Source organism: Paenibacillus alvei DSM 29 (assembly GCF_000293805.1).
In the GTDB taxonomy this organism is placed as follows: Bacteria; Bacillota; Bacilli; order Paenibacillales; family Paenibacillaceae; genus Paenibacillus_B; species Paenibacillus_B alvei.
Window position 1 is genome coordinate 342728 of record NZ_AMBZ01000003.1, and the last position, 57671, is coordinate 400398.

At 45.9% G+C, this 57671-nt stretch carries 58 protein-coding genes and 3 pseudogenes (1 of these 61 cut by a window edge); 45 read left to right on the forward strand and 16 right to left on the reverse strand.

What is annotated here, in order from left to right; translation table 11 throughout:
• The 3 genes from PAV_RS11925 to PAV_RS11935 form a co-directional block, all read left to right on the forward strand.
• A protein-coding gene (locus PAV_RS11925; RefSeq protein WP_005546426.1) for an enoyl-CoA hydratase/isomerase family protein crosses the window boundary here: on the forward strand, positions 1-111 show its final stretch. Its footprint begins 669 nt before the window's first position; 111 of the gene's 780 nt are visible here — the last part of the coding sequence; its start codon lies off the left edge, out of view; it ends in the stop codon at positions 109-111.
• 61 nt (positions 112-172) lie between these two features.
• A complete protein-coding gene (locus PAV_RS11930) occupies positions 173-1858 on the forward strand; it encodes a long-chain fatty acid--CoA ligase (RefSeq protein ID WP_005546429.1) in 1686 nt (561 codons plus the stop codon).
• 124 nt (positions 1859-1982) lie between these two features.
• Entirely contained in the window at positions 1983-2549 is a 567-nt protein-coding gene (locus PAV_RS11935) for a TetR/AcrR family transcriptional regulator (RefSeq protein WP_005546430.1), read from the forward strand.
• A gap of 23 nt (positions 2550-2572) precedes the next feature.
• Here PAV_RS11935 and PAV_RS11940 read toward each other — a convergent pair whose 3' ends face one another.
• The 3 genes from PAV_RS11940 to PAV_RS11950 all read right to left on the reverse strand — a co-directional run bounded on the left by PAV_RS11940 (position 2573) and on the right by PAV_RS11950 (position 5448).
• Entirely contained in the window at positions 2573-3001 is a 429-nt protein-coding gene (locus PAV_RS11940; RefSeq protein WP_005546432.1) for a GNAT family N-acetyltransferase, read from the reverse strand.
• Between the two features lie 144 nt (positions 3002-3145).
• The gene (locus PAV_RS11945; RefSeq protein ID WP_005546433.1) at positions 3146-3334 is read right to left on the reverse strand and encodes an aspartyl-phosphate phosphatase Spo0E family protein; all 189 of its coding nucleotides are present in this window, start codon (positions 3332-3334) and stop codon (positions 3146-3148) included.
• Between the two features lie 425 nt (positions 3335-3759).
• Positions 3760-5448: a methyl-accepting chemotaxis protein gene (locus PAV_RS11950; protein WP_081505727.1), complete on the reverse strand. Its 1689-nt coding sequence runs from the start codon at positions 5446-5448 to the stop codon at positions 3760-3762.
• Here PAV_RS11950 and PAV_RS11955 point away from each other — a divergent pair.
• Positions 5335-6966, forward strand: a complete 1632-nt coding sequence (locus PAV_RS11955) for a glycoside hydrolase family 3 C-terminal domain-containing protein (RefSeq protein WP_005546437.1) — start codon at positions 5335-5337, stop codon at positions 6964-6966. The two genes, PAV_RS11950 and PAV_RS11955, sit on opposite strands and share 114 nt — an antisense overlap.
• Positions 6967-7181: 215 nt before the next feature.
• Here the strand turns inward: PAV_RS11955 and PAV_RS11960 are convergent, their stop codons facing one another.
• Positions 7182-7901: a cupin domain-containing protein gene (locus tag PAV_RS11960; protein ID WP_051135113.1), complete on the reverse strand. Its 720-nt coding sequence runs from the start codon at positions 7899-7901 to the stop codon at positions 7182-7184.
• A 149-nt stretch (positions 7902-8050) separates the two neighbouring features.
• On the opposite strand from PAV_RS11960, the gene PAV_RS11965 reads away from it, so the two are divergent.
• Positions 8051-8605 carry a putative glycolipid-binding domain-containing protein gene (locus PAV_RS11965; protein ID WP_005546441.1) on the forward strand — a complete coding sequence of 185 codons (555 nt, stop codon included), beginning with the start codon at positions 8051-8053 and terminating at the stop codon, positions 8603-8605.
• Positions 8606-8792: 187 nt separating this feature from the next.
• Positions 8793-9152 (forward strand): PepSY domain-containing protein, encoded by a 360-nt coding sequence (locus PAV_RS33370; protein WP_005546442.1) that lies wholly within the window; start codon positions 8793-8795, stop codon positions 9150-9152.
• A gap of 145 nt (positions 9153-9297) precedes the next feature.
• On the opposite strand, the gene PAV_RS11975 is transcribed toward PAV_RS33370, so the two are convergent.
• The 3 genes from PAV_RS11975 to PAV_RS11985 form a co-directional block, all read right to left on the reverse strand.
• Entirely contained in the window at positions 9298-10437 is a 1140-nt protein-coding gene (locus PAV_RS11975; RefSeq protein ID WP_005546445.1) for a glycoside hydrolase family 18 protein, read from the reverse strand.
• Positions 10438-10443: 6 nt separating this feature from the next.
• On the reverse strand, positions 10444-11544 hold the full coding sequence (locus PAV_RS11980) for an acyltransferase (protein WP_005546447.1): 1101 nt from the start codon (positions 11542-11544) through the stop codon (positions 10444-10446).
• 65 nt (positions 11545-11609) lie between these two features.
• On the reverse strand, positions 11610-12935 hold the full coding sequence (locus PAV_RS11985) for a glycosyltransferase family 2 protein (protein ID WP_005546448.1): 1326 nt from the start codon (positions 12933-12935) through the stop codon (positions 11610-11612).
• A 430-nt stretch (positions 12936-13365) separates the two neighbouring features.
• Between PAV_RS11985 and PAV_RS11990 the strand changes: the two genes are divergently transcribed.
• The 4 genes from PAV_RS11990 (at position 13366) to PAV_RS12005 (ending at position 16321) form a co-directional block, all read left to right on the forward strand.
• The gene (locus tag PAV_RS11990) at positions 13366-13929 is read left to right on the forward strand and encodes an RNA polymerase sigma factor (RefSeq protein WP_005546450.1); all 564 of its coding nucleotides are present in this window, start codon (positions 13366-13368) and stop codon (positions 13927-13929) included.
• Entirely contained in the window at positions 13923-15095 is a 1173-nt protein-coding gene (locus PAV_RS11995; RefSeq protein ID WP_005546452.1) for a DUF4179 domain-containing protein, read from the forward strand. Before PAV_RS11990 ends, PAV_RS11995 begins: the two co-directional genes overlap by 7 nt.
• A gap of 111 nt (positions 15096-15206) precedes the next feature.
• The gene (locus PAV_RS12000) at positions 15207-15404 is read left to right on the forward strand and encodes a hypothetical protein (RefSeq protein WP_040735815.1); all 198 of its coding nucleotides are present in this window, start codon (positions 15207-15209) and stop codon (positions 15402-15404) included.
• Between the two features lie 83 nt (positions 15405-15487).
• Complete coding sequence (locus tag PAV_RS12005; RefSeq protein WP_005546454.1) at positions 15488-16321, forward strand: hypothetical protein; 834 nt, start codon at positions 15488-15490, stop codon at positions 16319-16321.
• A 74-nt stretch (positions 16322-16395) separates the two neighbouring features.
• Here PAV_RS12005 and PAV_RS12010 read toward each other — a convergent pair whose 3' ends face one another.
• Positions 16396-17445: an AI-2E family transporter gene (locus tag PAV_RS12010; RefSeq protein ID WP_005546456.1), complete on the reverse strand. Its 1050-nt coding sequence runs from the start codon at positions 17443-17445 to the stop codon at positions 16396-16398.
• A gap of 292 nt (positions 17446-17737) precedes the next feature.
• Here PAV_RS12010 and PAV_RS12015 point away from each other — a divergent pair, with 292 nt between their 5' ends.
• From PAV_RS12015 to PAV_RS12025, 3 genes are all read left to right on the forward strand, one after another.
• Positions 17738-19426, forward strand: a complete 1689-nt coding sequence (locus PAV_RS12015) for a methyl-accepting chemotaxis protein (protein ID WP_005546458.1) — start codon at positions 17738-17740, stop codon at positions 19424-19426.
• A gap of 68 nt (positions 19427-19494) precedes the next feature.
• Positions 19495-19776 carry a hypothetical protein gene (locus PAV_RS12020; RefSeq protein ID WP_005546460.1) on the forward strand — a complete coding sequence of 94 codons (282 nt, stop codon included), beginning with the start codon at positions 19495-19497 and terminating at the stop codon, positions 19774-19776.
• Between the two features lie 193 nt (positions 19777-19969).
• On the forward strand, positions 19970-20662 hold the full coding sequence (locus tag PAV_RS12025) for a hypothetical protein (protein WP_005546462.1): 693 nt from the start codon (positions 19970-19972) through the stop codon (positions 20660-20662).
• Between the two features lie 290 nt (positions 20663-20952).
• Here PAV_RS12025 and pruA read toward each other — a convergent pair whose 3' ends face one another.
• Together pruA and PAV_RS12035 are read right to left on the reverse strand one after the other, a co-directional pair.
• On the reverse strand, positions 20953-22500 hold the full coding sequence (gene pruA, locus PAV_RS12030) for an L-glutamate gamma-semialdehyde dehydrogenase (protein WP_005546464.1): 1548 nt from the start codon (positions 22498-22500) through the stop codon (positions 20953-20955).
• A gap of 101 nt (positions 22501-22601) precedes the next feature.
• Positions 22602-23522: a proline dehydrogenase family protein gene (locus PAV_RS12035; RefSeq protein WP_040735816.1), complete on the reverse strand. Its 921-nt coding sequence runs from the start codon at positions 23520-23522 to the stop codon at positions 22602-22604.
• Between the two features lie 256 nt (positions 23523-23778).
• On the opposite strand from PAV_RS12035, the gene PAV_RS12040 reads away from it, so the two are divergent.
• Together PAV_RS12040 and PAV_RS12045 are read left to right on the forward strand one after the other, a co-directional pair.
• Complete coding sequence (locus tag PAV_RS12040; RefSeq protein ID WP_005546467.1) at positions 23779-25107, forward strand: sigma-54-dependent Fis family transcriptional regulator; 1329 nt, start codon at positions 23779-23781, stop codon at positions 25105-25107.
• Positions 25108-25167: 60 nt separating this feature from the next.
• Positions 25168-26475 (forward strand): purine/pyrimidine permease, encoded by a 1308-nt coding sequence (locus PAV_RS12045; RefSeq protein ID WP_005546470.1) that lies wholly within the window; start codon positions 25168-25170, stop codon positions 26473-26475.
• A 125-nt stretch (positions 26476-26600) separates the two neighbouring features.
• Here the strand turns inward: PAV_RS12045 and PAV_RS12050 are convergent, their stop codons facing one another.
• Positions 26601-27116 carry a DUF2165 family protein gene (locus PAV_RS12050; RefSeq protein ID WP_005546472.1) on the reverse strand — a complete coding sequence of 172 codons (516 nt, stop codon included), beginning with the start codon at positions 27114-27116 and terminating at the stop codon, positions 26601-26603.
• A gap of 152 nt (positions 27117-27268) precedes the next feature.
• Between PAV_RS12050 and PAV_RS12055 the strand changes: the two genes are divergently transcribed.
• The 10 genes from PAV_RS12055 to mtnA all read left to right on the forward strand — a co-directional run bounded on the left by PAV_RS12055 (position 27269) and on the right by mtnA (position 36632).
• Positions 27269-27739, forward strand: a complete 471-nt coding sequence (locus tag PAV_RS12055; protein WP_005546475.1) for a DinB family protein — start codon at positions 27269-27271, stop codon at positions 27737-27739.
• Positions 27740-27764: 25 nt separating this feature from the next.
• Positions 27765-28298, forward strand: coding sequence for a GNAT family N-acetyltransferase (locus tag PAV_RS12060; protein WP_005546476.1), 534 nt, complete (start codon positions 27765-27767; stop codon positions 28296-28298).
• A gap of 44 nt (positions 28299-28342) precedes the next feature.
• On the forward strand, positions 28343-28726 hold the full coding sequence (locus PAV_RS12065; RefSeq protein WP_005546478.1) for a DUF2500 domain-containing protein: 384 nt from the start codon (positions 28343-28345) through the stop codon (positions 28724-28726).
• Between the two features lie 107 nt (positions 28727-28833).
• Positions 28834-29808 carry an alpha/beta hydrolase gene (locus PAV_RS12070; protein WP_005546479.1) on the forward strand — a complete coding sequence of 325 codons (975 nt, stop codon included), beginning with the start codon at positions 28834-28836 and terminating at the stop codon, positions 29806-29808.
• A gap of 713 nt (positions 29809-30521) precedes the next feature.
• Positions 30522-31640 (forward strand): sugar ABC transporter substrate-binding protein, encoded by a 1119-nt coding sequence (locus PAV_RS12075; protein ID WP_005546481.1) that lies wholly within the window; start codon positions 30522-30524, stop codon positions 31638-31640.
• Between the two features lie 106 nt (positions 31641-31746).
• Complete coding sequence (locus tag PAV_RS37235; RefSeq protein ID WP_005546483.1) at positions 31747-32502, forward strand: ATP-binding cassette domain-containing protein; 756 nt, start codon at positions 31747-31749, stop codon at positions 32500-32502.
• Positions 32426-33262, forward strand: a complete 837-nt coding sequence (locus tag PAV_RS37240) for an ATP-binding cassette domain-containing protein (RefSeq protein WP_338010900.1) — start codon at positions 32426-32428, stop codon at positions 33260-33262. Before PAV_RS37235 ends, PAV_RS37240 begins: the two co-directional genes overlap by 77 nt.
• A 2-nt stretch (positions 33263-33264) precedes the next feature.
• Positions 33265-34266 (forward strand): ABC transporter permease, encoded by a 1002-nt coding sequence (locus PAV_RS12085; protein ID WP_005546487.1) that lies wholly within the window; start codon positions 33265-33267, stop codon positions 34264-34266.
• A 21-nt stretch (positions 34267-34287) separates the two neighbouring features.
• Positions 34288-35511: an S-methyl-5-thioribose kinase gene (gene mtnK / locus PAV_RS12090; RefSeq protein ID WP_005546489.1), complete on the forward strand. Its 1224-nt coding sequence runs from the start codon at positions 34288-34290 to the stop codon at positions 35509-35511.
• Between the two features lie 20 nt (positions 35512-35531).
• Positions 35532-36632 (forward strand): S-methyl-5-thioribose-1-phosphate isomerase, encoded by a 1101-nt coding sequence (gene mtnA / locus PAV_RS12095; RefSeq protein WP_005546492.1) that lies wholly within the window; start codon positions 35532-35534, stop codon positions 36630-36632.
• 125 nt (positions 36633-36757) lie between these two features.
• On the opposite strand, the gene PAV_RS12100 is transcribed toward mtnA, so the two are convergent.
• Complete coding sequence (locus tag PAV_RS12100; protein WP_238555811.1) at positions 36758-37477, reverse strand: DeoR/GlpR family DNA-binding transcription regulator; 720 nt, start codon at positions 37475-37477, stop codon at positions 36758-36760.
• Between the two features lie 266 nt (positions 37478-37743).
• Here PAV_RS12100 and PAV_RS12105 point away from each other — a divergent pair, with 266 nt between their 5' ends.
• Positions 37744-38508 (forward strand): class II aldolase/adducin family protein, encoded by a 765-nt coding sequence (locus PAV_RS12105; protein WP_005546495.1) that lies wholly within the window; start codon positions 37744-37746, stop codon positions 38506-38508.
• A 58-nt stretch (positions 38509-38566) separates the two neighbouring features.
• On the opposite strand, the gene PAV_RS37585 is transcribed toward PAV_RS12105, so the two are convergent.
• Both PAV_RS37585 and PAV_RS37590 read right to left on the reverse strand, forming a co-directional pair.
• Positions 38567-38734, reverse strand: a complete 168-nt coding sequence (locus PAV_RS37585) for a hypothetical protein (protein WP_420798662.1) — start codon at positions 38732-38734, stop codon at positions 38567-38569.
• A 13-nt stretch (positions 38735-38747) separates the two neighbouring features.
• Positions 38748-38933, reverse strand: a pseudogene (locus tag PAV_RS37590) (hypothetical protein); the annotation flags it as partial.
• A 187-nt stretch (positions 38934-39120) separates the two neighbouring features.
• Between PAV_RS37590 and PAV_RS12110 the strand changes: the two are divergent.
• Positions 39121-39720: an HD domain-containing protein gene (locus PAV_RS12110; protein WP_005546499.1), complete on the forward strand. Its 600-nt coding sequence runs from the start codon at positions 39121-39123 to the stop codon at positions 39718-39720.
• A gap of 165 nt (positions 39721-39885) precedes the next feature.
• Here PAV_RS12110 and PAV_RS12115 read toward each other — a convergent pair whose 3' ends face one another.
• Together PAV_RS12115 and PAV_RS34625 are read right to left on the reverse strand one after the other, a co-directional pair.
• Positions 39886-40191, reverse strand: a complete 306-nt coding sequence (locus tag PAV_RS12115; protein WP_005546501.1) for a GNAT family N-acetyltransferase — start codon at positions 40189-40191, stop codon at positions 39886-39888.
• A 26-nt stretch (positions 40192-40217) separates the two neighbouring features.
• A pseudogene (locus PAV_RS34625) lies at positions 40218-40583 on the reverse strand (VOC family protein).
• Between the two features lie 108 nt (positions 40584-40691).
• Here PAV_RS34625 and PAV_RS12125 point away from each other — a divergent pair.
• From PAV_RS12125 to PAV_RS12200, 18 genes and pseudogenes are all read left to right on the forward strand, one after another.
• A complete protein-coding gene (locus PAV_RS12125; protein WP_005546504.1) occupies positions 40692-41657 on the forward strand; it encodes a helix-turn-helix transcriptional regulator in 966 nt (321 codons plus the stop codon).
• A gap of 234 nt (positions 41658-41891) precedes the next feature.
• Positions 41892-42227 (forward strand): hypothetical protein, encoded by a 336-nt coding sequence (locus tag PAV_RS12130; protein ID WP_005546505.1) that lies wholly within the window; start codon positions 41892-41894, stop codon positions 42225-42227.
• Positions 42228-42257: 30 nt separating this feature from the next.
• Positions 42258-46275, forward strand: a pseudogene (gene essC, locus PAV_RS12135) (type VII secretion protein EssC).
• Positions 46276-46293: 18 nt separating this feature from the next.
• A complete protein-coding gene (locus tag PAV_RS12140) occupies positions 46294-47154 on the forward strand; it encodes a hypothetical protein (RefSeq protein WP_005546509.1) in 861 nt (286 codons plus the stop codon).
• Positions 47155-47158: 4 nt separating this feature from the next.
• Positions 47159-48331, forward strand: a complete 1173-nt coding sequence (locus tag PAV_RS12145; protein ID WP_005546512.1) for a WXG100 family type VII secretion target — start codon at positions 47159-47161, stop codon at positions 48329-48331.
• Between the two features lie 189 nt (positions 48332-48520).
• Entirely contained in the window at positions 48521-48838 is a 318-nt protein-coding gene (locus tag PAV_RS12150; RefSeq protein ID WP_005546513.1) for a DUF4176 domain-containing protein, read from the forward strand.
• 113 nt (positions 48839-48951) lie between these two features.
• Positions 48952-49227, forward strand: coding sequence for a WXG100 family type VII secretion target (locus tag PAV_RS12155; RefSeq protein ID WP_005546515.1), 276 nt, complete (start codon positions 48952-48954; stop codon positions 49225-49227).
• 103 nt (positions 49228-49330) lie between these two features.
• Complete coding sequence (locus PAV_RS12160) at positions 49331-51364, forward strand: serine/threonine-protein kinase (protein ID WP_005546516.1); 2034 nt, start codon at positions 49331-49333, stop codon at positions 51362-51364.
• 49 nt (positions 51365-51413) lie between these two features.
• Positions 51414-52166: a vWA domain-containing protein gene (locus PAV_RS12165; protein WP_005546518.1), complete on the forward strand. Its 753-nt coding sequence runs from the start codon at positions 51414-51416 to the stop codon at positions 52164-52166.
• Positions 52167-52305: 139 nt separating this feature from the next.
• Positions 52306-52725: a hypothetical protein gene (locus PAV_RS32345; RefSeq protein WP_005546520.1), complete on the forward strand. Its 420-nt coding sequence runs from the start codon at positions 52306-52308 to the stop codon at positions 52723-52725.
• A 4-nt stretch (positions 52726-52729) separates the two neighbouring features.
• The gene (locus PAV_RS32350; RefSeq protein WP_005546523.1) at positions 52730-53101 is read left to right on the forward strand and encodes a hypothetical protein; all 372 of its coding nucleotides are present in this window, start codon (positions 52730-52732) and stop codon (positions 53099-53101) included.
• A gap of 175 nt (positions 53102-53276) precedes the next feature.
• A complete protein-coding gene (locus tag PAV_RS12175; protein ID WP_005546525.1) occupies positions 53277-53816 on the forward strand; it encodes a DUF402 domain-containing protein in 540 nt (179 codons plus the stop codon).
• A 469-nt stretch (positions 53817-54285) separates the two neighbouring features.
• On the forward strand, positions 54286-54516 hold the full coding sequence (locus PAV_RS34630; protein ID WP_157266793.1) for a hypothetical protein: 231 nt from the start codon (positions 54286-54288) through the stop codon (positions 54514-54516).
• Between the two features lie 44 nt (positions 54517-54560).
• Complete coding sequence (locus PAV_RS12180; protein WP_005546527.1) at positions 54561-54818, forward strand: DUF2164 domain-containing protein; 258 nt, start codon at positions 54561-54563, stop codon at positions 54816-54818.
• 181 nt (positions 54819-54999) lie between these two features.
• Positions 55000-55512, forward strand: a complete 513-nt coding sequence (locus tag PAV_RS12185; RefSeq protein WP_005546528.1) for a GNAT family N-acetyltransferase — start codon at positions 55000-55002, stop codon at positions 55510-55512.
• Positions 55513-55614: 102 nt separating this feature from the next.
• Complete coding sequence (locus PAV_RS12190; RefSeq protein WP_005546529.1) at positions 55615-55902, forward strand: hypothetical protein; 288 nt, start codon at positions 55615-55617, stop codon at positions 55900-55902.
• A gap of 70 nt (positions 55903-55972) precedes the next feature.
• Positions 55973-56446 (forward strand): GNAT family N-acetyltransferase, encoded by a 474-nt coding sequence (locus PAV_RS12195; RefSeq protein ID WP_051135124.1) that lies wholly within the window; start codon positions 55973-55975, stop codon positions 56444-56446.
• A 64-nt stretch (positions 56447-56510) separates the two neighbouring features.
• Positions 56511-57605, forward strand: a complete 1095-nt coding sequence (locus tag PAV_RS12200) for an acyl-CoA dehydrogenase family protein (RefSeq protein ID WP_005546531.1) — start codon at positions 56511-56513, stop codon at positions 57603-57605.
• The last annotated feature ends 66 nt before the right edge of the window (positions 57606-57671 follow it).

The following is a 57671-nucleotide window of genomic DNA, read 5'->3' on the forward strand; positions in this document are numbered from 1 at the left end:
ATTTTGGAACGGGAAAGGGTTACACAAGCCATGATGGTCACGACCGAGGATCACCAGGAAGGTGTTCGGGCGTTCATCGAGAAGAGACAGCCTTCATTCAACGGTTTGTAGCACTTGTCGTTTTTATTCGTTCTGAATGACAAAATGGTTAGCAATGAGGAGGCGATTTTTGATGACGCAATCCCATTATGCGCACTGGCCCGCGCGAATGCCTGTTTCCATTTCAGTTCCGGACACAACGCTTACTGACAACCTGGAGGTTTCTGCCCGCCGTTATCCGGAAAAGACGGCAATCATTTATTATAACAACTCTATTTCCTATCGAACCTTATGGAAAGAGGTCAATTTGATGGCCGCCTATTTGCTCCATCTCGGCGTAGAGCAAGGCGATCGCGTGCTGTTATATATGCAGAACAGTCCCCAATATATTATCTCCTATTACGCAATCATGCGATCCGGCGCTATCGTTGTACCCATCAATCCTATGAATCTCACCGAAGAGCTTGCTTATCTTATTGAAGACAGCGTCGCAAGAGTCGGCTTTGTCAGCCAAGAGCTGTATTCGCGTATCGAACCGTTGTTATCAGATCGTTGCCTCGAGCGCATCATTGTTGCTACCTATTCGGATTATTGCAGCAATGTAGGCGAAGAAGTGCCTGACATCGTCAGGGCACCTCGTCTTGAATCGATATCCCCTCAAGCCGTGTCCTGGACGGAAGCCATGAAAGTAGCGGCTGTACATCGGGTCTCCTTTCCGAAGACAGAGGGGAGTGATCTGGCGGTTCTTCCCTATACTTCAGGCACGACCGGCAAGCCAAAGGGCTGCATGCACACTCATAAATCCGTACAAGCAAACGTGATTTCATCAGCTTACTGGGGAGGATTGACGCCGGAGTCGAAAGGGTTGGCGACACTACCCTTCTTCCATGTAATCGGAATGATCCACGGCATGCACGTTCCCATTTTTGTCGGTGCAGCCATGGTCATCATGACGCGTTGGGATCGCAACACGGCTGCCCTATTGATGGAACGCCACAAATGTACGTATTGGACAGGAATCAGCACGATGATTATTGACTTTTTAGCCAACCCCGAGCTTTCTCAGTACGATTTGCGTTCGCTCATGCTGATTAACGGTGGTGGAACCGGGCTGCCGGAGGTCGTAGGCGAGAAGCTCTATCAAGCTACGGGCCTGCGATTTGTAGAAGGGTATGGATTATCCGAAACGATGGCGCAGACGCACTGCAATCCGCTTGATCGTCCGAAGCTGCAATGTCTTGGCATTCCAGCCTTCGGCGTAGATTCCCGAATCATTGACCCTATGACACTCGAAGTAAAAGGACCGGGGGAAGAAGGAGAAATTATTGTAGACGGACCGCAGTTATTTAAAGGCTACTGGAACGATTCAGAAGCTACGCGGGACGCTTTTGTAAAGGTGGAAGGCAAATCGTTCTTCCGCACGGGGGACATTGGGCGTTACGACGAGGATGGGTACTTCTTCATCGTAGATCGAATGAAACGCATGATTAACGCCTCGGGATTCAAGGTATGGCCGACGGAAGTGGAATCAATTCTATATCGGCATCCGGCGATTCAAGAGGTATGCGTCATCGGTATTCCGGACGAGCGCAAGGGAGAGGAAATCAAGGCTTACATCGTCCTGCGTGAAGGGGATCGCGGCAAGGTGTCGGAAGGCGATATTATACGCTGGGCGCAGGAGCATATGGCAGCTTATAAATATCCGCGCGTTGTCGAATTTGTTGCTTCGCTTCCGGTTACCGGCAGCGGCAAAATTTTGTGGCGCAAATTACAGGAGGAGGCATGGAAGAAAGCTGGGGAAAAATCGAGCTCCAGATAGAAAGTACAGTATCGACGATTTGAAATTTGAATATCCATTTGTTCCCTTTACATGTCTCTATTGTTCAAGCTAACATAGAAACATATTATTCGACATGAGGGGAGAATCACGCTTGGAGCAGTCCATGAAGGATAAAATCATCAGGCACAGTATTGCGCTGTTCGAATCGAAAGGGTTCAGCGAAACCTCGATTCAAGATATTGTCGATACGCTCGGCGCGACAAAGGGCACCTTCTATTATTATTTTACGAGCAAAGAGCAGCTTTTGACGCATATTCATCTGCAATATATTGACTATCTTCTAGCGGAACAGCGAACCATTTTTGATCAACCGGATAAATCCTGTCAGGAAAAGCTGGCTGGCATCATCAACATGATGATTCGGGAAATCGCGGAAAAGGGCGCCAGCGCACGGATATTTTTTCGTGAACTTATTCATATATCGGGCGATGATCTGGATGTAATCAAGGGGAAGCGGGATCAGTTCCGGTTCAATTTTCAGTCCGTTATCGAGCAGGGAATGGAGAACGGAGAATTTCGCAATGATATCCCGGCCGATATGATGACATTCGGCATCCTTGGTGCTTGCAATTGGTGCTATACCTGGTTCAATCCGGATGGCGCTATATCCGATGTCGAGGTTGCTTCGATCTATACGAAGATGTTTTTAAACGGCATGAATAAGCAATAGCGGCCATTTGGAGCAGCATGCACTTATTCTAATGGTATGCGTCTGTACATGCCAAGAGAGTGCGGAGCCGTATAGTCGAATCCATACTGCTTGTACAACTGATCTGCGGGTACGTCTGCCAGCAGACTGACATAGGCGCCTTTGGCGGCATGCTGATCCAAGTAGGATGTAATTTCATTCATGATAACCTTGCCTAAGCCCCGTCCTTGGTACGCAGGCTCGACAGCAATGTCGACGACTTGGTAGAAGCAGCCGCCGTCACCGATAATTCTTCCCATGCCGATCAATTCGCCTTCTTGTCGCAGCGATACCGCAAAGATGGAATTGTGCAATCCTGTACGAGCACCGTCAAGCGACTTGGGACTTAAACCGGCACGCATTCTTAATTGACAATACTCTTCAGGCTGTGGAGCTTCGTGAATCACGGCAACTTCATTGCTTTCTTTGTCCATCATAGAGACCTCCGATTCGAATTATCTCTGACAAGGAGCAGACCAAGCAATCCGTGGTCTGCTTTTTGTATGTGCAAGACATGCCTCGCGTAATCGTGAGTATCGTACACCTAACTATTTTATATAGGTTCTACTTAAAATCGTTCATTTCCTCTTTTCCCGCTGGAACTTTAGTAGATAATGATCCAGCTCTTGGCTTATGAGAATTACCTTCTCGTCGGTAAGGCTTTTTCTCTCAATTGCTGCTTCAAGCAGTTGCTTCCGAATTTGCTCGATTTTGTCCTTCAAATGCTTTTTTTTCTGGTCATCAGAATTGGACTGGGCGATAGCCATTCACCCTCTCTACCTTGAAAAATGTTTTGGCTCCTTTTGGCTCCTATAATGGAAAATATACCACATCATATATTTTTGAACCTGAAAAATTGCTGAATGTGTTCCATTGACATGATTCATGGGATTGTCGTATTGAGGACATTTTATCCTAAGAAATTCGAAGTTTGGGGAGCTAATATGTTGTTTATCGGAGTTACGTTAGCGTTTATGAAGGTTTTTCTATAAAATGGGTAAAAAGTACAAATGCCAATTTGCATAGCGGGATAGCGAATTTGAGCAAAAATGAATCATTGGCGGAACCGAATTATGGATAAAAGAAATGTTAGGCTCATAGTGAGCGCACGCTTCTGTCACCATCTCGTGTCAGATATTGAACAATGATAGGAATAGACCGTTTCTGGTAGGGAAACGGTCTATTTTACTTTCTACTCGGTTTTGAATTTCGAGGAAGCCTCTCTTAGCTGCTTGGTTAATGCATCGATCTCTTCAATCATGGAGGCCAACTGTTGAACCATAGCCGATTGTACTTGAATCGTGGAGGTTACCTGCTCAACAGAAGCAGACACTTCTTCGCCAGAAGCGGACAAGTTCTGAGCCAGCTCCATCACGTCCTCTTTGCCCCGCTTCATGTTGTCCATTTCGTAGGCCATGCCCTTGATTTGCTCTGTAATGTCAACAACATTGTTCAAAATGGCTTCAAACGCCAGCTTCGTATCATCAACATATTGATTTTGCTTGGCAGACACATCTTGAAGGCTTCTTACTGATCCATTTGCCTCCTGCGCCAAGCTAAGGTTATCTGTGATGATTTCCTCGATCTCGCTAGACTGCTTCGCACATAGCTCAGCCAATTGTCTTACTTCGGAAGCGACAACGGCGAATCCTTTGCCATGCTCCCCAGCTCGTGCAGCTTCTATCGATGCGTTAAGGGCGAGCAAGTTCGTTTGCTTTGCAATCTTGCCAATGGTTTCCGTAATGGAGGCAATCCGCAAGGAGCTTTCCTCCAGCTTGGCCGTGATGGCTGCGATTGAAGCAACTTCCTGTTCACTGTCACTATGAGTATGGATCAACTGATTCACGACTTCATTTCCACTATGGAAGACTTCAATGATGGAATCCGTCCGATCCTTCACAGCGGATGACAATTGATTGACAACTGCTATCTTATTCCCGAGATCGCCGAACTTATTCACGATATGCTCGGTATCGAGCGCTTGGGATTCCATTGCTTTGGCGATTTCCATAGTCGTAATCGATGTTTCTTGAATGGATATCGTCGTTTGCTTAGAGGCGGCATCCAATTCGTTAGTACTTGTGTTCAAGTGCTCGATTGAACGATTCATTTGGGAAATCAAGCTCTTATTTTGTTCAACCATGACGTTGAAGCTATCCGCCAAGTCTTTGAACTCACTTTTGTAGTTCCCTGTTGCAGCGACAGTGAGATCTCCAGACGCCAATCGTTTGAATAAGGCGGTTAATCTGCCGACTGGACGTGTAATAGAGCGGGAAATGAGCAGTCCCATTGTTAAGGACAAGAGCAGAGCACCGAGCGTAATGAGCGAGATCTTGGAAAATAGCCGATCAAGTGGGCGCTTGATGTTGACATAACTTTCTTTAGCGATAACGGTCCAATCTGCTCCTGGAATTTTAGAATAGCGAATATAATGCTCTGCATCGTCCAGCTCACCGCGAATAATGTCTGCGTTTCCTGTAGCCTGGAGAATCGGATTCAGCTTGTCGGATTGGAAGCTCTGTCCAACCGATGCTTCATCCTGTGAGTTGAACACCGTATGTCCGACCCGATCGAGGATGATCACGGTGCCGTGCTCGTTGCCGGCAGTATGCTTTAGCTGTTCTACAAAGAAAGAGGTATTTACCGTTGTAATAAATACTCCGGCAACCTTGGTATCGTCCGCAAAAACAGGCTCTGCAAATACGACTACTTGATTACCGGTGCTTTTGGATAATAGCGAATCACTGATGAAGGGTTGTATGACATTTTGCGCAAAGAATGGGGTTATGAAGGCGTCGTGCTGTCGGACTGGACGGCGGTCAACGATCGTATTCGCGGTCTCAAGGCCGGACTTGATATTGAGATGCCAGGACCTGCGCATTACAATGCAGCTGCAATCGTGGATGCAGTTCAGAATGGTACCCTGTCGGAAGAGCAGCTGGATAAGAGTGTGCGTCGCATTCTTACACTGGTTGAACAGGTAACGGCTAAAGAAGAGAAGCCGAATACGGCTGCAATTGATTATCATGAGCTGGCGAGAAAAGCAGCGGCTGAGAGCATTGTACTGCTCAAAAATGATAACGGCATTCTGCCGATCGACCCTGCTAAGGCCCAATCTATTGCCGTGATCGGTACATTCGCGAAGAAGCCGAGAATTCAAGGCGCCGGAAGTGCCGAAGTTACGCCAACGCGTGTTGACATCCCGTGGGAAGAGGTGCAGAAGATTGCTGGCGAGTCTGTACAATTCAGCTATGCGGAAGGCTACCCGAAGGATGAGCGTATCGATGAGGCCATGATTGAAGAGAGCGCAGCGCTTGCAGCGAAGTCTGATCTCGCGATTCTGTTCGTCGGACAACCCGAATATGCGGAGTCCGAAATGCATGACCTAGAGAGCATCGATTTACCCGAGCATCAGGTGAAGCTGATTCAAGCGGTAGCGGCTGCACAGCCGAGATGTGTTGTCGTAACAAGCAGCGGTACGGCAATGGCGATGCGTCCTTGGGTACAGCATGTGCCGGGCGTGCTCCACTCCTGGCTGACAGGGCAGGGCTCGGGTCGTGCGATTGCGGAAATTCTGTTCGGCTTGACGAATCCATCTGGCAAGCTGTCTGAGACGTTCCCAGTGAAGCTGTCCGACAATCCATCCCATATGCGAATTCGCGGAGAGAACGGCAAGCTGTATTACCGTGAAGGACTGTTTGTCGGGTACCGCTATTATGACCGCAAGGAGCTTGCGCCACAATTCCCATTCGGTCATGGATTGTCCTACACGACCTTTGCTTACTCGGACATGAAAGTCAAGCAGCATGACCGCCGCGTAACCGTGTCTTTGCAAGTAGAGAATACGGGGACAGTAGCTGGGAAAGAGGTTGTTCAATTGTACGTTCACGACGAGGAGTGCAAGTGGACACGTCCGGAGAAAGAGCTCAAGGCCTTTGCCAAGATCGAGCTTCAGCCGCATGAGAAGAAGGAAGTGGTATTCGAGCTGGAAGAGCGGGATTTTGCTTACTACAATACGAAATACAATCGTTGGGTGGCAGAAACGGGCTACTTCAAGCTTGCCGCAGGCAGCTCATCCCGAGATATTCGCCTGACAGAGCGCGTATTCTGTGACTTTGGCAAAGAAGAGATATCCTTCCACAAATTCAGTCTGTTAAATGACTGGATTGCTGATCCGCTTGCCAAATCAGTATTGGAAAAGTGCTTCAACGAGATGAATAAGCATGTTATCGACCAGGTGGTTTTGAATGAAGGCTTTGTCGGATTCTGGGGAGACTTCCCTGCGATTAAGGTGCTTCAAATGTTCGGTCAGAACTGGCTCGTTCATCGCTCTCCGGATCAAGTGATGGAAGAGCTTATTGCCGAGGTGGAGCGCGAGCGCCGTCAAACGATTCAATAAAGGCAAGATACGCCGTAGATATTCAATAACTTCATTTGTTAGGAAAGAGCGAATTCCCCCATGCATGCCATCGGGGGATTTTTGCGTCTGCTCAGTGCGGATCTCGTCCATGCATCGTAAGAGGTGTGCTGCATCGTATGAATTAAGCCGTTTGAATCCATGTATCTGTTAGGAATTTATAATTCGCTCGCCCTATGGCTGATTCAAAAAAACGTTCATTGAAACGGATAATAGGGAAGGAAATCATTTGCCATATAGCCAGGGTGAGGATAACGATAATACGGAATGGCGGATCCGGCGCCAGATGTAGAGTATCCGTAAGCTGGATGCTCCGCTGTCTCTGCATGCGGAATGCGATTATGGCAGTCTGCCGGTGGTCCAATGACAACCGTCTTCGTAATCGGGGACAAAGTGTCCTTTATTTTTGCCTCATCAAGGCAATATGAGTGAGCCCATGCTTCTGGTGGTGTCAAACGCAAAATGTCCGAACCGAAGATGACCTCAGGAGTCGGTGCATCGAAGATTGCGATAAGATGCGTATTGTCTTCATTCGCTATCTCATAATGCCACCAAGCCTGTGGAACGTTAGCTACCTGACCAGGCTTAATTCGAAAGGTAAGCAGTTGGTTTGTGAACGGATTAATCAGACTTACAGTGGCCTCTCCTGTTACGCAATATACCAATTCGCTTGCATTCTGATGGATATGGGGCTCAACCGTATTGCCGGTGCTTAAGTAGATATCCAGCAAAGAAACGTTTCCTAACGTATTCAACTGGCTGATGCCCAATACGTTAATATAATTGTTTGCGTCTTTGCGAAAGAACAAGGACTGATTGACATCATAAGCAAAATGGGCATCCGGTGAAGCGAAATCAATAGAGTTGTTATTCACCACTGCTCGTAACCTGCCTTTGCAAAAAGTTGTATGCCACATCATATGTGTTCGCCTACGAGACGTGAGCCCATTTTCTAACTTATTGGAATGAAATGATAAGGTGAGGTAGAATATGAGTGGGAATCTAAGGAAATTTTCTAGATGCAAGGATAGAGGCACAGAGAGTGCGATGAAGGATTGGGGGCGATATGATCTTGAAAAATGATAGCTATGATATCATATGGAAACGAATGCAAGAAGAAGGGCTTGAATACTGCAAAGTGTCGCTGGAGCCTGTAACCATGATCCAAGGAAGGGTCATATGTGCCGATACGGATCGCAGCTTCGTGGAGTATGAAGTGCGATGCGACGAGCTAGGATGTACATCAGAAGTTACAGTACGGTATACAAATGAACAACAGACGAGAACACTGAAAGTGGAGCGGGATGCTCAAGATTGCTGGAAGGTAAATGGAGAAGCGCGTGATGACCTTAACGGAGCGAAGGACATCGATATTGGGGCGACGCCTTCTACGAATGTGCTGCCGATCCGTCGCCTGAAGCTGGAGAAGGGACAACAGGCTGCGGTTACGGCGGCTTGGGTATGCTTCCCCCAATTTACAGTGCAGCCGCTTCTGCAAACGTATGCGCGAACAGGAAATAACACGTATATATACCGTTCTGCAAGCGGATATACGGCACAGCTTAATGTGGATCAACATGGAGTTGTGATTGATTATGCTGATCAATGGAAGGCATTATAAGGTACATGAATAGATTAAGCAAAAAGCAATGAAGACAGGAAGGAACCTCTTCCTGTCTTTTTTCATGGAAGTAAAAACCGCAGCGAACTTTAAAAAAGAAGGGGAAGTTTTGTGAATCTGTATATTACTAGAAAATGTGAAGAAACTAAAAAAGTGATCATGAACGTAGAAGGAGACCTGAAACTTGATGAAAAAAGCGATATTTCTAATTACACTTATGACAGCACTAGGGGTGTATACAGCATGTGCTGATGCAACGTCTTCAAAGGTGTCCGGAACTGAGCCTTCAACGCCGGCTGCACCAAGCAACGGTGTCTCTAACCCTCCAGCTGCACAGAATCAGACAAGAGCCATCAGTGAAGAAGAGGCTAAGAAGATTGCATTACAGCAAGTAAGTGGCAAGGTCATTCATATTGATCTGGATTCTGACAATGGAATGCTTAAGTACGAAGTGATCGTAATGACAGATCAGGGCAAGGTTTACGAAGTGGAGATTGATGCAGGTACGGGCAAGATGCTGAAGGTGGAGCAAGAGGATCAGTCTTAATCATCTGCTGGGGTACTTGATTAAGGGCAGACCTCATGTCGGATACGATCCTGTCATGGAGGTCTGCCTGAGTCAGCTTGCACATTCATTTAATCCCGTTGCTATGCTTAAGACATGAATGAATTGCGCGTGTACATTGATTTTGTTACTTGTTTAAATGGTTGGTCAAGTAGCTGATGATTCCATCTTTTGCATCCTGCGAATATTCCCAGACCATTGCACCGCCCAATCCATGCTCCTTTATATAGGCCACCTTGGCCTTCAAGGCTTCCTTATCCTCATATGAGATGAAGGTATCCCCATTGAATAAGTAAGCCGCCTTGGCCGTATCATCGAAATAACGCTTGAAGCCCTTCTTATTCAGGTATTTGCCAACGATCGTATTATAGCTTAGATCAACCTTGTCAATATCGATAGGCTTGCCGATTGAAAAGGCCCCATTTCTGCCCGGTTCGCTCTTGACCTTCTCCCAACCGTAGGAATAGGCAGGTATGCCAAGCAGCAGCTTTTTGCTGTCAACATCGTGTGCTTTGTATCGTTCTATGATGTCATGGACACTATCCTTTGCTTTGCCTCTCGCATCCTTGTACAGGTTTGCATTATAATCAGTCGTGTCTGACCATCGGCCTGTCAAGTCATAACTCATGACATTAATATAGGTGACGTACTTCTCAACTTCCTTCACATTAACCTTCTCGAAATACCAATCCTGCGTACCTGCGGCGAAGGTAAGAATATATTTCTTATGCGTATGCGGAAGCTTGTTGAGCTTTTCCCTTAAATCCTTCATAAGCGCGGTGAAGTTCACCGTATCTTCCGGGCGAGCCTTTATCGTACCCCATGCATCGAAGGCTGGATATTCCCAGTCGATATCAACGCCATCTAAATCCAGCTCCTTGACTGTATTGATGATGCTGTCGGTAAAGGAATATCGATTGCCGTCCAGGGAGGCGTCCGAGAAGCCATCGGCATTATATCCGCCTACGGCGAGCACGAATTGAGTCTGCGGATGCTTCTCCTTCAGTTTGACAATGTTTTGCTTAATCCGTTCATTTTCGGCCTTGTCTTCGTGAAAATAGATGTTCGTCTTATCAATACGCGCAAACGCAATAAATGCGATGTCAATCGCTTGATCCTTCCAATCGATTTGGCTAAAATCCTTCCAGATCGGAATATAAACCGATGTGATTTTCTGTTCGGCTTGGCTGCTGACATGATAGGCATAGAGGGACATTCCGGCTAAAAGGGCAACAATGAATAGCTTCGTATAAATACTGATTTTCATTTATGCTTACCCCTTTCCACCAAACAGTACGGTAGTCATGACTTTGCTGAGATTCAACATTTTCACAATCAGGTAGCTGGCTGTAAATACAGCAATGACATTGAAGATTAACACGTAGGACGTCTGAAACACAGTCGCTTCCGTTTCTGCTCTTTGGGTGATGAGCAATTCAATCAACAAATGGATCAAATAAATACTGAAGCTGGCCTTTGAGATGGAGCCTATCATTTTTTGCAGCTTGTAGTTTATCCGCTCATGCAGTGCATGCTCCTTTTCCTTGAACCAAATGAAAACCGCAACCGCCATAAAGAAGGTCGTAATGGAGTAGTTGCCATAAAAGGTTTCATCCAACGTTCCAAGATGCTGAGAAGCGAAGTAGGTGGCAATTGGCGTAATGAAAAAGGAGGCAATACCTACATTAAACAGCACGTGCTTCCATTTGTCTGGCAAGCCATATGTGTATAAATAATGTCCCAAGATAAAATAGCCAAGAAATCCAGTAAACATTGGGATGTTGAATAAGGGTATGGTGAAATACTGCCCTGTCACCTTAAGCACGATATCCGACAGGAAGCGATAACCGATACTGATTGTGAACCACATCGTCAAATAATACCGCAGATCCTTCTCGCTGCATGCCTGGACGAGCTTGCTAATTAACGGAATGGTCATATAAATGGCTATGATCGCGTACAAGAACCAGAGATGGACATAGTTGCCGTCTGTCAGCAGCTTATAGCCGAAATCCTGCAGGAATGCAAGTGCATTCATGTGGGTGTTAACGATAACGTATTGATTGTAAAGCGCATAGATGAATGACCAGCTAATGAGTGCAATTGCAAGCGGAAGCACTCTTTTTATGTAAAAATCTTTGTATGTTGTAAATTTCACCCGCAGCATCATGGCACCGCTGATCATGAAAAACACAGGAACAGCAAATCTCGAAATGGAGTTGAAAATATTGCTGACCCACCAAGATGATGAATCAAAATTATTCGTTCTTGTTAGCAGGTCTGCGGTAATATGCAGCACGATGACGGCGAGAATCGAAAGAATACGCAAAATATCTACATATATGATCCGATTGTTTTTTATAATACTCTCCATGTTCTCCCTCCCGGAAAATACATGCGGCTATCTTTTTTTATGCCGCTATGCAGGTTATACAGATATCAACTGATCGAAGCTACGCCTTTACGTTCAACGAAGCCCCAGCCTTCATCGTTGTCGAAATACTTGATAGTGCCGACAATATTCAAGTACAGCAATAAATTGCGATATGTGAGCAGCTCGTATTGGCTGAATAAGAACATGGTGATGTAGTCTCGGAGTGAGTAGCTGCTGTCGTACTTTTTACACAAGTACAGCGATGTAATGATTTGTGCGGCATTAACAACGATGATGATGGAGAAGAGGATGAGCATGTGCATGATGTTGCCGCCGAACAGCAAAATATTAATGAAATAAATGATCGTAGTAAACGCGGTAAGCGTTCCGAGCACGAAGCCGTCAATGGCAAAAAACAAGCTTACTCCTGGACGGAATTTTTGAGACAACTGCGACCAATAGATTAAGATACAGTCAACAAAAGCTTTCTGCCAGCGTATCCGCTGCTTGTTGAAGTTCTTTATATTTTCCGGGCATTCCGTATAGCATACGGCTTCAGGAGCATATACCAGCTTCTTCTTAAGATGGTTGGCCTTCAGATACTCATGAATTTTCAAGGTAATGTCAATATCCTCACCGACTGTGCTGCGGAAGCCGTTCACTTGAACCAAAATATCCTTGTAGAAAGCGCCGAAGGCTCCGGATATGACAACAATGGAATTGAACACGGATTGGGTCAGCTTTCTTACATAAAAGCCATGAATGTAATTCAGGATCTGGCTCTTAATGAGACCTTTGCCCGTAAATTTCTCGACAATAACGCCATCCTTCTTCTCAGCGCCCTGTACAATTTTTACGGTACCTCCAAGTGCAATGACATCCTCATCGTGAAAATATTGATTCACGTATTTCAGAGAATCGAACTCAAGCATGCTGTCGGCATCCAAGGTAATGACGATATCCGTTTGCGCACAGTCAATGCCGGCGTTCAAGGAATCAGCCTTGCCTCCGTTCTGCTTGTCGATGACGAAGATATGTTCATATCGAGCAGATCCATACACGCCCTTAATAGCTTGATAGAATAGTTTCCCATCTCCTGTTCGCTGAACGGGCTTCAACTCAAGAAGTTCCTCTAAACGGTGGAAGGTGTGATCTGTCGAGCCGTCATTGATAATGATGACTTCATAGTTGCGGTAGTTTACCTGATTCATGGCTTCAATGCAATTTTTGATGGTCAGCTCTTCGTTGTAGGCAGGCACGAGAACGCTGATCGATTTTTCACTCAGCTCATGATTTACTTTCTTCACCTTGCTGAACAGCAGAGGAATGATCGTATACAAGAGCTGAAAGCCTAAGAAGACGATCGTCGTTACATAAAAAAAGTACTGCATTTTGTTCCACTCCTTCTCTATCTGTTTCGAACAAAAGCATAGATCTTTCTTGCTTTCTAGTGATAAAGCGAAAAAGTACAAGGATGTGATCATTCTCGTGTTGAGTTTCATTACTAGGATGTGGGGCAGTGTTTCCCATGATGATGAGTCTAGATGGAAGGAAAGAGTAGAAAATAGTAAATATAGACTATTTGTTTATTTCTGTTTTTACAACCTCCAATCCGTAGAATGAACAATTTTCTGTCTACTCACAAATTATCCTAATGATTACCAAAAGTAAAACCACTTTAACTTTCAAGAAAACGAATACATCACTTCCAATCTAGTGCACACTGGTATTTTTTCCATTTTTCGTTGAAGAGTAAAAAAGTGAACCCATTCCTCTTTGAATTCGCCTATATTAATGTAGATAATATTGGAGGTCTTTTCAATGGAACATGAGGAACGATTAATGGAACGCTGCCGAAGCGGAGATAAGGATGCTTTCTTTTTATTGGTAGAGCCGTTATTAAGCCGCGCTTACAGCTCGTCCGTCGCTATCCTTCGTCAGGCGCATACGGCTGAGGATGCGGTACAGAATGCCTTGCTGGAAGCTTACCAAGCGATCATGGCCGGTAAGAAAATAAGGAAATTCAAATCGTGGTTCAACCATCTGGTTGCATGCCGTGCTATGGATTTGGCAAGGCGGAGGGCTAAGCTAAATAGCCGTCACGGTGAGCTTGATGAATCGGAATTCGTTGATGATGTTGCTACTCCAGCAGAAGTTTTGTTGAAAAGGGAACAGGAATCGGAAGTGCTACACCAGGTAATGTCGCTAGATATGAATTATCGTACGGTTATTATTCTCTATTATTATCAAGAGTTGTCGATAGAGGAAATCGCAGATGTGCTCCGCATCAAGAAAGGGACTGTGAAGTCACGGCTTCATACGGCTCGAATGAAATTAAGCCAAATGTCTCTACTATCCATACAAAAGAAGGTGATGGAATGCTAAAGCTAGATAGAGGGACTCCGTTAAAAAAAGATTTGCAGCATTCGTTAGATGAGCTTCCAGTTCCTTCTTCACTGCTTCAATTTGCGAAGGAAGTGCCATCAATGGTAGAGGATGTTCGGCATGCAGGAGTTGCTGCGACTCGTCGAAAGAGAAGAAGATTCATCTATAAGGCTGCGGCAATCGGAGCAATATTGGCCGTTACCTCGCTTAGTGCGATTCAGGTGTCCCCTTCTTTTGCGGAACTGGTAAAAAACATACCAGGATTTTCTTTAGCGAAGAGTGTGATGGAGCAGCTATTTGACCACGGATCGGATAACGCGAAATCGCATGGATATGAACCATTCAAGCCTGTTGTGCAGCAGTTCGATGATATGAAGATAAGCATAAGCGACTTATATTTAACCGGAGATAGATTAACCTTCCGTTCAATGATTACATCCGATAATATCAAGCAAAATGTAATCACAAGAAAAGATGGGATGAAATTTCTTGATCGAACCGCGAATTTATATAATGTGAAGGCAGTAGATTTTGAGGTGTTAAAGTCTGTAAGTGGGGGTATTTATATCGATGCGAAAACGAAGGAGCCGTTCCTTATGAGTACCGCGACGTCTGAATTGAAACCAGATCAATTCCAGCAATTTTTAAGTACGAATCCTAGGGAGCTTCGATTTGAAGTAAACGTGAATGAATATAAGGACGGCTCCTTCCGTAAGAAGGCAAGCTACAAGCTGAGCATCCCATTCGATTCGTCCAAGCTGCTTAAAGATAAAATCATACCGCTTCATAAACTGATTAATATAAGCGGCGATCCGGATTTGAAGGATATTATTTTAGGAGATGTAACAATTACGCCGACAAACACATATTTGAATGTTTCACTCGATAAGAAAAGCAATTATTATTTGCGCTTCATCGGTAATCGGCAAGATTCTTATTTAGAGGATGATAAAGGGAGGAAGTACCCGCTCTTTTCTGATGATACAATTGGCGCATATCAAATTGAGCCAGTTGGGGAAGATGGAAATCGATTGAGCTTCTACTCCTCGCCTTATTTCGAAGATGCTGAACGGCTTACCCTGCATATAAAAGAAGTCAGCCTTACGGAAAAAGTGCCTGGGAGGCGTTTACCTTTACCCCAGGAGAACAATTGCCAAAGACGGTAACTTACAAGGGTAAAAATTGACGATTACAGATGCGTACTATGACGATGTGTATCTCATGCTCAAAATAAAAAAGATGCTTCGGATCCCGATCGAACAGGTATACGCTTCGCCGTGTCTCCTTCTGTATCGGCTCCTGGGCTTGACCGCAATGGTGGGATCGATGTCGGAGAAGTGCGGGTCATCCATAATCAGAAGGATTACTATCAAGCGCGAATACATGCCCCGAAGCTGGAGTCATACAAGATAGAGATGTCTAGAGAATCTTCGCCGGTCACGATTAATAGCGATATTGAGATTGACTTGAAATAAACCGGTCAACCGGTCATCCCGGGATTTCGATTATATGAATGTACAGAGAAAATCAACAAGCTTTATGGGAGGAGAGAAGCGCAATGAAACGATCGATGGGAATGGTAATGAGCGCAGCGTTGCTGATGGGAGGAACTATGGCTACATGGGGGACAGCTAAAGTTGCGCAAGCAGTAGCGGGACATCATAGTAGTGCGACTGTCAGTAATCAGAAATTGAGCATCGTCAAAGAATATGGCGGGGCTTCTATCGAATTAGAAGCAGTAGAGAAGACGGAAAAAGGGATTCAGTTCGCGATCGTAAAGAAATTCCCTGAAGGCATTAAAAAGGAAATTGCCGATCAAGTGATGTGGATGAACAATTTGGTTATGGACGATAAAGGATGGATCTATGATCTAATCGATAAGGAGGACCATCCCCGCCTCCTAGAGGATAATACGACTGCATGGGTTATGAAGGCAACTGTGGCGTCTGTTAGAAAAGATGCAAAGAAGTTAATCGTCAAGTCCTATGTAGGCGGGAACTATGACGATAAGAGTTCTGCGACCGCTGAAAAGGCGAATGTAATGGCGAAGCTGAACGGTACTTTTCCGGTAACGATTGATCAGGGAAAAATAGGGGAGCTGCAAGTGACGGGATTGAAAAAAGAAAAGGATAAGACGATACTTCAATTGTCCATTGCAGGTGATACAGCATCAATTCAGCATACAGGAGTTTTCCTAGTTCAGAATGGGAAAAGACTAGATTTAAAAGAAGCGCCGAAACTGGTAGGAGTAAAAAACGGCATTTACCAATACGAACTAACTTTTCCAGCCGTAGCTAACAAAGCAAACTTGTCCGTACTGGCTAAGCGAATGACGCCTGTCGAATTTTTGAAAGAGTTGGAATTGACGATAGAGCTGGATCAACATAAATAAGATCAAAAAGGGCCGATTGCGGTATGCATCGGCCCTTTGGCTTTTTTGATTTTGTGCGACTTGTAGCGAGTTAATCAACTGGCGTTTTCGGATTCTTGCTTCACGTTAACCTCAAGCAGATCCAAGAGGAACATGAAAATCGGCACTCCGAGAATTAATCCCCATACGCCGAGGAAATGCTCGGCAACAATAAGAACAGCAAAGGTATAGAATATCGGCAGATGTACCTTCGCCGACATCAGCTTCGGGTTCAAGATGTAGGCTTCGATGGCATGAATGACAATGACCATGATGACTACATATACGACCTTGATCAAACCGCCGATGCTGAAAGCTATCGCGCACAACGGGATGAGGGAGATGACAACGCCCATCACCGGAATCAATCCGAGCAGGAAGATCATGATGGCTAGTCCGAACAATTGCGGGAAGCCCATTAACCACAAGCAAATGGTGGATAAAATGCTGTTCACGATGGCAATAAGGAATTGTGCTTCAATGACCTTGCCGAATGAATACAAAAACTTATTGCCGAAGTATTCAAGCTCCGAGTAGATGAATCCGATTTTGCTGGTTCTGAACTTTTCCGTGAACTCCATAACGCGCTTCTTCTCCAGCACGAAGAACAGACTGAGCACGAAGGAAATGATCGCTCGGGTGCCCCATTGTCCGATATCCGATGCCGATTTTACGATGAAATCGAAGCCTTTGCTGACATAGCTTGCCAGATCGATCTTCTGTAAAGAGTCCATGATGTACTGCATGAACTCGAAATCGAAATCGTAATTCAAAAATGCCTTCGTATTATAGAACTGGATAATGCTGTTCACAAGCTGCTCAATCTGAGTAATAACCTTAGGGAATACACTGTACGCTCCTCCGACAATGGACAGAAGCAGTACGGCATAAAGAAGCAGCACGGTTACCTTGTAATTGACCCTTACGAACTTGGTAATCCTCCGATGAAGGAACATATGCAGCCTGTCCACAAGGTACGTTAGAATAAACGTAATAAGAATGAGGTGAATCATGCTTCGCATTGCAAAGAGCAGTGCGATAAGTACAACGAGAATGAGAATGCGTTTGACACCAGGACCTTTGAAAAATTCTTTCACTGTTTCCATCGTAAATCTAGGACTCCTTTGATTGTCACTTGTGAGAGCAGTTCGGTCCCTTGCCATATCCGTTTGAAGAGAACGCTCTTCCTTTCACTGTATTCAAGCATATGATATTCCATACGCGATAGCAAATGTAAGGATTCAATTTTTTACTAATAAATGTAAATTAACCTCTTACTTTTTTCTTACATATGCGCATTTGAACAATTGTTATGAATTTGTAAACAGACAAATGGTAGATATTGCGTTACCATGTGGAAGAGATAAGGCGATTGGTCATAAAAAGGAGAGGCAAGCGATGAGCATCCGGTTGAAGAACAGAATAGGATTTTCGATTATTGTCATTTGTATGATATTCATTTTTATGTATCAATATATGGCATCGAGTAATCAGTTGAGTGAAGTGAAAGAAATCAAGGAACGTACTTTGCAATCGACATTGCTTGCAGATAATATGAAGCTGTCTGTTGTTCAGGTACAGCAGTGGCTAACCGACATTGGCGTTACTAGAGGGAAAGACGGCATGGACGATGGATTTACTCAAGCGGCGCATTATGCTTCACAGTTTCAAGCTGATGTTCAGCGTTTCAAGCAAATTCATACGGAGTTATCCGGCAAGCTAGACGAGATTGAAAAGGCATTCAAAAACTTTTATAAAATGGGCCAGCAAATGGCGCATGATTACATGGATAAAGGAACAGATGCCGGTAATCGTACGATGGGGGCCTTCGATCAAGCCTCTGAACAGATCAACCGTGAGATGGATCAAATGCGGGAGCAGCAATTAAACCGTATTCAGCAGGAAATGATCAAGGTGGAACAGACAAATCGTTCACACCAGTCCGTATTGTTCATCTTGCTGCTTGTGGCAATTCTAATCGCGACTGCTACGGCTTTCGTGTTAACACGCTCCATTTCCCGTTCGATGAAGCAGTTGAATGAATCGGCGCGGGTCATTGCAGATGGGGATTTGCGGACGCCAATACCATGTACGACCAATGATGAGATGGGGCAATTGGCGCGTTCTTTTGAAAAGATGCGTGTAGATTTGTCTCAGTTGATTAGCCAAGTTCAGACAGCTACAGATATGGTCGCCGATTCGTCGGAACAACTGCGTCATTCTGTCAAACAAACGACAGAGGCAACCAATCAGCATGCAGCTTCCATACAGCGTATTGCTAGCGGGGCTGAGATACAGATGCGCGCTTCTGCGGAAAGTGCAAGGGCAGTTGAAGAAATGGCGCAAGGGGTCGCCAGAATTGCGGAAACATCGGCTGTTGTATCCGATTCCGCCTTACATACAGAAAAGTCGGCTTCAGATGGCGACGAATTGATACGCCAAGCCGATCAGCAAATTATGGCAGTTAGTGAAGCGAATCGCAAGGCCTCTCATACTGTTGAAGTATTGAGTCAGCAATCGGATGATATCGGACAAATGGTACAGGTGATGACAGCTATTGCTGCTCAGATTCACTTGCTTGCTTTGAACGCGTCTATCGAGGCCGCACAAGCTGGAGAACATGGACGGGGATTCGCTATCGTGGCTGCTGAGGTAAGAAAATTGGCGGATCAGTCCAGTCAGGCTGCCGGGCAAATTGCAAGCCTTGTAAATGAGATAAGTGAAAATATGGCTGCATCCGTTGAGGCTATGGGGCAGAGTACGAGGGAAGTTCTATTGGGGCAAGAAGCGATGCAGCATACAAGGGAGTCATTCCAGCGCATTACACAGTTGACAGAGCAGGTTGCTTCGCAAATTCAAGAGGTATCTGCATCTACGGAAGAATTGTCTGCAGGCTCGGAGGAGGTTGCCGCCTCATTGTCTCAATTGACGGATATTGCACAGCATGCATGTAACGAAAGTGAAGTGCTTTCCTCTTCGTCTCAGGTTACATTGTCGGCAATGGATGATATGAATCGTTCCGTTTCCCGCTTGAATGAGCTTGCAAATGAGCTTCAAGCATCTGTTCGGCATTTCCGGCTTCGTTGACCTGACTGGATAAGCGCATCAATTTTACCTATAATGATAAGCATCGAGGATGAAACGAGGGATAACACATGAGTGTAAAAATTACAAAGGCATCTATGCATCAAGATGAAGATCAACATTATCTTGGACAAGTTATATTTGAATTGGAGAATGTAAAATCTCCGTATGAAATTAGCTTTTTCAGCAAGAACGGGAAGGATTGGGATTATAACCTGCACTTTACGGCGCAATCTGGGGATGAGGAAGAATTTTACGAACTGGATGCCAGACTAGAGGAAGATGACGATCTGTTTGATGAACTGCTGTCAGCATCATGGAATACGCTTGAACAGTCACCTTCTGACGAATAAATGAATGTGTATTGCCCGTGACAATGAACAGATGTAGAACGAAGGACATGAAGCTATAGCTTTCATGTCCTTTTCTTTATGAAATAAGGGAAGACATTTCATAAGACCGAATGGTATAATACGGAAACGCGAGTAAAAAGTGAGACATCATAGGAGCTGGCATTCATGCAATTATGTTGTTGGGGGTGTGCCCTTGAGAAGGATTTGTTGCTTCAGCTTATTTCTGTGGCTGGCTATATCCTTCGTAATCCCTGTTCAAGCTGCAGATGTACTACACCGGTTGACACACGACGACCAGGATACGCTGCTTATTGGGCAAGTGATACGAAATGAAAAGGCAAAGATGTCGATTCAAGTCATCTATATCGTGTCTGGTGAGCAAACAGAGCAAGAAATTACAATTGCATGTACTCGACAAGAGGATAATTGCTATGAATTGAACCTTGGAGATATCGCGTTATTTTCGCTTGACCAAGAGGATTCGTCATCAGGGAACTATCATATCAAGTGGGGCATTTATCCGCTAGATATCTCGGATGGTCTGGCCCATTTGAAGGGCGCTCAAGAAGAGCCAATGATTGCAGCACTGCAGTACTATGTAAATAGTGGCGGAAGGCCGGCATCATTTGTCATGGAAGGGGATCGAATGCAGGGGAGATATGACAATGGGGAAATTGTCCACATTGCTCCAAAGCTGGATTTGGCAGCCCGACAGCATACGAAAGATGGACTCGGCCAGCTTATCCGGCCGCTCGAATATGATCATCGCGTTGTACAGCTTAAAGATATGGATCAGGTAGAGAATCATTGTATTCGTGTCATTTGGATCGTTGCGGAAATGCTCGGATTTCTTATTGTGGGCTCCCTTATTTTAGGAAAGAGATGAAATATTTTACTGGAAAGGGTTATCGATAACATAAAATGAAAGTTTTGTTCCAAGTGATTGATTCAATACGATAAATAAACGAATAAGCTTTATAGCGATTGCATTCGTGACTTGCTTCTGCTAAATGAAACGGAAGAGTAAAAGCGGGTTATGTTCATTATGTTCATATAAGTAGCCAGCAGACCTGTTCCTCGAAAATAAGGAGGTCTGCTGGCGAATTTTGATTTATTGATAATGACGTTACCTGAAATGAATCAGATTAAAGAACTAGATTGATGCGGTTCTGGAAATTACCATTTTTCCGATACGAGCTTCGCTTGGGTGAAGAGAAGCAGATAGTCTCTTCCTCCAGCCTTCGAATCAGTTCCAGACATATTGAATCCGCCGAATGGGTGTACCCCAACAAGCGCGCCTGTGCATTTCCGATTGAAATACAGGTTCCCGCAATGCATGTGGTGGCGTGCATATTCCAAATGCTCGCGATTCATGCTGTACACGGCACCGGTCAAGCCGTAATCGGTATTGTTGAAAATGTCAATTGCTTGCTCGAACGTAGCAGCCTTGGAGATTGCCAGAACAGGCCCAAATATTTCTTCCTTCATAATGGCTGCTTCCGGATCTACATCTACATACACCGTGGGTTGAATATAATACCCGTTGCCATCGGCAATACTGCCTCCTGCTGCGAGTTTGCCTTCTCCTTTGCCAACCTCGATATATTTCAAAATACTCTCATATGCATGCTTGTCGATAACAGGGCCTATTGCAGCATTTTCCTCTGGAAGACCGACGCTGAGAGCTTTTGTCTTCTCTGTTACGAGGCGAACAATATCATCGTACACGTCCTCATGGACAATGGCACGCGAGCCGGCAGAGCATTTTTGCCCTTGGAAGCCGAAAGCAGATTGCACGATTGCAGTTGCTGCTTCTTCCACATCTGCACTCTTATCAACGACGATGCCGTCCTTGCCGCCCATTTCAGCGATAAAGCGTTTGATCCAGAGCTGACCTGGCTGAGTCTTAGCTACTCGTTCATTAATGCGCAGACCAACATCGCGCGATCCTGTGAAGGATACGAAGCGAGTACGCGGATGATCGACAAGATAGTCGCCAATTTCGGAACCTGAACCAGGTACAAAGTTCAAGACGCCTGGAGGAAGTCCAACCTCTTCCATCAATTCAACGAACTTTGCTGCTATGACAGGGGAAGCGGAAGAAGGCTTTAACACGACCGTATTCCCAGACACAATTGCAGCACATGTCATACCAGCCATGATCGCGAGCGGGAAGTTCCACGGTGGAATGACAACCCCAATACCAAGTGGAATATAAGTGAGTCGGTTGTCTTCCCCTGCCAGAGCTGTTAAAGGTTGAGGGCTGCTTAGTCGAATTATTTCTCGAGCATAGAACTCTAAGAAATCAATGGCTTCTGCTACATCTGCATCAGCCTCGGCCCAGTTCTTGCCGACTTCGTAGACAAGCCAAGCTGCATAGTCGAATTTGCGGCGGCGCATGATGGCTGCTGCCTTGAACAGATAACCTGCACGCACATCTGGAGCGACGTGCTGCCACTTGCTGAATGCCGCATCCGCAGCTGCAATCGCCGATTCAGCAAGTTCAACGCCAGCTTGGGCAACATGGCCAACGACTTGTTCAATATTCCCTGGATTTGTGGAGGTGCTTCGCTTCTCGGTTATGATTCGCTCGCCGCCGATTACAAGCGGGTAGGTGCGTCCCAACTGCTCCCGCACGTTTTCCAAGCCCTTTTGCATTGCTTCACGATTCCCCTCTGCCGTGAAATTCGTGAATGGCTCATTTCGATAATCGATTACTGTCATGTTAATGACCTCCTTAACCATCCGTTATGTTTGATTATTCTTGATATGAATATATAAAAAGTTCAGTGCAATCATTCTGACAATGTCCCTCGTTAAGCTGGCTACGCCTTAAACATGGATTTGAGCACGAATCCAACATTAGCTGGCCGTTCAGCGAGTCGGCGCATGAAATATCCATACCAGTCGTTGCCATACGGGACATACACGCGCATGGTGTAGCCTTCGTCGGCAAGCTGCTGCTGCGCTTGATTGCGGATGCCGTACAGCATTTGAAATTCAAATTGTGTGCGTGGAATGTTATGAGTGCGAACGATTTGCTTGACGTGCTCGATGATGTGATCGTCATGTGTGGCAATGGCGGCGTAGTTGCCGTTGGCTAGATGCTGTTCAATGATGTGGGTGAAATTGCGGTCGACATCAACCTTATCCGGGTAAGCGACCTGTGGTGATTCTTTATAAGCCCCCTTGACGAGACGCAAGTTCGGCTTATAGCGATTCAGTTGATCGATATCCTCACTGCTTTTGTACAGGTAAGCTTGAATAACGAGTCCAACTGTACTGCCGAACTCTTCTCTTAGTGTATTGAACATCTCGATGGTGGCTTCGTTGTGACCGTAGTCCTCCATATCAATGCGCACGAAGTTGTTATGGCGTTGAGCCGTATCGAGGATGGCGCGCATATGATCAAGGCAGAGTTCGGGCGAGATGTCCAGGCCTAGTTGTGTCAGCTTAACCGAAAGATTGGATGTTACCTGATGAGCGGCGATTTCATTTAGCGTGCGAATACAATATTGTGCTGACTCTGCTGCTTCTTCTTTGGTGGAGATAAATTCGCCAAGATGATCCAATGTGGCTACGATGCCGCGATCATTAAGCTGCCTAACCGTTGTAATCGCTTCCGAAATTTGCTCTCCCGCGACGAAGCGCTTAGCTCCGAACCGCAAACCGTATTTTTTGGCGGTTCGATTGGCAAGCCGATTCTTCGAGAGAAAGAGAAATGCATTGCGCATGATTGTTTCCATGGCGTGTAGCTTCCCCTCTGTACGATATTGTTGTTTGCAGTTTGGTTGAAATAGTGTTCAAAAATTATACATAAATATAATTTATGATTAATTATAATCACATAATATACATAAAGTAAATCATTATTTTAGCATCATATGGAAAATGGGTTGCCCGATAATTGACGCTTGCCAAGCGAGATATTTGTGTTTTCATTGCTTTTTTACACTGTTTTTGCCATAATTTAAGAAAAAATAGAGAAGAATCGGTGATAGAATGCTAGAGTCGCAACAGATACAATCATGGTTCGAAGGCGTGCTGAAAGCGACGAATGACGCAGTTACAATCGTAGATCCGGAAGGGACGGTTATGTATTGGAATGAGGCTGCGGAGCATACGTACGGAATCAAAAGTGATGCAATCGTAGGTAGGAAGATAGGGGACTATTTTCAGCGGGAATCCATAATGCTGCTGCAAGTTATGGAGAGTGGACAGGAAGTTCGCCAAGTATATCATGAGCCGAGCCCAGGAATGCATGTCATGATTAACGCCATCCCGGTGTTCAATCAGGCACAGCAACTAATAGGCGCTATTTCGATAGAGCGTAATGTAACGCAGTATGTAAAGCTTAGTGCCGAGATGGTCAGCCGTCCGATTGAAGAAGGAATATCGAATGCATTGCTGCCGCTGTCCAAGGAGAAGCAGAGCAGCTTGGCAGCTTTAGCCCGAATGAGATGCCCTTTGCTGTTGACCGGATCAGCTGGAGTTGGAAAGAAGTCGGTTGCGAAATGGATGCATTCATTTTGCGCCCGTGAAGGGCAGTTCGTATATGTGAGCTGCAGCGGCATTCCAGCAGGTTTACTAGAGGCTGAACTGTTCGGGTATGAGGGAGAACATCCGCGTATAGGCAAGCTGGAGCTGGCTAGGAATGGAACCCTCTATTTGAAGGATGTGCATATGCTTCCGGCTTCGGTGCAAGAGAAGCTTGCAGAGGCGCTGCAGGAGGGGAAATATTATCGTTCGGGAGAAGTTGAAGCGAAGCAGCCGATTGAGCTTGATGCGCATGTAGTGGCCTCTATCCCGCATGAAAATGGGGAGAGGACAATGCAGCAGCCGCCTCAATCCGTCTTGCAGGAGCTATACTATGTGTTCCAGACGGAGCATATCCCTTCTCTGGCGGAGCGTCAGCAAGAGCTACCAGAGCTGTCGCGTTACTATATATACGAAGCGGCGGAGAAGATGGGCGCTGGCATCCCGAATCTCGGTGCAGATGCGCTGGCTGCGATTACATCTTACAGTTGGCCTGGCAATATGGCGCAGCTGGCCAATGCGATGCAGTATGCATTAGTATCCTATATGGGACGCGGCGGTGATGGATTCGTTTCTGCACAGGATTTGCCGGACTATGCCCGGCTTACGACGCTAAATGAATTGACGCAGCCGGAGCTTCCGTTAAGTGTGCATTCGGAAGAGATGGAGAGAGCGCTTATCTCAGAGACGCTGAATCGGACGAAGGGGAATAAGGCGAAGGCGGCAAGGCAGCTCGGCATATCGCGCGGAGCGCTATATTATAAGATGAGGCAGTATGGACTTGAAGGTTCATAGATTTACAGCTGCATCATAGAATAGACAACTTAGAAATGATAGGAACAGGTGAGACATCAGATGAAACTTGGATTGGCCTCATTTCAGTGGCTCGTATTTATTTTGGCGGGGAGCCTCGTTGCCCCGCTGGCTGTTGGTCATGCATTTGGATTTTCGCCGCAGGATATTGCGGAATTCATGCAGCGGACTTTTTTAATTATTGGGATCTCAGGCGTCCTGCAGACGATGTTCGGCCACCGGCTGCCGATTATGGAGAATCCGGCCGGGTTATGGTGGGGCGTCTTTGCCGTGTACGGCGGACTCGTCGCAGCAGGTACACTTACGCTAGAAGGCGGACTACGCCAGTTGGAAATGGGGATGCTGATTGCGGGCGCACTCTTTATCGTCATAGCAGTGTTGCGCTTGACAGCGGTGATTGGCAAGCTGTTCACCCCGCTAGTCGTGGGAACCTATTTGCTTCTTCTCGTTGCACAGCTAAGCGGCTCCTTCATGAAGGGAATGCTGGGTGTCGGATACCGTGCCTCCACACATGTGGAACTTCAGGTCGCCATTCCCGCGCTTATCACATTATTGTGCGCCATGCTGCTGCCTCGAAGCTCGAAGGCGTTTTTGCGCAATTATTCAGTGCTAATCAGCCTGTGTATAGGTTGGCTGCTGTTTTATCTGCTTGGTATTACGGAGCCGATTCAGCCTTCTTCTGCTTGGGTGTCTGCTCCGATGCCATTTGCTTGGGGATTGCCTGAGCTCGATTCGGGGATCGTTATGACATCTCTGTTCGTCAGTCTGCTCCTTATTGCGAACATGATGACGAGCATTCGCGTCATGGAAGGCGTAATGAAGAATGCTGGCGAGAAATCCAAGCCGGTCAACTATGATCGTACGATGCTTATGATGGGTGCGAATACTGGCTTAGGGGGCATCTTCTCGGCAATGGGGTGCGTTCCAATTTCCGGTACGGCAGGATTTATTATGACGACTCGCATATATGAACGTCTGCCATTTATTATTGCTTGTGTGTTGATTGCGGGCATTAGCTTTTTCCCGCCCGCAACGGCCTTCTTCGCATCGATTCCGATGCCGGTTGGTTACGCTACGATTTTTATACCGTTCGCTTCGATGGTTGGACTTGGGATGAAGGAATTCCAGTCGATCTCAATGAATGAACGCAATCGTTTTATATTGGGCGTGTCGATCATGATGGGAATTGGATGTATGTTCATTCCAGCGGAAGCAGTTGGTGAACTTCCAGGACTGCTGAAGACAATGGCGAATAATGGCTTGATCGTAGGCATGATTCTCAGTATGGCAATGGAGCAGGGAAGTCGATTATGGGATCGTAAAGCCGGGAAGATTGAGCTGAAGCAGTAAAAGGAAATTGTGTTTGCGAACTAGATCAGTCAAAACCAGGCTGATGAAAAAATGATAAAGGCGTCGGTGTCAATTAGAATTTGGCCACGGCGCCTTTCTTGCTGTATTACAGGTAGAATCCGGTATTATTCGTTCAGTTCATCATTTTTCAAAGTCAGGAAGATCAGTACCCCCATCATGAATGTTGTCAGTCGATCAGCGGTTAACAGTCCATTCCACTCCGTAGACATCCACATACCGAACCATTCGCCCCCGATGACCTGAAAGCCAAAGAACCATACACATAACCCTAGTATGAGCCCGATGATGGATACCTTTTTGGCCTTGTGGAACGAAGGCGAGTCTGCCTTAAGGTGAGTAAACAAACGAAGGGAGCCCCACATACAAATGAGTGCGATAGCTGCCTCGGTAATAATAATCGCAATATACCCGATGTGATGAAGTGTCGTTCCGGTTATAGCGCGATACCTAATGTTATTGTCGGGAAATGTTGTATCCATGCTTAGTACGTGCTTCACGAATTGAAAGTTCGTGTTGTAGTCCGTAATATTGCCAAAGGCAACGAGGAAAACATATAGCCCGAAGAATAAAACGGCTAATGCTTTCGTAAATCGGATCAGCATGCCTGTCGTAAGATCCATTTACAATTACTCCCCCTTTTTTTCTATGTCATGATTTAACAATTTTACTATAACAGTCATGAATATGGTGTCAATTTATGAATGTTTATGTGGTATAATTTAGTAATTGATCGAATTACATTTACATCATGAATGCTAGGGAGGATCTTCATATGGATATCGCATATAAACGCTCACTTATACACCAGCTCGATCTAGCTGTACAGTCGATTCATGGCATTATGGAACAGGTAACGGATGCTCAATTGGACTTGCAGCCAATGCCGAATAAACGTTCCTTGTGGGAGATGCTTGCACATTTGGCGCTCATTTGTGCTGCTGATCTGCATATTATGAATGAAGCAACTCAGGAGGAAATGGAACATTTTTATCATATACATACGCCCAACACGATAGATGATATGAAAAATACGCTCGCAAAATCCCATCGCTCTCTTGTTGATGAAATGAATTTATGGTCGGAGGAGCAATGGATGGAAATCAAACATGCTTATTGGGGAACAGCCTATTCTCGCTTCGAGTGGATGCTGGAAATTGTGCTTCACTTGGTGCATCATCGAGGTCAACTGTTCACATTGCTGTGCGAGCATGCATCAGAGCCGAAAATTCTAATGTTTGAATAAGGCGTTGAATGGAGGTTGAATCGTAATGGATGAAGCAGAGCAGAAGATTGAGTTGAGGCCTCTCCAGCTTACGGACGGGTACGAACTGTATGAAATGCTTCAAGCGATCGGACCGGGGGAGAACGGCTTTGTAAATAGCGCGTACGGAATGAGGAGGGGGCAATTTCGAAGTTTCTTGAGACAGCATTGGAACATTTCTCAAGGGATCGGTCTACAGCCCCAATATGTCCAGCAGACGATTTATTGGCTGTATGTGAATGGTAAGGCAGTCGGCTATGGAAAGCTGCGGCATAGACTGAATGAGGCGCTGCTGGAACGGGGCGGACATATTGGGTACGTTATCAGGCTTGATGAGCGGGGGAAGGGCTATGGCACCTTGATTTTGCGTGAGCTTGTTCGTGAAGCAGCCCGTCTTGGTCTTACTGAAGTGCTGCTGACAGTTGATAAAGATAATATTCGTTCCCGTAAAGTGATCGAAGGCAATGGGGGAACGCTGCGTGAATTGAAAGATGGAATATGCAAATATTGGATTCCGATTGGTTCGGATTTGGATGTTTGAGATGAGGCGTTCATCTTGTAGTTCGCTCAAGGGGAGGACACTGCATGGGGGTAGGATTCAATGAACCGTTTTCCATGTTCGATTCGATGTCTGCCATCTTTCCGATTTTCTTTATTGTATTTATAGCAATTTTCCTCTTTGTGATCATTAAGAATATAATGCAATGGAATTATAATAATCAACAACCGATCCTTACGGTGGAAGCGATAGTGACGGATAAACGTACTGAGGTGTCCCATCGGCATCATGCGAACCATCACAATCACTATTCTACGCATTACTACGTAACGTTCGAGGTAGAGAGCGGAGATCGGCTGGAGTTTCGTATAAAAAATAAGGATTACGGTATGTTAGCTGCAGGTGATCGGGGGAAGCTGACGTTTCAAGGGACACGCTTTCAGGGATTTGAGCGATATCACGTTCGATGAATTGGATGTAGATATGCTATGAACGGCACTGCGACTGGCGAATTCATTTGGAAGCGGCTATCATAAAAGAACATACTGACTAGGAACTACACAAAGGATGATTGTACATGTGGTGGATTGGAGCAACAGCGCTATTCCTTATTCTATGCATCGTTATTGCAACACTAGCGGTGAGCCGGTATGCTTTCCGCCAGGTGACCATGTGGGAGCGAAGCACACTTGATAAGGCATTTGAGACAGTGGAAGGGTTCGGCTTAATGAGCAGGCAGGAGTTTGATGCCATTCATAAAGAGGACGTATCCATTAATTCGGTTGATGGTCTTGTACTAAGAGGGTACTATATCGAGCCTTATCCTGATCGCAAGAAGGTTGTCATTATCGTACATGGCTATACGGCCAATCATATCATTGGATCGCAGTTTATTCGCTTATTTATCGATGAGGGTTATAATGTGCTCCTTGTCGATCAACGCAGTCACGGCAGAAGTGAAGGGATGTATGCGACGTACGGCTATTATGAACGTGAAGACCTTGATCGCTGGGTTGAATGGGTACGTGAACGAGTTGGCTCCGATGTTTATATTGGATTGCATGGTCAGTCCATGGGCGGAGGAACGGTGCTGATGTATGCGGGCATCAATAAGCATGCTAAGTTTATTATTGCGGACTGCCCGTATTCGGATATGGAAGACTTAATGAAGTACCAGATGAAGGAATTGAACCGTGTGCCGCATTTCCCTTTTATTGCACTGCTGGAACGGCGCCTGAACCGACTTGCGAAGTTTTCGATGAAGCGGGTGAAGCCGATTCAGGAGGTTGCGGATAAACCAATCCCGCTATTATTAATTCACGGTGGCGAAGATACATTTGTTCCGACACGCATGAGTGAGCAGATCTATCGAGAGAAGTCAGTAGGAATGACAAAGCTGGTGATTATCGATAACGCTGTACATGCGAATGCGTACCCTACAGCTCGGCAGCAGTACGAGGCTGCCGTGCATGACTTCCTACAGGCAGTATATAAGCACAACGGCGAGGGTGGAAATAAGACCTGGGGAAATAACGCTGCGAATGGAGCATGATGCTCTGCTATTTGGTACAGTTTCATGAGAAATATTAATACACTGCATTAGGACGATGACGGAGAAGAATGACTGCAGCATGCAGAAATTCTTCTCTTTTTTTCAAACTCCTTGTTTCAGGACTGAAGCATGTTTTCTGAAAACGATGTCGAAACATTGAAAAAAATAACACTAGTAAGCATATAAATATAGTATAATATAGGCTACTACATGACAAAAAATAGCAGATTTTGTACTCCTCTCGGGATCACTCCATTCATAACTGCAACACAAGTATTCACTCCGAACGAGATCATGTTGCCTATTTCATCATGCATCAATCAACCTAGACCTTTCTTACAGACACATCATGACAATAGTCAACGTTTGAGAGGACGACATTCTATCTTTCTAATTCTGTTATCTCTCATTTCATAAGGGACTGTCTCCCTGTTCGTTACACACTTATGCAGCTAGTTCGAACAGGCGTATATTTCGCTAAGGGGGGATGCTTGCTGCCAAGATCATCGCAATTCAGATTGTTAACGTAATTAGGCATGAGGGGGGATGCCGACTAGAAACAGACAGAAAACAACATAATTCCAAAACAAACAATATTATTCGTTGCGATTCCACAATGATGGTGATAGTATGAGATCAAATACAGGTAAAATAAACCAATTACGAGGCGCGTGGATTATCTAATTTATCCAAATTGTTGAGGAGTGTATTCGATGAAACGAAGCATGTTCAAAGTACTTGTCCTTTCCTTAATGGCTGTAGCGCTTGTTGCAACTGGGTGCTCTACGGGAAGCAAATCTTCCTCAAGCAAGGCGGAGGTGGATAAGGGGGCGATTTCCGATCTTCCACAATCAATTAAAGAGAAAAATATAAAAATCATGGTGATTCGCAAAATCGGCGGTGACGACCATACTGCGCAATTTTTGGCAGGAGCGAAGCAGGAAGGCGAGTCAATGGGCTTTGTCGTAGATACGTTCTCTGCGAACAATGATTCTGCCAAGTTTCATGATGCGATTGCACAAGCAATGGACAAGAAGTATGACGGGGTTATTATTTCCCACGGTGATGACGCTGCTACGATTGAAGATGTGAAAAAGTTGACAGAAAAGGGCATTCCGGTCGTTACATTCGATTCTGTTCCGGAAGTATCTTCTGTCAATGGCGTAACGATGACTTCTCAGGATGATGGACAATTAGCAACCTTAGCTCTCGATAGCATGAACAAACAGCTCAATGGAAAGGGGAATATTGTGTATTTGTGGGTTGACGGATTTCCTCCAATGGTAGCCCGCAACGGAATCTATCAGCAATTTTTGAAGGCTAATACCGGCATTAAGGAAGTAGAGCGCTTTGGCGTTGCTGCTTCAGATACATCGGTACAAACGCAAAATGCAGTCGCAGCGATGCTGACCAAGCATGGCAAGGGCGAAATTGATGCAATCTTTGCAACATGGGATGCGTTCGCGATCGGAGCTGCGCGGGCGTTGAAAGAAGCAGGTCGTGAAGAAATTAAAATTTATGGCATCGACGTCTCGAACGCAGACTTGCAATTGATGCAGGAGAAAGACAGCCCATGGAGCTCAACCGCTGCTGTTGATCCGAAGGTAATCGGCGCAGTTAACCTGCGTTTGCTGGCGAAGAAGATTGCTGGCGAAGATACACCTCCAAAGTATGATCTGAAGCCGACCTTGATTACTCAAGTACAACTGAACTCATTAGGCGATGGTGTCAACATGGAGAGCCTCAATAAGATTATTCCAGGCTGGGGCATGAGCACAGAATTCGAGGAAGACTGGATGAAGGCGCTCAAGAAGGCTCATAAGTCTCAATAACACGAGCTACATGTATACACAGTGACAGCGGACAGGCAAGCGCCGGATTTAACAACCGGCCAGCACAAGCAGCGCTTGCCTGCTTACGGTGACAGGGGGCAGGGAGATGGAGAAGACAAGCAAGATACTCCTGGAAATGAAGGATATCTCAATACAATTTCCCGGTGTACAAGCACTGAACAGGGTTCAATTCACGACAGAAACAGGGACTGCACATGCGCTGATCGGTGCTAATGGAGCAGGGAAGTCAACCTTGATGAAGGCATTGTCGGGTGCTTACAGCCACTATACCGGCGAAATTCGGATGGATGGCGAGCTGGTGACGATTCGTTCGCCTCGCCATGCGAAGGATCTTGGCATTCAGATTGTATACCAGGAAGTTGATACAGCGCTTGTCCCCTATCTGACGGTAGGAGAGAACATTATGCTGGATGAGATGGTTCACGCGATGGGATCGAAGCATTGGATGCGTTGGAATGCTATACATTCCGCAGCTGCTCAAATTTTGCGGAGGATGAACGTTCAGGTACCTACCAAGAAGCTGATAAGTGAATTAACGCTGGCAGAAAAGCAAATGGTGCTCATTGCGCGGTCGATTTCGAAAAAATGCCGTTTTCTAATTTTGGACGAGCCGACGGCACCTCTGAGCCACGCAGAGACTGCGGAGCTGTTTCGCATCGTGCGCAATTTGAAGGCGGAAAATGTGGGGGTTATTTTTATCTCTCACCGCTTGCCGGAGTTGTTCGAAATTTGTGACGATATCACCATTATGAGGGACGGAAAGCTTGTTACGAAGATGCGGATTTCGGATACAAGTCCAAACGAAACCGTTGAGCTCATGCTGGGCAAAAAAGCTGGATGAGCAGTTTCCTGAACGGATCAGTTCCATTGGCGATATGCAGTTTGAGGTTCGCAATCTGTCAGATGCCTGTAAAATTGCAAATATTAATATGCACGTGTGCAAAGGCGAAATCGTGGGTATTGCCGGATTGGTTGGAGCGGGCAAGACGGAATTGTGCAAGGCCATGTTCGGGGCGTCGGACATTCGAGCAGGGCAGACCCTCCTTCATGAACGTGTGCTGAAAGTTCGCAATTCCTATGATGCGGTAAAGGCTGGTCTGGCACTTGTGCCGGAAGAGCGGCGCAAGGAAGGAATATTAATATTTGAGTCGGTCGTAAATAATCTCACCGCTGTGAATCTATCGAAGTTTTGCAGGTGGGGGTCTTTTCTGCAATTCCGCAAAGAGAGAGAAGAAGCTGAAAGATTGATCGGGGAACTGGACATAAAGACTCCTAACGAGCAGACAAAGGTGCAACATTTATCTGGGGGCAATCAGCAGAAGGTGGCGATCGGCAAGTGGCTATTGGCTGATGCGGAAGTGTACATATTCGATGAGCCTACGAAGGGTGTGGACGTTGGGGCAAAGAAGGACATCTTCGAACTCATTTCGAGGCTGGCAGAACAAGGGAAGAGTGTAATCTACGCCTCCTGTGAATTGTCGGAAATCGTGGGGATTACGGATCGTGTGTACGTATTGTACGACGGGCATATCGTGAAGGAGCTGCACACGAACGATACGAATGAAGAAGAATTATTGTTCTATTCAACAGGAGGGAAATAGGCATGAGTATAATTCGTCGTAGTCAAGCTCCAAGTAGAGCGCCCAAATCGTTTGACTTTTTCGATTTCCTATATAAATACGGTACGATTATTACCATTCTGCTATTAATTGCGGTTTTTGGTTCGCTGTCAGACAGTTTTTTGTTGCCGTCCAATATTATTAATATTTTGCGCTCGATTTCTATCGTTACGATTATTTCGATCGGGATTACGATTTCGTTAGCAGTTGGCGGCTTCGATCTATCGGTCGGTTCCGTCGCTTCGCTTGCGAATGCGATAGTCATTTCTATGTTTGTCTGGCATTCACAAAACTCCTTAGTCGCCATTCTGGCAGCAATTGCAGTGTGTCTGGTTGCAGGTGTGGTGAACTCTTTTATGATTGTGAAGGTCAAAATTCCCGACATGCTCATGACACTTGCGACAATGTTCATTATTCAAGGGTTAGCGCTTACGTATACAAGAGGCGCTACTGTCTCGCAAAACATGGTCATGCCAGACGGGTCATTTGCAACCGGTAAAATAAGCGCGCTATTTTCTAAGATTGGACAAGTTCCTTGGATTATTATCATCATGCTCATCGTTGTGATAATTGTTCATGTGTTCCTGAATTATACGAAGCACGGCAGATATATGTACGTTATTGGCGGGAATATGGAGGCTGCCAAGCTGTCCGGTATTGCGGTTAATAAATATCGGGTGATAGCTTATTTGATGTCTGCCGGTTTTGCAGCTATCGGCGGCATCATTCTTGCTTCTCGTGTCATGACAGCAGAAGTTAATGCAGGGGCTCCATATTTGATGGATGCTGTTGCGGCTGCCTTCATCGGCTTTTCCGTAGCGGGAGCAGGGAAGCCGAATGCATTTGGTACGTTTGTTGGAGCGATTCTCATTGGTATCCTGCAGAATGGTCTAGTCATGATGTCTGTTCCTTACTACGCGATGGACATTGTGAAGGGAACGGTTCTTGCATTCGCGTTGGCTTTAACGTATTACAAGAAAAAATGACGCTTCAGGAGGGAAAGGAATATGAAATATTCGACGTACTTTACAATGAAAGAAGCAGATGTAATCGACTATACGTTAACGAAGCTGAATGTATTTCCTGAACATGCGAACTTAACCTGCACGGAGATTGGCGACGGCAACTTGAACTATGTGTTCCGGCTCGTAGATGAGGAGTCGCAGCGCTCTATTATTATTAAGCAAGCAGGTCCTGTTGCTCGTATATCTGATGAATTCAAGGTATCTCCTGACCGCAATCGAATCGAAAGCGAGATATTGAAGATTCACAACGAGCTGGCACCAGGGCTCGTTCCTGAGGTATATCACTATGACCCGATTATGAATTGCTGTGTGATGGAGGATTTGTCCGATCATGTGATTATGCGTACGGCATTATTAGACCGGCAGCAATTCCCGCTGTTTGTCGACCATATCACGACATTTATGGCGAACACACTGCTGCTTACTTCTGATGTGGTTATGAATCATAAGGAGAAGAAGGAGCGGGTTAAGGCTTTCATTAATCCCGACTTATGCGAGATTACGGAAGACCTAGTTTATACGGAACCGTTTTATGATTGTGCGCGGAACGATGTTTATGAACCGATTCGCGCATTTGCGTCTGAGCATCTATGGTCAGATAAAGCGCTGTTGCTGGAAACTGCGAAAATGAAGTATGAATTCATGACGCATGCACAGTCTCTCATCCATGGTGATTTACATACAGGTTCAATCTTCGTCAAGCAGGATTCGACGAAAGTAATCGATCCTGAGTTTGCTTTCTATGGGCCGGCAGGCTATGACGTAGGGAACGTTGTGGCGAATCTTATTTTTGCCTATGTGAATGCTGAGTGTACGATGGAATCAGGTGATTTGAAGGAGAAGCACAAGGAATGGCTCGCTGATACCATTCAGGAGATCGTTGACCGGTTCCAGTTCAAATTTTTGGCACTGTGGTCCACCTCTGTTCGAGATAAGACGGCTGCGTATCCAGGCTTCGATCGCTACTATCTCGATTCGATAATGCAGGATGCAGCGGGTGTCGCAGGCTTGGAATTGTGCCGGCGAACGCTTGGTATCGCTCATGTAAAGGACATTGCAGCAATCGCAGATGCTGCTGCAAGAGAACGTGCTGAACGGATGTGTCTCATGATGGGCAAGCGACTGATTATGGAGCGTTCTGATATGATAAAGGGCAGTGATTATTTCCGTATTATCAGTTCAAGCAGTGAAATGTACAGCCGCTAGAAGAAGGGGAGGGTGGAAGGATGAGTCAAGTTAACAGCAGCAATACAGTCAGCACTATGTCATCGGTTCGATTAGAGGATGAGAAGGATACGCTGGTTATTCTGGATCAGACACGTCTTCCGAACGAGACCGTATATCTCGAGCTTCAGAAGCTAGAAGATATATGGGACGCTATTTATCACCTCAAGGTGCGCGGTGCGCCTGCAATTGGCATTGCAGCGGCATTTGGAGTGTATCTGGCTGTGAAGGGTTCCCCTGCCGATACGTATGAGGCATTTGCCGCAGAATTTAACAAGGCGAAGCAGTACTTGGGTTCGTCGCGCCCGACGGCAGTGAATTTATTCTGGGCTTTGGATCGTATGAAAGCGAGGCTGGAGCGTGAACAAGGACACTCCGTTGCAGCGATTAAGGAAGCATTAAGGAAGGAAGCAGAGGCGATTCGAGCCGAAGACGAGCAAGTATGCGAGAGCATCGGGCGCCATGCGCTGTCACTGCTGCAGCCGAATTGGGGGATCTTGACGCATTGTAATGCGGGCGCTATCGCGACAGCGAAGTATGGAACTGCGCTTGCTCCTATTCATCTAGGGCAAGAGCAAGGCTATCAATTCAAGGTATATGCGGATGAGACACGGCCACTGCTGCAGGGCGCTCGATTGACAGCTTGGGAGTTAAAGGAAGCCGGCGTCGATGTGACCTTAATTTGCGATAACATGGCATCCATTGTCATGAAGGAAGGCAAAATACAAGCCGTGCTGGTTGGTTGCGACCGTGTGGCGGCGAACGGTGATGCAGCAAATAAAATTGGCACCTCAGGAGTTGCTATCCTTGCCAAGCATTATGGTATTCCGTTCTATGTATGCGCGCCGCTGTCTACGATAGATTTAGAATGCAAAACCGGGGATGACATCCGTATTGAGCTGCGGCCGGATAGTGAAGTGACAAGCAAGTGGTATGAACAGCCGATGGCTCCAGAAGGTGTGAGTGTGTACAACCCGAGCTTTGACGTCACGGATCACACGCTAATTACGGCAATCGTGACGCAGCATGGGATTGCGTATCCCCCATTTGCAGAATCGCTGCCTGACATGTTCCGCAAGGAATCTATTGCAAAGCAGGGGTAGATTGATTAATGGAAGAAATGCGATACGATCATTATCTATAAATAAGAGAAATCCCCCAATAGCAACTTCTAGATAGAGATGCGACGAGTTGCTGTTGGGGGATTATTTTGATGTCTGTAATTCGATTATTCGCATTCGTAAAGCGAAATTCCCTTCGTGTTGGCTGCTTCTCGCCAAGTATCGTCCAATCGTTGATCGGTCACAATCGTATGAATCCAATCCAAAGGGCAGATGCTTGCAAATGAGGTTCGATCGAATTTGGTATAGTCAGCCGCTAAATATACCTTGTTCGCTCGTTCTGCAGCAATGCGTCGTACTTCAGCCTGCTGCTCGTTTGAATCCGTCAGCCCATGCTGAAGACTAATGGAACGGCAAGAAAGAAATGCCATGTCGAAGAAATAGCTCTTCATATTCAATTCTGCATTTCTGCCTAAGGCCGACATGGAGCCGGAAGATATTCCTCCGCCAATAATGACTAAATGCACACTAGGTTTATCCAACAATTCATTGATGATTTTGATTGAATTGGTGACGACAGTCAGACGTTGATCCTGAATCTGTTGTGCAAGGTATAGCGAGGTCGTGGAAGCGTCTAAAAAAATAGAGTCCCCGTTTGAAATGAACTGTACGCATTGCTCCGCTATGCGCTTCTTCCCATCGACATGAATATGCTCGCGCAATTGAATATTTATATCGTTTTGCACACCGTCTGGAATATATGCACCTCCGTAAGTGCGGGTGAGTATCCCTTCTTCCTCCAGCTGCTTCAGATCTCTTCGAATCGTTTCCTCTGTAACTTGAAAGAGTAAAGTGAGTTCTGCGACGGTTACGCTTTTCTTTTCCATAATCATGTCTTTAATTTTGTTTTTCTGGTTATTGGCAACATGTTGTGCAATCTCTCCGCTTTTTAATCGATTTTATCTTATTATATCATATCCCGATCGGGAATTACGATTTTATGAACTGTAATAAAACAATATAAAGCAACATAATACATTGACAAAACATGTGTAAAGTACGAAAATTTAAGTAGGTCGTGCTGAGGACTGAGATCGTCCAACACCTCTTCATAATATGGACACGAGCCTGATAACAGGAGGTACGAGTGAATATGACACAACTCAACTCAGACATGGATGTAAAAGCTTTCATTTGTGAAATCGGCAGAAGGATGTATGCAAGGAGCTATGTTGCGGCCAACGACGGAAATATTTCAATAAAGTCCGATGAGAATACGATTTGGACAACGCCGACGGGAGTCAGTAAAGGCTATATGACACCCGATATGCTGGTACAAATGGATATGAAGGGGAACGTGCTTGCAGGTACATATAAGCCTTCTTCCGAGGTTCGAATGCATTTGCGAGTATACGCGGAAAATCCTGAAGTGAGGGCGGTTGTCCATGCTCATCCGCCTGCGGCAACCGCATTTGCGATTGCTGGTATAGATCTTGATCAAGCGATTTCGCCTGAGGCAATCGTGAACTTAGGCAAAGTGGCGGTTGCTCCATATGCAACACCGGGAACACAAGAGGTTCCGGATTCGATTGCGCCATATTGCAAGGATTATCATGCAGTTCTGCTAGCCAACCATGGCGCGCTGACATGGGGGCGTGATATGACGGAGGCTTATTTCCGAATGGAGTCATTGGAGCATTATGCACTGATGTACATGTATGCGAGCAGACTGATTGGCCATGCGAACGAATTGTCGCGTGATCAGGTATCCGAACTGTTGTCGATTCGTAATCGAATGGGAGTAAAGGGGGGCGGATTTCCCTCATTTAGAGGAGAAAGGGAAGACACAAAACTTTTTGATCAATTGGTTGAAAAGGTGGCAGCACGCGTAGCTGCGCAATTGCAATTAGAGTCATAACCTGACTGCAGCGAAATGGTCATAAATACATAGCAACAGCCCCAAGCACGAAGCGAGCCTAATTGCTCCGATGTTTGGGGCTGATTTGTGTTTTTACTTGTTTTTGAAGATTTTTTTGATTTTGTTGATTTCGTAGATTTGGATTTTTTTGGGGATGAGGACTTGCTAGAGCCGCCTTTTTTGGATGAAGATGAAGAACTGCCATGATGATAATGGTATTCCCCATTCTTTAGTCCCCATTTGGCGCAATTGGTTTTGCAAGTATGGCCGCCCTTAGCGTCAGTACGTCCAGGATGGCCTGATGCAACAGAAGTCAATGAGGTCAAAGTAATGATGCAGGCTGTGCTTACGGCTATCATTTTGCTCCATCTCGAAGTTGTCATTGTTATATGCTCCTCTCTCTTCGAATAGGTATCATGGATCATCGTTATTATAGTTCCTCTATTTCCAAAGCACTAGGAAAAATTTATTGAATTTTGGACAAGATCATGGAATATCGTGTTTTTGCCATTATGCAATTCACGATTGCTATGAGATAATAATAGATATAAGCGTCTGCAGGAAACGATTCTGCACCGGATAACGTTAGAATGATGAAGGAGAATGACGATCATGGCGGGCATAGATGAAAGATTAATGAAGCAGATTGAATTTGTGAAGGAAATTGATAAATTGAAGAATGTGTTTCGCCGTTCTTATTTGCTTGATGGAAGCCGCCATGAAAATGATGCAGAGCATACCTGGCATTTGACCGCAATGGCGATACTGCTGCACGAATATACAAGTGAACGAAACTTGAATCTGCTCCGCGTACTCAAAATGTTGATAATCCATGACGTGGTCGAAATTGATGCGGGTGATACTTTTGCGTATGATGCAGAGGGGAATGCAAGCAAGTACGAACGTGAGTCGAAGGCGGCCAAGCGTTTATTTGGCATTCTACCGGAAGATCAGAAGCTTGAGCTTACTCAATTATGGACGGAATATGAGCAGCGTCAAACACAGGAGGCTCAATTTGCTGCCGCGTTGGATCGACTTCAGCCTTTGCTGCATAACTATTTGACAGAAGGAAAGTCGTGGAAGGAGCATAAGGTGACGAGCGATAAGGTGTTGGCGCGGATTCAAGCGATTCGCGATGGAGCCCCTGAACTGGGCAAGCTGGCAGAACAACTCATTCGAAGCGCAGTGGAAAAAGGCTATCTTGCCCCATAAATAAGCAAGTGAAACGATGTAAGGGAAGGACAATATAGTCCTTCCCTCGTTTTTATAGTTATACATCAAGCACCCAACGATTGCGGGTTTCACTGGCGCCCTCCAGCGCCCATCCATTATGCTCATAGTACGCATTGAAGCTAGATCGAGCGGGACAAGCAGCTTCTATTGGATGGGGGGGAGCGTATCCAGCATTTGTCGCAGCAAATGCTGGCCTCTATACGTTTCAGCTACTGCAAATTGATATAGTGAAATACGTTCGCTCCCTTTTCGCGGGTAGAATTGCAGGGCGCCTGCTATACAAAGACCGCTGACTGCGACGAGCAACTGTTTACGTCTTATGGCAGCAGCGACTCCATCAGGACAGTACAGCTCCCCGCTCGCCATGCCATCGTGGCGCAGATCTATTGTATTGGAGAAAAAGCGTATAATTGCGGGAGTCTCTTCCCATTTCGCCAATCGGATTTGCATGAAGATCCATCCTAACTAACTCTTCCCTATTTTCCTACTAGAACGAACACATTATGATCGGGAGCCTCCATCACGGCCACATGGCCAGATTCGGTAGGGAACGGTTCGCGAATCCAATGAATATCTGATCTTTCTTTGAGCTTAGCATAGGTATCATATACATCGTCAACCAGCAGCTCAATATCGATCTCCTTCAACTCTTTGTTGTTCTACAGGACGAGCTCTGAACTGTGCTCTTCAGGAAAAGACATCCCGACAATTGTCCATGTACCGCCATCTGGCAAAGGACGTTCAATGATCCAGCTTTTCTTTAATCCAATCGCAGTGTAAAAATCAACAGATTGTTCGACATTTGCCGTATATAATGCGGCACACTCCATTTTTCTAATCATATAAAATCCTCCTTGTAATGGAAACTGTCTATACGGTAACATCTAACCATGACAAAAGATGTCATAGTTTATAGCTTATTCTTTATTACAGGTAGGAGGCGTTCCGACATGAATAAATCCCAGCGAATGATTGAATTAATGATGCTTGTAAATAAGAAACAGCAATTCACGGCTCGGGAGCTAGCTGAAGAATGCGGTGTGTCTGTTCGAACGATATTGCGAGATTTGCGTCATTTAGAGGAATTAGGCGTTCCATTATATACAGAGTACGGGCGAAATGGCGGATTTCGCTTGCTGAAGGAAAAGCTGCTTCCGCCGCTTTCATTTCTGGAGGAAGAGGCATTTGCAATCTTTTTTGCAGTTCAATTGCTGCAGGAGTATAAGACGATACCGTTTGGTAAAGAGGCTATGCAGGCATTGTCGAAATTTTATCAAGTACTTCCTGCTGCGACTCAAAAGCAAATTGATGCCATGCAGCGCTGTGTGCGATTCTGGGTTCCCCCTCGTGAACAGGATATCCCTCATTTGCAGCATTTGCTTCATGCTTCACTGGACAAAAGAACACTTCAAATCAGGTATGCTTCTACTCGGAGAGTTGAAATGCGAGAAATTGTCCCAATCGGATTGTATGCCCACAACGGCTATTGGTATTGCCCAGCTTATTGTATGAAGAGAAGAGGATACCGATTGTTCCGAGCGGATTGCATGCTTGAAGTAGCAGAAGTGGAGCGTATACATACCGATGTGCCGATCAATCTATTGACCTTGGAGGAGTGGTTCGAACCTCCACAACATAAAGACGGCTCCGTTCATGTTCCTTTGCGTGTTGAGTTGACCAAGCTTGGCGTACGGAAATGTCAAGCCGATCCATGGCTGGATAAAGCGATGACGGTGCGTGAAGAAGGAACTGGATTCATTCATATGGACATAGCAGGTTCCGAAATCAGTTATTTAGCAGATATTTTATTCGGTATGGGAACGGATGCCTATGTCCTTGAACCGATGGAGATCGTAAATATTATTCATCAGAAGGCAGAGCAGGTAGTTGCGCACTATCGAGGGAACAAAAGCTAAATATTGTATCTCTATGACCAGTCTATTAGGGGGATAAACAGGGGAGAAACCCCGTCTTTGGGCATATTGAAATTGTATCATCCCAATATATACTAAACAGAGAAGTAATCGATTTGGATTAGTAAAAATAGGAAGATCGTATTAGAATAGAGTTCCGACATGAATTGACATTATTAACCATATGATGCTAAGGTTATAATATCGCTTCATGATTGTAAAAGAGGTGTCGCGCTTATGATCCTTACCGTCTCCTTTGGCAGACAGAGCCGTGATTGGTTCGACATCGATGTAGCGGATGATTGCACAGGGGTGCAGCTCAAGGCCATTCTCGGGTTGAAGCTATTCGGTGAACCGCCTAAAAATCATATGCAATATATATTGGAGGTCAAGCAACCTGAAGGGCTGTGGATTACTGTTTCTGAACAGGTGCGATTGCTGGAGGCGGGTGTCCGTGAAGGCGCGTATATCCGTGTGCAGCGAGCATTTTCCACGACGAATGAGGCAATCCCATCGTATGGAAGTCGTTCCTTGTTCCAACTCGATGAAATGGATGATCAAGCAGAATCGTGAGAAGAGGAACGAGACGAGGAGTTGTTCGATGTGAATGTAATGTATCAGAGATCGCCTCGAATCAAGCCGGAATTGCCTGAGGAGAAGCTTGAAATATTGCGTCCTCCTGCAGAACCGTCGAGACCGACGTTCTCTATAGTTACCATCATTATTCCGATTGTAATGACATTGGTCAGCATCGGTTTTTACATATATATGTCTATGTCAGGCAAGATGGGCAGCAGCAATTATATGATGTTTCAAATGATAACCATCTCTATGATGCTTATGTCCTATACGTTGCCTTTCTTTCTATATCTAAGCAACAAAAAGGCCTACCAACGCAAAAAGGAAGAACGAAGTCGGATGTACATGGCTCAACTAGAGAAGCACCGACTCGAACTTGAAGCGAAGCAGGAAGAACAACGAGCGGCTATGCAAGCGATTCATGGTGATCCGGATGTGTGCTACCAAATTGTGAAAAATCGTAATAGTAGCCTGTGGGAGCGCGGGCCGACCGACGATGATTTTATGGAAGTCCGCATTGGCACCGGAGAAGTGCCTTTTTATATGCCCATACTTACCCCTAGAATAGATGGATATGAGAAGGATCCGCTCATTGATGCAGCTCACAAGCTTGAACAAGACTTTCGTACTGTCGAAGCGGCTCCCATTACTTTGCCGTTGTATGATTCCAAGGTAATAGGTATTGTCGGCGATAAGGCTGCGGTAATGGATGCGGTGCGTATTGTGATTGCCCAGCTAACGACTAAGCATTCACCTGATGAAGTGAAACTCGCTGCCCTCTATGATGAACGCGATGCGGATGACTGGAGCTGGCTAAGATGGCTGCCGCATACATGGAATGATGAGCGGACTGTCCGCTACTTGGCGGATCGGCGAAGCATGGTGCATCAACTGGCAGATCAACTCTACGGTATTTTGAATCGTCGCAAGAGCTTCCAGACAAGTGGAAAGAAGAAAAAGGCGCTTCCGATCTATGTTGTGCTGCTGCCCGACAGTTTACTGATAGAGGAAGAGCCGTTATACCCAATTCTATTGGAAGAAGCAGGCCGTGTGGATAGCTGCACCATTGTAATGTCCGATCGCAAGGAACGGCTTCCAATGCAATGCCGGCTAATTGTAGAGGTGGGCGCTGGAGCAGGAGTGTCAACGCAAAAAACGGATCAGGAAGGAATTATACAGCAATCTTTTCATATGGATCATTTGTCAGATGACAAAATTGACACGCTGGCTCGTTATATGGCGCCAATCCGGTTGAAGCGCTCGGCTGCCACGGATTTACCTCCTGTTTTAACCTTGTTCGATATGTTTGGGGTTGAACAAGCTGAGCAGTTGGAACTGGCGAATCATTGGAATCAGAATCGATATCCAGATACGCTGCCTGTACCTGTCGGTGTTCGTGCCGGCGGGAAGCTTGTTTCCTTAAATCTGCATGACAAGATTGAACGGAAGGGCCATGGTCCGCACGGTCTAATCGCAGGAACGACAGGCTCGGGCAAAAGTGAAGTTATTCAGTCATTGATTGCTTCTCTTGCTGCTAACTACCACCCTCATGATGTTGTATTCCTACTGATTGATTATAAGGGCGGTGGGATGTCTAATATATTTGGGAAGCTTCCGCATGTTGTGGGTACCATTACGAATTTGGACGATAACCTGATTGAACGTGCGAAGGTGTCGTTGCGTGCTGAGCTCATACGTAGACAGCGCGTATTGAATGATGCTGGAAATATGCAGCATATCGATGAATACTACAAGTCGTCACTACGGCATCAAAAGCCGCTGCCGCATTTAATGATTATTATCGATGAATTCGCTCAGCTTAAGAAAGATCAGCCTGAATTCATGGATGAGCTTATCAGTATTGCGGCAATAGGCCGCACGCTAGGAGTTCATTTGTTACTCGCTACCCAGAAGCCGGCGGGTGTGGTAGATGAGAAAATATGGAGTAATACACGATTCCGCATCTGCTTGCGTGTGCAAAGTGAAGGTGACAGCCGGGATATGTTGAAAATTCCTAACGCTGCTTGGATTACACATCCTGGGCGCGGCTACTTCCAGGTTGGAAGTGATGAAGTATTCGAAGAACTGCAATTTGCTTGGAGTGGAGCTCCTTATTTAGTCAAGCCCAAAGAAGGGCGTCCGCTGCGCATTGAAGTGAGCGAGGTTCGCCTTAACGGGAAGAGAGAGCCGCTCCTTCATAGTGATACCTTATCATCCGCTTATGAAGAAGAGGAGCCGAAGAAGCAGCTTCAAGCATTCATTGAGCTGGCTGTGGAGGCGGCAGATCGAGAGGGAATTGCTAGGCTTCAGGGTCCTTGGCTCGCACCTCTGCCTCATGAACTGGAGTTAAGCGAATTGTACAAACAACCGGGGGCGTTAGATGTTGTTGGCGATGGAACACAGGGATTACAGCCTGTCGTCGGCCTATTGGATGATGTAATGAACCAGCGGCAGGAACCGCTTGGCATTGACTTGGATCATGAGCATTGGGCTGTATACGGCATGCCGGGAACTGGGAAGACGACCTTCGTTCAGACACTCCTCATGTCTCTTGCCCGACAATACGATCCAGAGACTTGGCACGGTTATGTTGTGGACACGGGGCGAATGATGAATGATTATGCAGCCCTTCCTCATATCGGGGCAGTCATTGCGGGTGACGATGAAGATCGAATAAAGAGACTGTTCCGTTATTTGCAAGCGATGGTCACGGAACGAATGGAATTGCTGTCTCAAGCTGGTATGAAGACGATTGCTTCGTATCGGCAGGTGACGAAGAAGGCTGTGCCGAATATTGTTATAGTCATTGACGGTTACTCAAACTTCCGTACCTCCTATCCGGATGAAAATGAGCGCCTTGAATATCTCCTTCGAGAAGGAGGAAGTTTGGCTATTACTTTTGTAATTACAGCCAACCGTGTAACCGACATTTTTGACAAGTATAGAAGCAATATTTCGAATGCTGTATCGTACGAATTGGCTGATCCGAGCGATTATTATTTTGCTGTCGGAAGGCCGACTAGAGCTTTAGGAGGGCTTCAGGCCGGACGTGGCCTTGTAAAGTGGAAGGGAGCGCCTGTTGAGTTCCAAACGGCATACCCTGCTGAAGGACAGAGCGATGTGGATCGGGTACAGGAGCTGCGTTCACAAATACGGATGTTGGATAAAGCATGGCAAGGGACTGCTGCTCCACTGATACGAAGCCTTCCAGAGAGAATTCGACTAAGTGATCTGTTGAAGCTGAACGAAGAGAACCTGGAAGACAGCAGCGCGGAGCTTCTCCAAGCAGAGCGGTGGCATCCTGTTCCGGTCGGTGTTCGTACCGATGATTTGGAACCGTATTTAATTAACTTGAAGGAAGGCCCGCACTTCATCGTGGCTAGTCCTATGGAATGTGGCAAAACGACGTTCTTAATCAGTTGGATGTTGTCCTTAGCTTATTACATGTCTCCTGAACAGCTGCATATCTATGCAATCGATGTACGATATGGGGATAATGGAATTGCTTCCTTGAAAGATCTGCCTCATGTAAGAGAAATCGTAACAGAGGAAGAGCGAATTCCTGGATTTGTCCAACATGTATATAGTGAAGTGACGACTCGGAGCAAGGACGGTGGCTATCCGTTAATACTGCTAGTAATGGATGATGCGGATATGCTGTGCAAGCAGCTGACCGACTACACGGTGAAGGATCAACTGTCTGCTATCGTCCGTCAAGGAAGGGACAGAGGGGTACATATGGTGTTAGCTGGCGTACCATCTGATTTTCCGACATTCGGCGTTGATTGGTTCAATGATGTTCGGGCTTCGCAAGCCGGTTTTTATTTGGATCGATTGATGCGAATGATCTGTCTTTTTCCGTATTCCGATCTCGGAGTCCCAAACTTCGAGCTTAAATGGGTCTAAAGTTCTCCCTCCAGGGCAAGGTTATTTTGTAAAGCGGAAATTTGTGAAAATAAAGACGGTTGTACCGTACGATGAAAAATGGACTCCGGCCGCATGGACAACACAGATAAGCAGGCGTTGGAAAGTGCGGGTCTGATGGGGGGTGGAAACATTGATGACAAGCAATGAGCCGCATCAGCAAGCTCATGATGGCAGAAGCGGTATTGAGCTTAGCAAAAAAGAACTGTATTTTCTAGCCGGCATTATTGGGTCGGATCGCTTGCTGGGGGTCGAGGATCCATTCCGCGGATACTTGACAGAGGAAATTACAGAAGAATGGAACAAAGTCAAAGCATCGCTTCTGCGTAAAGGTTATTTGACCGAAGCTCCAGGCGGCGTAGAGCTTGGGATACCATCACACGTATATTCGACTGTAGCTGTGACGGGATTGGCGAATCGCTCTTGCTGGGTTCGCTTCCTTGATACAGTCGCTGAGCCTGGTCGCAAGGAATATGAAGGGTATTTTCACTTTACGGATGACTTGACTATAGAACGAGTACAGGCTCAGGAACAAGCGGATATGTACTACTTTCTTGAATATGGTTCGACGAATGAAGCATGTTCTGTCATTGTGAATCGGATGCATTGGGCCGAGCAGGATGAGAGCGATATAACGGCTGTTATGCTGTCTAAGAGGCACTTTCACAAGCTATATGAACAAGCAAATGAACTAACCGTTGAACAAATGGTCAGCCAGCTTATGACCTTCGATGGGGAGGAAGAGGGAGCAGTTGCGCTTGCGCATTCTCTGAAGCATCGGACAGCATCTGGTGAGATGTTATTTCTCGTATGGAATGAGAAGACGTGGGATGTGCAGGGAGCTGCGTTTCTTGTCGGAGGAGCTCGAAATTGGCTCATACGGCAGAGTTCTAAGGGAGATGAGGATTGGTTAACTGCAACTTTAACAACGAAGGAACAGCTGGAGAGTATGTTAATCGATTGGAATCGCCAGCATTCTATGGAGGAAGGAAGGTGATATCGTGCGCATTATCGTTACGCCGGATGCGCTTCGTGAGGGGAGCCGTCAGCTGAAGGCAACAGCGGAGCAATTGGAAGCTATTCAATCGTCATTGGAACGGTCTCTTCAATCAATAGAGTGGGAGGCATCTATTAAGACTGCTGTCGAAGAGAAATGGCAGCAGGCTGCACGGTTATCTGCTCAAATACATACGCTTTTGTACGAATTAAGCAAGCAGCTTCAATCCAAGGCTGATCAGTTCCAAACGGCTGATCAGCAAGCGCACCCGATACTGGGTCAAGCTTACCAGATCGGTTCGGCGGCGTCACTATATTCAACGATCGGGATTGGGGGGGCATCGTTAATTATCCCTGCTGTAGGGACTCAGGTAGGAGCCATATCGAATCCGAATGCGGTTGTGCGAGCAATTGGTAAGCAAGAGGATAAGGGATCAGGATGGAACTGGAAGCCTACGGTTCCTGAAATGTATGGTTATGGGAAAGATGGTTATCGCATGATGAATATGGGGAAGAGTGGGTTCAATGTCAATGTGCGTGGAGATGGCTATGCGACCATCAGTGGGGCGAGATCCAAGTTCGCGCTGTCTGAGGGGATACAGGGAACGAGATATGCGGCATCTAATGCAGCGAATCATACGAATGTATGGAAATTCGTAGATCCGGCAGTTGCAGCGAAAGAGTCGCTATCCATTAAAGGCTGGAGTGCGAAGCTTGGATATGCTGGGCTGGCATATGATACAGGAACGGCAGTTATGACTGATTATGACAAAGGAGGCCCAAGTCGTGCTGCAGCTAGTGCAGTCGTAAATGGCTCGATTGGAGTCGGCACGATGGCAGCAAGCGCAGCAGTGGGCGCTTGGGTCGGATCAGTCGTTCCTGTTGCAGGCACAATTGTTGGTGCAGGAGTAGGCCTTGCGACTGGAGCAGCGATCTCCATGGTTACAGAGGTCACGATTAATGGCAAATCGATCAAGACCCATGCGGTGGATGCCGTAGATACTGTAGTGGATACTGTGTCTGATACCGTTACAAGTGGAACGAAAACAGCTACTGAAGCTGTTCAGGAAGGGGTTAAAGCGGTGAAAAGCGGTGCGACAAAGGCAGCCGGCAAAGTTGTAAACAAGGTAACCAATATGTTCGGAAGTGCCAGTGCAGGCAAGTTGCTTCCTAGCTGATGCTCCAATAGGTTTAACAGACGGTTTTAATTTGTGACATAAGCACTATACAACAATGATGCTGGACAGGTTTTTCGGAACAGCACCCGACCCTATATGTGTGTATTGTTTTTAATATAAGCTCAACGCATCAGTTCTGAAATTACACAAAGGTTTAGGAATGCAGGAGTAGAAAGGGAAGGATGAATGATGGAGAATCAAGTCGGGCAACAACATGTTGCGAAGGAAGAGAATGAATTGCTTCCGCTCGGCTCTGTAGTGCTGCTGCGTGAAGGAAGTAAGAAATTAGTGATTTACGGCCGCAAGCAGCTTCAGGTGACTACGAATCGGTTGTTCGATTATTTGGGCGTTGTGTATCCAGAGGGATATATTGACGAGAATTACTCTTACTTGTTCAATCATGAAGATATAGAAGTGATTGCTCATGTTGGCTATACCAATGAAGAAGAAGAGCAATTTCAGCTTGTTCTCCAACGTGTGCCGTTGGCTCCAGAGTCCTCTTTATAGATTTGGGACCGGAGACTCTTTTAATAGGGCGGTAGAATTCATGTACAATTGTGGGCAGATAGATTTGAAATATTTACTTTTCATTCAATTGTCTACCAAAGGGAGGAGTCATCATGGCAGGCCGCATATTAATTACACCGGAACAGGTTGATCAAGTAGCAAATCAATTTAAGCAAGGTGGAGACCAGAGCCAACAAATCGTAGCGTCTCTTACTCAGTCGATCCAAGGCATGGAGGGTCAATGGGAAGGGATGACGAAGCAGCGCTTCTTCCAGGAATTCCAGGAGGCAAGCAAGCAGATGCAATCATTCGTACAGACTCTAAATACGATTAGTGAAGAGCTGAAGGCGATCGCACAGAAGTTTCGCACTGTCGACGAACAGCGGTAATTATTTATCTCTTAATATTAAATACGAAGAGGAAGCCGGGCGTTGGAAATACTCCCGGTTTTTCTTACATCATATCGAAGATCATCCGGGAGGATAGGAAACAATGTCATTTCAGCCACAACCAGGAGATACGATCATTATTCACGATACAGAATATCGGTTCGGAGAACATCCGGCAGCTCCTGGACTCGTCTACGCGCAGGCAGGCAGACAAGGTGTCATCTATCAGCTTCTCCCACCCCAAGGAAATGCTGCAGAGGCGAAGGCGTTAAAAGTATTCAACCCGAAGTATCGTGTCCCTTCTATGGTATATCAGTCCGAGCTGCTAGAGTCCTATAGTGAGTTGACAGGGTTAAAGGTGTGCAGTCGGAGCGTATTAACCCCTGAGAAAAACGGAGGACTGATCCACAAACATACGGACTTGCTATATGCAGTGGCAATGCCGTGGATTTATGGTCCTACTTGGTTGGATATCGTCGCAGAACGCAAAATGCTGACACGCCAGCAGAGCTTGCTCATGGCCAAATCCCTGGCTCGTATATGCTCTGGTATGGAGCAGAGGGGGTTAGCACATTGTGATTTGTCTGCGCCGAACATCATGCTTCCTTTTTTCTCGGAAGTTAAGCAGAGCGCGAATGCCTCACCGATACAATTGGTTGATGTAGAGCAGTTGTACAGTCCCAAGCTGGATCGTCCAGACGTCCTATTCAGTGGTTCTCCAGGATATGCTGCACATCGAACGCTTCTAAGCGGCATGTGGAGCGCTTATGCGGATCGGTTCGCGGGCAGTATCCTGCTGGCAGAAATGCTGGGATGGTCGTCTGCGCAAATTGTGCAGAAATCATGGGGAGAAAGCTATTTCGATCAGCGTGAGATGCAAACATCATGTGATCGGTACGAGGTATTGAAGCGTGAATTGCAGGAGCTCTATGGGAATAAAGTCGCGGAGCTGCTGACCCGCGCTTGGGAAAGCCAAGATTTAAGCAGCTGTCCGACCTTCGGCGAGTGGCTGGTTGTTCTTAATGGAATTGATGAAGAGAAACAGATGGCGATTGATGCTCCGCTTCATGTTCAACATAAGGAAGGTAAGGATGCTCTATCGAATTCTGAACATTCAAAACCGATGATAGCCGACTCGGAAAACGCAGTACATTTTGCTGTACTAACGGAAAAAGACGAAATAGCTGCTGCTTCTGCATGTGATGAAGCAGATCCTGATATCGTGAATCGATTATTCCGCCAAGCCAGAGAGCTGGAAGGGCGCAGTCAGTTGCAAGGTGCGTTGGAAGTATATCGTTCCGCTCATCATTTTGTTGTGGACGGAAGCCCCATGCAAATCGAATTGACTGCTGCCATCGCTGACTTAGAGCATAAGCTTGTTGCGGAAGTGCAACAAAAGTCAGGAAGTAAGGGGAAGTTTAGTAAACGTGCGATTTCTATCATTTGTATCGCTTCAGCGGTATTGATCATTGGATGCGGTGCCGTTGTGGCAAGCATGATGAATGCAAATGCTGCTACGAAGGCGGCGGAAGAGCAGGTGCTTCTCGATGCGAAGCAGCTAGAAATGCAGAATCAGCAGTTGAAGGCGGAAGAGGAACGGAAGCAAAAGGAAGAGCAACAGAAGCAAGAGGAAGCTAAACGGCTGCGTGAGGAGGAACAGCGCAAGCAGGAGGAGCAAAAGCGAAAAGCGGAAGCACAGCGTGCGAAGCAGTTGGAAGCAGCTGAGAAGGCGGCAGAACGCAAACGTCTCCAAGCCAAGTATGATCAGCAAATGCAATATGAGAAGTATTTAGCATGGAAGAAGGAGCGGGACGAACAGCTCCGTATCGAACAGGCACGTGAACAGGGACGTCAACAGGAACGTAAGCGGCTGGAAGCAGAACAGGCTGCGAAGAAGGCTGCTGAGCTTAAGAAGGTTCGCAACCGAGATGTTGTTCTGCTGATAGCATCCTACAATAAAACATATAATGCGATCAAGCAGGACAATATGAAAAATGCAAAAACCTATGCCTTAGAGTTCGTAGAGCGTTACGAAAAGGATCCAAATTTTTTCAAGAATGTCGGGAAAGTCGGAACAAGAGCAGCACATATATATAAATTCTTGCAAGATACAAGCTATAAAATACCGGATATTTAATTCGGAACATAGAGTGTTATGAATACACGATATGAGGTGAACTGGACGAATGAACTACACGATACAGGCTTCACAGCGAACACCTGCACTTCTCATATATTTAATAGATATTAGTGCCTCTATGAACATGACGATGGCTGGAAAAAGGCGTATTGATGTGGTGTATGACGCATTATCTCAGGCTATTCGTCAGATGGTGTTCCGTTCAACGAAAGGCCATAGGCTGACACCTCGCTATCGGATAGCCATCTTAGCATACAGTGATGATGTGTATGATGTATTGAATGGAATTAAAGGAATTGATGAGATTGCAAGTATGGGAGCATTGCCGGATTTGACCCCGGTTCGCTTTTCGGATGCGGCCAAGGCATTTCTGCAAGCGGAAAGATTGCTGGAGGCAGAGCTGCCTTATATGCAGGATTGCCCGGCTCCTCTCATCTGTCATATGACAGATGGAGTTGCTACAGGCGATGATCCGGCGCCTATCGCAAAACGAATTATGCAGATGGGCGTTCCGGATGGAAATGTTCTTATTGAAAATATTTTTATAACGGATTATATGCTGGATACACCGATTGAGGAGCCGCGACGGTGGAAAGGGATATTGCATGATACGGTGCTAACGGATGAGCATGCGCAGAAGCTTCGCAGCATGTCATCGGTCTTGCCGGAAAGTTATCGCGAAATGTTGGTGGAGGCGGATTATCATCTTGCTCAAGGTGCCTACATGATGCTGCCAGGCAATTGTCCGGAACTAGTGTCGATTGGCTTCCAAATGTCTGCCGCTACCCCTGTGCGTTAATCGCTTTTGAAACTAACGGCAGCCCTTGCCTAGATGATACATAGAAGTCGGAATGTAATCCGGCACGCAACAAAAGAAGTTCAAAGTTCCTCAATACATATACAGCTTGGAATGTGAGGGAAAGGCAAGGTGAATCCGCATGAGTCTGACATCCTATCACTTTACATCTAACCAGCAGGTGGATCAGCCTTTAACGACGATTGTGCAATCGCCTTTTCGCTGCCGTTTCGCCTACGCTAAAGCGGGTGAAACGGCGCATTATAAAGAGAATAATCAAGATTTTTTAGCTTTTCGCATTGATGAAAATGCGCTCAGCTTTATCATGTGTGATGGAGTTAGCTTGAGCTATCGGGGAGATTTTGCCGCGCACTTTCTAGGAACTCATCTCCTGAATTGGATTTCTGCTACTGGCCATGCAGAGCGGAATGAAGCTTCTTTCCATGAATATCTTCATTCTTTACGTGAATGTGCCGCCGAACAGATGTCGCGCTTAACGGTTCCATCGGATCTTCCATTGCTGCTGCGAGATGTGCTTGAGGATAAAAAGGATTGGCAGTGAAACGATGTTCATTTGTGGTCGGGTTGACGTCTTTAATGGCATACATCCGTACCATCGCATTTGGCTAACTTGGCATGGAGATGTAAGGCTTCGCTTATGGCAGCACGGACAGGAGAGCGGCGAGTTTCTCGGAGGGTCAAACTCGACCAGACAGCGTTGGTCAGCTGCTCGCGGTTTGATTGGCGGGCGAGCATGTACTTGGCAGCAGCAGGTGGAAGGTCGAATTCCATCTCGGCTGTTGGTGTATACGGATGGTTTTTCGGATCTGGATGATAGGCAAGATCCACCGAAGGATGAGCAGCTGCGTCGCAAACTTGAGCATACGAATGGTGAATGGCTAGGGGATGATGCCTCATTCCTTGATATTATCTGGTAAGTTGGCAAAAAAATGTTGGATTGAGACAAGATAACGATGCTGTATGCTCATTCGTAAGGTATAATCGTAGCATAGATAAAATGAAGCTGTGTCTTCCTTTTTGAACATATTAGAAGCCTAGAGAAATATCAGCATACAACATGGGGAAGACAATTGAGCTGAGAAAGGTTGCCACATGAAGAGAAAACACGCAGATCGCTACGATTGGAAACGGATCTTGTCCAAGCAGTTCGCGCTTACTCAAGTCGATTCTTCAGATTTTACAGGATACATCTCCCTTATTAAAATCAATTCGGTAAGGCAGCCGCTTGTCGTAACTATGGATGGAAAGAGATTAAAGCTAGTTGATGTAGGATATTGTTGGATGCAATATTTCCCTTTGGATGAGCATTATTCGATAACTACGGTATTTAATGAACGGGGACAGGTTGTCCAGTGGTATGTAGATATTTGTGAGCCGTTTGCACTGGATGAACGCGGCATACCGTATTTTGTCGATTTATACTTGGACGTTGTTCTGCTGCCGACGGGACATGTTTTTTTGCTGGACGAGGATGAATTAGAAGAGGCATTAGAATGGGGACGGATATCCCATGATCAATATCGTATTGCAGTGAACGAGGCATCACGACTCTTTCATGAGGTGAAAGAGCACTCGTTGATAGGGCGCAGCAAAGATGATTATATAATGATGCTGCAATTGCTAGAGAAATGATAAGAAGACTGAGAATCAGTCTTCTTTGTTTTATTTCAGGGAGTGCTCCAGCCCTTATATTTCACAAGTTGAAACTTTTTCCACAGTTAAAGCGTCTAAACAATGTACCACGTTAGATGGTGGAGATTCCCTTTCTTTAATTGATGTAATCGCTCACAATCTCAGTTTTACGTTGCTCAACTCACGTTCACGTTGCACAAGTAGAAAGTTAGAGAGTAGGGACATGAATACAAGAATTTCCATGTGCGATAAAGGAAAGGGTGGGGCTTGTATTGTTTCCAGTCGTTTATTCAACTTTATGTGAGCAAGCACTCAGGACATGGATAGCAGAAAATTATAGCATAGGGACAGTTCAGCGCGTTACATATACGCACTATGACTTTGACCTATGTGGATACGGCTAAAGGGCCTATGATATAGCTGAATTCCGTTTGGCACGAGAAGTGCGCTTGAACCGCGATTCAGAAAATTGTCCTTACTGTGGAATGCATTCCTAGAAGGGTATCAGTCCATACGTCCGTTAAGCGCAGACGATATTCGAGCGGTTCCCCTATTTGTTGCAGCGCGTCAATTGTGGCTGATGGCCCTATGCCTCCACGATTTACAAATTGTCGGCAGCATCGATTCAGGCGACGATTTTATTGATGAGAAGATGGACTATTTCAACTCATTGCCTGTTGAACTTATAGGCAATATATAGGTAGTATGGTAAACAAGCATGACATGCTTGGCAGGAGGGACAACATGAATGTAAGAAAGCTGCCTAGAGAGCAGAAGGAAAAATGGATTGAGGATTTGAAGCAATATTTCGAAAATGAGCGGGGAGAATCTCTTGGAATGTTTGAGGCAGAGGAGCTTGTTGATTATTTGCTGCAAATGTTCGAACCTTACTTGTACAATCAGGCAATAGAGGATGCTCGCACAATGATTGAACAGCGCATGGCTGGCATTGAAGAGGATCTTTATGCGATGAAAAAGTCGGTTGCTAAGGATCGAAGATAGCGACATGCCGTTTACATTTGCACATCCGCTGTATGCTGTTCCAGCAAATCGAAGCGTGTTGCACCGCGTTTCTTGAGTGCGACAGGACTTGTACTTGGCAGGCAGGCGCCTGATTTTGAATATTTTATTCTGCTTGAGCCGTAGTGATCCTGGGCAGTTGTTTAATATGGAGGGGATTCGATTGCACATTCGGAAGGCGATTGCAGGTGATGCACCTGGTATTGCGCGTGTTCATGTTGACAGCTGGCGCACAACCTACCAAGGGATTGTATCCAATACCTATCTATCAGGCTTATCTGTACAAGCGAGACAGACGATGTGGGAGCATGCGATTTCACAATTGACAGCAGATAAATGTATCTTTGTTGTCCAACAAAAGTCTGGTGAAATTGTTGGATTTGCCATGGGAGGGCCTAGCCGAAGCGAGCAGTTCCCGAATCGCTCGGAATTATCGCTTTATTTATTGTCGTCGGTACAAGGTCAAGGAATCGGGAAAATGCTCATATCTCATGTTATGCGATATATGAAGTTATGCGGATATATAAGCATGCTGGCGTGGGTGCTGAAGGGGAATAGCGCCCTTCAATTTTATCGCCGTACGGGAGCCGTAATCGTTGGTGAGGATGATATTGAGATAGGTGGCGAACCTCACACAGAAATCGCTATGGAATGGGCGCAGTTATCGATTTCATAATCAGTCGTTACTTATTGAGTTCTTAATACTAATCCTTTATTTCTAGGCACTTAAGCCGAGATCTTTCTTATCTTATTTCTAATCAAAAGCAGGTGATAGGCTTTGATATCAACCATTCACTATCAATTGAGACAATTGGAAGGATCGACAGCATTGTATGCCTACGGTACAGAGGCATGCGAAAAACAAGGACTGTTTGAAGTCGATTTTGTGGAGTATGAGCGAATGTGCCAGGAAGGGCTAGTTCCTTCTATTGAGGAAACGGTATATTTAATTCGCAAGAGTGAGCATGACCCTAACTTCTACGGTGGAATTCGGGTGTTTTTTCATTTATACAAGCATTATTTACAACATGGCGCATATGCCGAAGAGTATGGTCAGATGGTGTAAGCTTGTCATTTGAAAGTAAATGAGTGAGTTGTGTTGGCTCATAAAGTTTGATAGGTGAGAGTGTATGGTAATGAGGAGGACAAATGTGTTGAAAGTTCACATTACAGCATCGAAAACGCAAGATATTCCGCTAGAACTGCTACTACTGGCAGATCCCGAGGAGGCTGCCGTTAATCAATACCTAGATCGCAGCATTGGATATACCCTTACAATTGATGGAGAGGTTATCGGAGCTGTGCTGCTTCTGCCGACGCGCCCACATACACTTGAGCTTGTCAATGTGGCTGTATATGAAGCATGGCATGGACGCGGCTATGGCAAGCAGCTCGTTTTGCATGCCATTCAAAGTGCACGCGAGCTGGGTTATCGAGTGATGGAGGTCGGTACAGGGAACTCCAGCCTGTCCCAGCTAGGCCTATATCAAAAATGCGGCTTTCGAATTTGCGGAATTGATACCGATTTCTTCGTCATCCATTATGATGAACCAATCGAAGAGAACGGAATTCCCTGTGTGGATATGATACGACTTCGTTTGCTCTTGTAAACGTGTACTATAATGGATATATAGATATATCCTTACGTTGAGAAGAGTGGGAGCGTGACTGCATATGAATCGATTTACGGATAAGGAAATTCGAAGCATTCGGAAACAGGCGATGGCCATTGAGCGAGAAGGCAAATTGCCGGAACAACTGTTGCAATGGATATACGATCGGGGATTGTTCAAACTGTTCATTCCCTCTGAATTACAGGGGAATATGACATCGCTTCCAGAAGCGCTGCAATGGTTCGAGCATACGTCATGGATTAATGGCAGCTTCGGCTGGCTGGTCACGATTGGTTCTGGCGGAGGCTTCTTTGCCCCATTTATGAAGCCAGAGGTAGCGAAGGAAGCTTATATGAGGAAGGATGCAGTTGTAGCTGGTTCGGGGCATCCAAGCGGTACGGCTGAGAAGGTGAATGGAGGATATCGGGTGAATGGTTGCTGGAAGTTCTGCAGCGGCTCGACCTATGCGACCGTATTTACAGCCAACTGCGTGGTGGAAGAGCGTAATGCTGCGAGCGCTATAAAGGATACGGCAGCAGAGCCGGTTATTCGGTCGTTCGTATTTCGGCCGGATCAAGTCGAGATCGTGAAAGATTGGAATGCATTTGGATTGAAGGCTACGGAAAGTCATTCGATTGTAGTGCACGATCTATTTGTTCCTGATGAACGAACCTTTAGCATCATGGAGCCAAATGGGCTCTATGATGATCCGATATATGACTATCCGTTCTTGCCGTTTGCAGAAGCGTCTTTTGCTGCCGTAAGCATCGGTGTTGCCAAGCACTTCCTCGATGAGGCGCGAGATATTGCGGAACGAAACCGTAACGTTTGGATGAATGCTACTGTGAATCGATATGTGTCTGTTATGGATAAAATTAGCGCTCAGAACGATATTCTGACGGAAGCTGCAAATGTATTCTATCAGGCCATTGAGCAATCGTGGAGCCGGCACATTGGTGGCCAACAGCTATCAGAATCAGATATACAGGATGTGTCGCAGCGCTGTAAGGAGGCTGGACAAGCTGCCTTATCTTCTGCAAATGCAATCTTCCCATACTTGGGCATTCATGCAGTAATGGAGGATGCAACTATTAATCAAATTTATCGCGACTTGCAGACTGTATGTCACCATTCCTTATTAGTGAAATTCGATTAAGTTTCAGGTGTAAAAAGAAAAAGAGGCAAAGCGGAGAAAGAAGGGGGACACCCATCCGAATTCTCT

Excerpts from the sequence above, each read along its gene's own strand:
- PAV_RS12115 (WP_005546501.1), bottom strand. The coding sequence starts at position 40,191 with ATGCAAATCCGATTGGCGAAATGGGAAGAGACTCCCGCAATTATACGC.
- PAV_RS12040 (WP_005546467.1), top strand. The coding sequence starts at position 23,779 with ATGCTAGAGTCGCAACAGATACAATCATGGTTCGAAGGCGTGCTGAAA.
- PAV_RS11975 (WP_005546445.1), bottom strand. The coding sequence starts at position 10,437 with ATGAAAATCAGTATTTATACGAAGCTATTCATTGTTGCCCTTTTAGCC.
- PAV_RS12105 (WP_005546495.1), top strand. The coding sequence starts at position 37,744 with ATGACACAACTCAACTCAGACATGGATGTAAAAGCTTTCATTTGTGAA.
- PAV_RS12050 (WP_005546472.1), bottom strand. The coding sequence starts at position 27,116 with ATGGATCTTACGACAGGCATGCTGATCCGATTTACGAAAGCATTAGCC.
- mtnA (WP_005546492.1), top strand. The coding sequence starts at position 35,532 with ATGAGTCAAGTTAACAGCAGCAATACAGTCAGCACTATGTCATCGGTT.
- PAV_RS32350 (WP_005546523.1), top strand. The coding sequence starts at position 52,730 with ATGTTCATTTGTGGTCGGGTTGACGTCTTTAATGGCATACATCCGTAC.
- PAV_RS12200 (WP_005546531.1), top strand. The coding sequence starts at position 56,511 with ATGAATCGATTTACGGATAAGGAAATTCGAAGCATTCGGAAACAGGCG.
- PAV_RS12150 (WP_005546513.1), top strand. The coding sequence starts at position 48,521 with ATGGAGAATCAAGTCGGGCAACAACATGTTGCGAAGGAAGAGAATGAA.
- PAV_RS11990 (WP_005546450.1), top strand. The coding sequence starts at position 13,366 with ATGGAACATGAGGAACGATTAATGGAACGCTGCCGAAGCGGAGATAAG.
- PAV_RS12160 (WP_005546516.1), top strand. The coding sequence starts at position 49,331 with ATGTCATTTCAGCCACAACCAGGAGATACGATCATTATTCACGATACA.
- PAV_RS12100 (WP_238555811.1), bottom strand. The coding sequence starts at position 37,477 with ATGGAAAAGAAAAGCGTAACCGTCGCAGAACTCACTTTACTCTTTCAA.
- PAV_RS12085 (WP_005546487.1), top strand. The coding sequence starts at position 33,265 with ATGAGTATAATTCGTCGTAGTCAAGCTCCAAGTAGAGCGCCCAAATCG.
- PAV_RS11950 (WP_081505727.1), bottom strand. The coding sequence starts at position 5,448 with ATGCGCAGGTCCTGGCATCTCAATATCAAGTCCGGCCTTGAGACCGCG.
- mtnK (WP_005546489.1), top strand. The coding sequence starts at position 34,288 with ATGAAATATTCGACGTACTTTACAATGAAAGAAGCAGATGTAATCGAC.
- PAV_RS11985 (WP_005546448.1), bottom strand. The coding sequence starts at position 12,935 with ATGCAGTACTTTTTTTATGTAACGACGATCGTCTTCTTAGGCTTTCAG.
- PAV_RS12035 (WP_040735816.1), bottom strand. The coding sequence starts at position 23,522 with ATGGAAACAATCATGCGCAATGCATTTCTCTTTCTCTCGAAGAATCGG.
- PAV_RS12055 (WP_005546475.1), top strand. The coding sequence starts at position 27,269 with ATGGATATCGCATATAAACGCTCACTTATACACCAGCTCGATCTAGCT.
- PAV_RS37235 (WP_005546483.1), top strand. The coding sequence starts at position 31,747 with ATGGAGAAGACAAGCAAGATACTCCTGGAAATGAAGGATATCTCAATA.
- PAV_RS11940 (WP_005546432.1), bottom strand. The coding sequence starts at position 3,001 with ATGGACAAAGAAAGCAATGAAGTTGCCGTGATTCACGAAGCTCCACAG.
- PAV_RS12045 (WP_005546470.1), top strand. The coding sequence starts at position 25,168 with ATGAAACTTGGATTGGCCTCATTTCAGTGGCTCGTATTTATTTTGGCG.
- PAV_RS12060 (WP_005546476.1), top strand. The coding sequence starts at position 27,765 with ATGGATGAAGCAGAGCAGAAGATTGAGTTGAGGCCTCTCCAGCTTACG.
- PAV_RS12010 (WP_005546456.1), bottom strand. The coding sequence starts at position 17,445 with ATGGAAACAGTGAAAGAATTTTTCAAAGGTCCTGGTGTCAAACGCATT.
- PAV_RS12065 (WP_005546478.1), top strand. The coding sequence starts at position 28,343 with ATGGGGGTAGGATTCAATGAACCGTTTTCCATGTTCGATTCGATGTCT.
- PAV_RS11995 (WP_005546452.1), top strand. The coding sequence starts at position 13,923 with ATGCTAAAGCTAGATAGAGGGACTCCGTTAAAAAAAGATTTGCAGCAT.
- PAV_RS11980 (WP_005546447.1), bottom strand. The coding sequence starts at position 11,544 with ATGGAGAGTATTATAAAAAACAATCGGATCATATATGTAGATATTTTG.
- PAV_RS32345 (WP_005546520.1), top strand. The coding sequence starts at position 52,306 with ATGAGTCTGACATCCTATCACTTTACATCTAACCAGCAGGTGGATCAG.
- PAV_RS12165 (WP_005546518.1), top strand. The coding sequence starts at position 51,414 with ATGAACTACACGATACAGGCTTCACAGCGAACACCTGCACTTCTCATA.
- PAV_RS12070 (WP_005546479.1), top strand. The coding sequence starts at position 28,834 with ATGTGGTGGATTGGAGCAACAGCGCTATTCCTTATTCTATGCATCGTT.
- PAV_RS11930 (WP_005546429.1), top strand. The coding sequence starts at position 173 with ATGACGCAATCCCATTATGCGCACTGGCCCGCGCGAATGCCTGTTTCC.
- PAV_RS11965 (WP_005546441.1), top strand. The coding sequence starts at position 8,051 with ATGATCTTGAAAAATGATAGCTATGATATCATATGGAAACGAATGCAA.
- PAV_RS37585 (WP_420798662.1), bottom strand. The coding sequence starts at position 38,734 with ATGGGGAATACCATTATCATCATGGCAGTTCTTCATCTTCATCCAAAA.
- PAV_RS12110 (WP_005546499.1), top strand. The coding sequence starts at position 39,121 with ATGGCGGGCATAGATGAAAGATTAATGAAGCAGATTGAATTTGTGAAG.
- PAV_RS12020 (WP_005546460.1), top strand. The coding sequence starts at position 19,495 with ATGAGTGTAAAAATTACAAAGGCATCTATGCATCAAGATGAAGATCAA.
- PAV_RS33370 (WP_005546442.1), top strand. The coding sequence starts at position 8,793 with ATGAAAAAAGCGATATTTCTAATTACACTTATGACAGCACTAGGGGTG.
- PAV_RS12125 (WP_005546504.1), top strand. The coding sequence starts at position 40,692 with ATGAATAAATCCCAGCGAATGATTGAATTAATGATGCTTGTAAATAAG.
- PAV_RS12180 (WP_005546527.1), top strand. The coding sequence starts at position 54,561 with ATGAATGTAAGAAAGCTGCCTAGAGAGCAGAAGGAAAAATGGATTGAG.
- PAV_RS12155 (WP_005546515.1), top strand. The coding sequence starts at position 48,952 with ATGGCAGGCCGCATATTAATTACACCGGAACAGGTTGATCAAGTAGCA.
- PAV_RS12005 (WP_005546454.1), top strand. The coding sequence starts at position 15,488 with ATGAAACGATCGATGGGAATGGTAATGAGCGCAGCGTTGCTGATGGGA.
- PAV_RS12175 (WP_005546525.1), top strand. The coding sequence starts at position 53,277 with ATGAAGAGAAAACACGCAGATCGCTACGATTGGAAACGGATCTTGTCC.
- PAV_RS12195 (WP_051135124.1), top strand. The coding sequence starts at position 55,973 with ATGAGGAGGACAAATGTGTTGAAAGTTCACATTACAGCATCGAAAACG.
- PAV_RS11945 (WP_005546433.1), bottom strand. The coding sequence starts at position 3,334 with ATGGCTATCGCCCAGTCCAATTCTGATGACCAGAAAAAAAAGCATTTG.
- PAV_RS12130 (WP_005546505.1), top strand. The coding sequence starts at position 41,892 with ATGATCCTTACCGTCTCCTTTGGCAGACAGAGCCGTGATTGGTTCGAC.
- PAV_RS11960 (WP_051135113.1), bottom strand. The coding sequence starts at position 7,901 with ATGTGGCATACAACTTTTTGCAAAGGCAGGTTACGAGCAGTGGTGAAT.
- PAV_RS12015 (WP_005546458.1), top strand. The coding sequence starts at position 17,738 with ATGAGCATCCGGTTGAAGAACAGAATAGGATTTTCGATTATTGTCATT.
- PAV_RS12140 (WP_005546509.1), top strand. The coding sequence starts at position 46,294 with ATGACAAGCAATGAGCCGCATCAGCAAGCTCATGATGGCAGAAGCGGT.
- PAV_RS12075 (WP_005546481.1), top strand. The coding sequence starts at position 30,522 with ATGAAACGAAGCATGTTCAAAGTACTTGTCCTTTCCTTAATGGCTGTA.
- PAV_RS11935 (WP_005546430.1), top strand. The coding sequence starts at position 1,983 with ATGAAGGATAAAATCATCAGGCACAGTATTGCGCTGTTCGAATCGAAA.
- pruA (WP_005546464.1), bottom strand. The coding sequence starts at position 22,500 with ATGACAGTAATCGATTATCGAAATGAGCCATTCACGAATTTCACGGCA.